Origin of the sequence: Henriciella marina (assembly GCF_027213945.1) — a bacterium.
GTDB classification, from domain to species: domain Bacteria; phylum Pseudomonadota; class Alphaproteobacteria; order Caulobacterales; family Hyphomonadaceae; genus Henriciella; species Henriciella marina_A.
Window position 1 is genome coordinate 114,137 of sequence record NZ_JAPWGW010000002.1, and the last position, 57,671, is coordinate 171,807.

Sequence of the window (57,671 nt, forward strand, 5' to 3'; positions counted from 1 at the left end):
CCGGTCCGCGCCAGGAAGGATTCGAGCCTCGATGTCAGGATACGGTCGCTCTCACGCTCCGACCCTCTCGCCCGTTCAAGACGAGGCCGGAATACACGCGCAATCTCGGCCTCCATCCCTGCCCTTGCGGCATCATCGCCTGATACCGCCCGGTAGAGCGTGGAATATGCGCGCACCGCACCATCAACCACTTGTCGTTCATCGTGGCGGGCGGCCGCATTCGCAATCGCCGTAAGTGTCGGCAGCGCCAGTTTGCCCGCCTCGAAGCTTGCAACCGCACTGTCGACGGCCGTCATGGCCTCGCCGGGTTCAAGCGAGCCGAAGTTGATGGCAAGCAGCGCCCATTGCGCATCTGGCATCGTGAACCGCCAGTACCCGGCACCACGTGCATTCGGCATGATCCAGTCTGGGCAGGTCTCGAACTGGTCAAGCGTAAGCGTGGCTGTCTGCTCACTCATCATGGTGCAGACACGCTCACGCGTGTCACCGCTGGCAGCGACAAGGCAATAAGGAATGGTCCAGCGACGGCTCTCCTCGATCGGGCTCCCCAGCGGCTGATAGCGGCTTTGTGAAAGCGAGACTTCGGGCGTCTCGCCGTCGCGGCATTGCAACTCAGCGCTGACTAGCGGCAGACCGGACTGCTCGACAAAGCTGCGGAACGCCGTCGTCAGGTCCGGCTCATTGGTCTCGTCAGCGATGACTTCAAAGAAGTCGGGGCTGTTTGCAACGGAGTCCTCAAAGCGGGAGATATAACGTCCCAGCGCAGGCCGGAATGTCTCTGCGCCAAAATAGGAATCGACCATCGCGATGACGGCAAGGCCCTTGTCATAGGTAATGGAGTCGTACGCGTTTCGAATGTCTTCGTTCAGCGTGATCGGCTCTCGCACCGCCCGCGCGCTGCGCAGACTATCGAGCGACATGGCGCTGATGCTGTCCGCGACCGCATCAAGCTCATAGCCGCCGTCAGGTTCCATGTGGGATAGCACGATACCTGTCGCCCAGCTGGAAAACGCCTCCTTCAGCCAAAGGTCATCCCACCATGGCGGCGTCACGAGATCGCCGAACCACATATGTGCAATCTCATGGCTGTGTATGTTGAGAAGTGCCCGGCGCATCGCAGGGCCGCTCGAAGGCCCGTAGAGAATGCGGCTCTCGCGGTATGTGATCGCCGCGGCAAGCTCTGTCGCCCCGCTTGGCCATTGCGGTGCGGCGATGATATCGAGCTTTTCATACGGATATGGAACGCCGAGTTCCTTTTCAAAAAAGACGACCATCGGCTCAGTCATCATCAATGCGTATGAGATTTCGTTGGCCTTACCCGCGCGTGTGTAACCTGTAAGCGGCACGGAAAAATCCCTGACTTCATTCGGCGAAAGAGATGGACCATCCAGACGATCGAACGGTCCGACGGCGAGCGACAGGAGATAGGTTGGCAGCGGACGTGTCGATTTGAAACTTATCCGCTTAAGTCCCTCCTCTTCCAGCACTTCTTCACTCGCGATAGACGTATTCGCAATTGCAGTGTCGGTTTCCGGCACGGTCAGCGTCAGATCAAAAGGGGTCTTGAAGCGCGGCTCGTCAAAACCGGGCATGAAGCGCCGCGCCTGGATGCTTTCGGATTTGGCGAGCGCGTAAGCATTGCCCTGCTCATCGACCTTGAACAGTCCAGTGAGGTTCGCATCGAACGGTGCTGTATAATCAATTGCCACACGGACAGTCCCTGCGCTGGCCCGGCGAGGAAAGTGTATCCAGGCCACGCCTGAGTTCAGGACATCGCGCCATGTCGCTCTTTCATCCTGCATATTGTCGCCGGTGACGGTGACCTCCCGGATTTCCAGCCCCTGTCCATGCAGCCAGAACCCCTGCGCAGGCTGATCGAATTCAACATCTATCGTAACAGTGCCGCCGAACCGGCTTTTGCGAGGATCGATTTCCAGGTTCATCTGGTATGCGGTCGGTCTTACCCCATCAGGCAGCGGCCCCCTGGGCGCGCGCTCATAGAGGTCGGCAAGTTCCGGTTGTTCCTGACGCGGCGTTGGACCGCACGCAGCAAGCCCGATGACGAGTGCACAGACAAGAATAAGACGTTGCATGGAAAACCCTGAATTGCGTGTAACAATTCATATGAGCCAGCCCCCATTGGCGTCACCCAGAAAATGGACCGTCAGCTGTATTTCGAGCAGCGCCAATCTCTGACTTCGCATGGCGCATGGCCTGAATCGCGCCTATAAGGGCGCCATGAAAATCGCGACCTGGAATGTGAACTCCATCAAGGCCCGCATGGCGACGGTGCTTGATGTCCTGAAAACCATTGATGCGGATGTCATCTGCCTTCAGGAGATCAAATGCGAGACCGAGAACTTCCCCTATATGGAGATTGAAGAGCTCGGCTATAATTGCGCGGTTCACGGCCAGAAGAGCTATAATGGCGTCGCGCTCCTCTCACGCTATCCGCTCGAAGATGTCGTAACCGGCCTGCCCGGCAATGAAGACGATGACCAGGCCCGCTATATTGAAGCGCTCGTCCTGGCAGACCGGCCAGTCCGCGTCGGCGGTCTTTACCTGCCAAACGGCAATCCTGCGCCGGGGCCGAAATATGATTACAAGCTTGGCTGGATGAAGCACTTGAAAGCGCATGCCGAAGCGCAGCTGAAGCTGGCAGAGGCTTTCGTTTTGGCGGGCGATTACAACGTCATTCCGCGTGATGAGGATTGCTGGGATATCGCCGTCTGGCGCGACGATGCGCTTGCGCTGCCGACAACGCGCGCCGCTTTCCGAGAGCTGAAGTGGCTGGGCCTGACCGAAGCCTATGAAGCCGCCGATGGGCGCGCGCATGAGTACAGTTTCTGGGACTATCAGGCCGGCGCCTGGCAGAAAGGCCACGGCATCCGGATCGACCACCTCTTGCTGTCACCCCAAGCCGCTGACCGGCTGACAGGCGTCGAGATCTACAAGAAGGCGCGCGGGCTGGAAAAACCGTCAGATCACGTGCCGGTTATCACAACGCTCGCTGACTAGTCGAACCTAGTCTTTCGGGACGCAGTGCATGTTATAGGCGCTCACGCGCGCATTCGCACTCGCCGCCTTTTCCTGCAGGTCAGCCTCGACGGCGCGTAGACGCGCTTTCAGGTCTTCATAGGCCGCCTTGGAGCGGTCAGCCTGTCGGGCCTGCTCGACGCTGAAATTGCGCATGGCCTGATCATTCTGCCAGGTATCGCCCGCATCCTCGACCTTCGGGACGAGCGCATCGCGCTCTGCCTTCAACTCAAGAACAGATTGTTGATCCGTTCGGATGCTCTTGGCTTGCTGGACGCAGCTTTCAGACGCGGCCGCGAAAGGGGCCGCCACAAAAGCGGTCAGGGACAGAGCAGCTACGGTCAGGGAGTGGGTCATCTTGATCATCCTCTGAGACTACAGGTTTGAGCCTGAAGCCTCGGTGAACGGCGTGACCATTCCATGGCCGTAATCTGCAGCTTTCACGACGATTCAGAGATCGGCGTAGACATGACGTTCGGCCTTGAAGCCCTCATGGGTGACAGCCCCTTGATAAGCAGGGCCTACAAGCTTTGCGAACTTCGCAAGAGCGCCTGACGCGTATTTCGTCTCGCGCGGGGCCCAGCTTTTACGGCGTTCGGCCAGTTCTGCGTCGCTGACTTCAAGATCGATTGTGCCTTTGGCCGCATCGATAGAGATCATGTCACCATCCTTGATGAGACCGATTGGCCCGCCTTCCTGCGCCTCAGGTCCGACATGGCCAATACAGAAGCCGCGCGTTGCGCCAGAGAATCGACCGTCGGTGATCAGCGCGACCTTGTCGCCCATGCCCTGTCCGTAGATTGCGGCGGTGGTGGACAACATCTCGCGCATTCCTGGGCCGCCCTTCGCGCCCTCATAGCGGATGATCAGGACATCGCCTTCCTTATAGTCACGCGACTCAACAGCTTTGAAGCAGGCCTCTTCGCCATCGAACACGCGGGCCGGCCCGCGAAACTGGAGCGACTGCAGACCCGCAACCTTCACAATGGCGCCATCAGGCGCGAGTGAGCCCCACAGGCCGACCACGCCGCCGGTCTTGGTGATCGGATTGCTGGCAGCCGAGATGACTTTCTGCTCCGGGTTCCAGGTTACTTCTTCGAGGTTCTCGGCCCATGTCTTGCCGGTCACCGTTATACAGTCGCCATGAACAAGGCCCTGTTCCAGAAGGGTTTTCATCAGCATCGGCACGCCGCCAGCCTCGCCGAAATCCTTGGCGACGTATTCACCGCCCGGCTTGAGTGACGCGATGTATGGCGTCTTCTCGAAGATTCGGGCGACATCCTTCAGCTCGAAATCTACGCCGCACTCATTGGCCATGGCTGGAAGGTGAAGCGCGGCATTGGTCGAGCCCCCGGTTGCGGCCACGACGACGGCTGCGTTCTCGAAAGCCTCGCGCGTACAGATGTCGCGCGGGCGTAGATTGGTTTCGATGAGGCGCATGACGGCCTCACCAGAGGCGACAGCATACTCATCGCGGTTCGCATAAGGCGCCGGCAGAGCAGAGGACAGTGGGAGCGCGAGACCGATCGCCTCGGACACGCAAGCCATTGTATTTGCGGTAAATTGACCGCCGCAGGCCCCGTCACCCGGGCAGGCGATTCTCTCCAGCGCGTGAAGTTTCTCTTCCGTCATGTCATTATTGCCAGCCGCATGCGCGCCCACAGCCTCGAATACATCGAGAACGGTGACGTCCTTGCCCTCAAATCGGCCCGGCAGGATGGAGCCGCCATAGAGAAAGACAGATGGGACGTTAAGGCGCAGCATGGCCATCATCATGCCCGGCAGCGACTTGTCACAACCAGCAACGCCAACGAGTGCATCATAGCCGTGACCGCGCATGGTCAGCTCGACGGAATCTGCAATGACTTCGCGCGAAACGAGCGATGAGCGCATGCCTTCATGGCCCATGGCGATGCCGTCTGTAACCGTGATGGTACAGAATTCACGCGGGGTGCCATCACCGGCCTTTACGCCTTCGGACACCGCATGGGCCTGACGCATCAGGGCGGTGTTACAGGGGGCTGCTTCATTCCAGCAGGAGGCGACGCCGACGAAGGGCTTTTTGATGTCCTTGGTCGACAGGCCCATCGCGTAATAATAGCTACGATGCGGGGCGCGGGCCGGGCCTTCGGTGACGTGGCGCGACGGCAGGCATGACTTGTCCCAGGTCTTGCTCATTTCGCGGGCTCCTAAAGCTTGATCTTGGATAATCTGATAGAAGCCCGGCCCGGTTGAGGCTAGGGGTCGGCAGCGAATTTCCGCCGGAAAGTGTGCGAAAAATTCTGCCCTTTTGCCCTTAAAACACGGTGCAGTGACGGTGTACTAGTGGTATTTTTGCCGGTGCAGCGCAAACTCCGCGCAAATTTATTCTAATTTCAGCTGCATAAGGAATTCGAGATCGAGGTGATTTCCGACCGGGAAGTCAAACTCTCCCACTTTCTCGAAGCCATGTCGCTCATAAAGCCTGCGCGCGCCATCATTCTCGGAAAAGACGCTGAGATATAGCTCCGGCGCCTGCGAGATCTTCGCCCAGTCGATCGCCTCCTCAATGAAGTGCGAGCCGAGCCCCCTGCCCTGAAGCGCCCCGTCGACATAGACCCGCATCAGCTCCACTGCGCCGTCTTCGGCGTCGTCGGCCGGCAGCTCCAGCGGCGAGCAGACGAGATAGGCACCGAGCGCGCCGTCTGGCAGCGCGGCCACCCGGACCAGGTAGTCCGGGCTGTCGATCATATGAGCGTAGAACGTCTGTGCGTGAGCCTCTTCAAGATAGGCGTCGAGATCGGCCTTGGCATAAAGATGACCGAACTTCTCAAGAAAGGTCCGCTGGCCGAGTTCTTCGAGCGCAGCCGCGTCGCCGGGAACAGCAGCGCGGATAGTAACACCTGTGAGATCAGCTGACATATCAACGGCCTCTTTATTGCGGGCTGTGTTCAAGAGATGGGGCGTCTGCCTGTCGGGCGGCTCTCCTCCCGGCAGCTTGCTTACTCTTCAGCCTCGAAGATCGCGGTTTCAAGCGTGCCGTCAGCGTCCATCATGCCGCGATACATGCCGGCGGAATTGAAGACGTAGGCATACTCACCTTCGCCGCCCATAACGATGACGCCGCCATCTCCGCCGAGGTCGGCGACCTGGCCAAGCGTATTGTCGGCGGCGGTCTCGATGTCTTCGCCAGCGAGTTCAACGCGCGCGCAGATTGTCTTGGCGACGCCGACACGGATGAAGTATTCGCCGTGACCGGTGGCAGAGACGGCGCAGACGCCGTTCCGGGCATAGGTCGCCGCGCCGATGAGGGGCGAATCGCCAATGCGGCCATGCATTTTAGCCGTCATACCGCCTGTCGTGGTGGCCGCGGCAAGATTGCCGTTCTGGTCAATGGCGACAGCCCCGACAGTGCCGTGCCGGTCCGCATCGGTGCGTTCCTGTGTGTCGAGCACACGCTCCAGCGCTTCGCGGCGGCGGTCAGTGGTGAAATAGGAATTCTCGACCATGTCGAGGCCGACCGATTCAGCAAAGCTGTCGGCGCCTTCACCTGCGAACATGACGTGTTCTGACTGGTCCATCACAGCGCGGGCGGCAAGGATCGGGTTCTTAACGCGGGTGACGCCTGCGACGGAGCCCGCATCACGCTGGCTGCCCTCCATTATCGAGGCATCAAGCTCATGCATGCGGTCGGCGGTCATGACGGCGCCGAAGCCCGCATTGAAGAGCGGGTCGTCTTCCATCGTCAAGACAGCCGCCTGGACAGCGTCGAGCGAGCTACCGCCGCTTGAGAGCACATCAGCGCCCGCACGAAGCGAGGTTTCGAGCGCGGTGATGTAGGCTGCCTCCTGCTCATCGGAGAGGTTCTCACGCAGAATGACCCCTGCCCCGCCATGGATCACGATCCGCCAGTCTGGGCGCTCAGCTGCAGCCATTTCGGTCTCCGTATCTGCTGACGGGGTGGCCTCCGTCGCCGCTTCGGAATCTGCTTCTGCCGCGGCATTCAGCTCTGACTGTTCTGGCGCTTCGGGCGCACAGGCGACAAGTGTGAGACCAAGACAAAAGCTGGCGGCGGCGCGGTACATGGCAATTCCTCGCTGAAACTGGGGGCGTTCTCCGGTCGCCAATGTGCAAGCTTCGGGCTGCCATTGGCAAGGGCAGCCCCCAAGGGCTCGACCTATTCGCGCGGCCGAGAACCGGACCGGCCGTGGAGGCCGCCCGGCCGGTTCGCCTTGCGAAGCAGGTAAAAGAGAATGCCGATGTCAAAGATTACGAAGGCAGCGATGCCAACGAAAATCAGCCAGTTCATCCTCTCACCTCATACTCAGGATAGATCTGCGAGCTGGTCGCGCGCCGAGCGGAGCTTGGCAAGCGTCGCCGTCCACTCTGTGATCCGTTCGCGGTTCTCTTCGACGATCTCTGGCGGGGCCTTCGAGACGAAGTTCTGATTAGAGAGTTTCTTTTCGGTACCCTCAATATCCTTGGAGAGTTTCGTCATTTCCTTGTCGAGGCGCGCGACCTCATCTGACAGGGTGATGAACTCCTGCACTTCAAGCGCGATGGTCTCTTCGCCGGACGCAATGGTGACCGCCCCGGCTGGCTTTTCAGCGGCGATGTCGAAGGCAGACAGGCGGGCGAGTTGCCGGATCGGCGTCTCGTTTTCCTTGGCCCAGCCCTTCACCTTGTCGGAGGCGCCGATGAGCGAGGCGGCGACTTGCGCCCCAGCCGGCACGTTGAGGACGGCCCGCGTCGAGCGGATCTCTGACACGGTATCGAGGACCCATTGAAGCTCCGCCTCGGCATCGCTGTCGGCCCAGGCGTCCGCAAAGGCAGGCCAGTCCTGAACCATGAGGAAGTCACCGCGCTTGCGGCCTTCCTGCTCTGTCTGGGCCCAGAGGGCTTCAGTGACGAACGGCGTGAAGGGGTGAAGCAGCTTCAGCGTCTGGTCGATGACCCAGCCGCAGGCCTTGCGGGTTTCCGCCTTCGCCGCCTCATCTTCGCCATTCATGACCGGCTTGATGAGTTCGATGTACCAGTCGCAGAGCACGTTCCAGATGAACTGGTAAAGCGCCTCGGCGGCTTCATTGAACTTGTAGGCTTCGAGCGCGGTCGTGACGGCCGTAGCCGCCTTGCCGAGCTCTGCTGCGATCCAGCGATTGAGCGGCAGTTTGAGATCGCCGGGCTTGAGGTCGTGGCCAAACTCGCACTGGTTCATCTCTGCGAAACGGGCCGCGTTCCAGAGCTTGGTTGTGAAGTTCCGATAGCCTTCAACCGCCTGCGGCGAGAGGCGGATATTTCGCCCCTGCGCTGCCTGACGGGCGAAGGTGAAGCGCAGCGCATCCGCGCCGTACTGATCAATCAGCTCCAGCGGGTCCATGGCATTGCCCTTGGACTTCGACATCTTCTGGCCCTTCTCGTCGAGGACGAGGGCGTGGATGTAGACATCGTGGAACGGGATTTCGCCGTCCATGAAATGGATGCCCATCATCATCATCCGGGCGACCCAGAAGAAGATGATGTCGTGCGCGGTGATGAGCACGCTGGTCGGATAATAGGTTTTCAGGTCGTCCGTATTCCCTGGCCAGCCCTGGGTGGAGAAGGGCCAAAGCGCGGAGGAGAACCATGTGTCGAGGACGTCTTCGTCCTGCCAAATTGGTACTTTTGATACGCCATGTTCTTGCTGCATTAGCAGATGAAATGCTTCCTGCTCATCTGCAACGAGGACAATTTCCTGTGCTTGCGAGTATTCGCCGCGAGCCTTTTCCAAAACTTCCTGTTCAGAGAGCCCTGAGAATATTCTGTGCTGTTCGACATCATACGTCGCCGCAAGTGCGGAATCCCCCTCGCCGAGCGAGAAACCGTACCAAACTGGGATACGGTGTCCCCACCAGAGCTGGCGCGAAATGCACCATGGCTGGATGTTTTCCATCCAGTTGTAATAGGTCTTGGTCCAGTTCTCGGGCACGAATTTGGTGCGGCCTTTACGGACGGCGGCGATGGCAGGCTTGGCCAGTTCTTCAGCGTTCACATACCACTGGTCGGTCAGCCACGGTTCGATGACAGTGCCAGACCGGTCGCCAAAGGGCTGTTCGACCTTCTTCTTTTCGACCTCAACCAAGAGACCGAGCCGCTCAAAGTCTGCCTCAATTTTCTTGCGAGCTTCATAACGGTCCAATCCAGCATAGCCATCGGGCGCATTATAGCTTCGCTTGAACTTAATTTTGTTAGTTTTCTCGAAGACTTCAAACTGAGCCTTCACGGCCGCGTTCTTGTCGAAAATATTTAAAAGTTGAAGCCCTGCCCGCTCGCCGACCTGGAAGTCGTTGAAGTCATGCGCAGGCGTGATCTTCACAGCGCCGGAGCCCTTTTCAGGGTCGGCATGCTCATCCGCGACGATCGGGATGCGCCGGTTCACGATGGGCAGGTCGACGAATTTGCCGACGAGGCCCTTATAGCGCTCATCATCGGGGTGAACGGCAACGCCTGTGTCACCCAGCATAGTTTCCGGGCGCGTGGTCGCGACGACGATATAATCGCGCGTCTCGGTGCCGGCCGGATTGCCGTCCTCGTCCTTGATGGGGTGCTCATACGTGACGCCATCGGCGAGCGGATAGCGAAGGTGCCAGAAGGCGCCCTGCACTTCTTTCTGCTCGACTTCGAGGTCTGAAATGGCGGTCTGGAAGTGCGGGTCCCAGTTCACCAGACGCTTGTCGCGATAGATGAGCCCCTGATTGTAGAGGTCGACGAAGACCTTGCGGACAGCTTCCTGCATCTGGTCGTCGGGATTGTCCCGGTCGCCCATGGTGAAGCGCTCATTCTCCCAGTCGCAGGAGGCGCCGAGGCGTTTCAGCTGCTGGATGATCTGGCCGCCGGACTTCTCTTTCCACTCCCAGACGCGGTCGACAAAGGCTTCGCGGCCAAGGCTGGTGCGGCTTTCATTGCCCGCTTCTGCCAGCTGGCGCTCAACCACCATCTGCGTCGCGATACCGGCATGGTCGGTGCCCGGCTGCCAGCGGACATTCTTGCCGCGCATGCGCTCAAACCGGATCAGGATGTCCTGAAGCGTATTGTTGAGCGCGTGGCCCATATGCAGGACGCCGGTGACGTTTGGCGGCGGGATGACAACCGAATAGGCCTGCGCACTCGTGTCGCCGGAGGGGCGGAAGCAGCCCGCCTCTTCCCAGCGCTCATAGATGCGCCCCTCGGCGCTCTTGGGATCGAAGCGTTGGTCAAGCATTTTGTCGGTCCATAGTCGGGGTCAGAAAACACAAAAGAAAAGGCGCGCCGGTTGGGGCGCGCCTCGTCTCTATATCAGGGTGTGAACGAGGGTCTAGCGCGCCATGCGGGCGATGCGCTGTACTTCTTCCTCGACCTTGCGCTCAACAATCGTTGGCAGGTTGGCGTCGAGCCATTCCTTGATCATCGGGCGCAGAAGCTCACGCATCAGGCCGTCGAGCGTGTTCGGGTTGGCTTCTTCCTCTGCAGAGCGCTTGACCATGAGCTTGCCAAGCGCGGTCGCAGCCGCACCAGCAATACGCTCATCGGTAAGCGCGTCGCCACCCGTTGAGTCTGACGAAGTTGGCTGTTCGGTCATCTGAGGCTCCGGCTCTGGTTGTGGCGGGCTGAAATCAGCAATGGCGGGTTCTGTCTCGGGCTCCACCTCGACAGGCGGTGCGGCGTCATAGCTGGCGGTGAATTCGGCAGCTTCCGGCTCTGGCGTGTAGCCCTGGTCGGCTGGTTCCGGCTGTGGCGCAACGCCTTCAAGTGGCGCGGCAGCCTCAAACGAGTTGTCGTCAAAGCTCTCTTCCGTCGACCAGCCGCCGTCATCATCGCTCGAAAGCTCATGACCGCTATCTTCACGGGCATATGTAGAGCTATCCGCTTCGGTCTGCGGCGCCGCCAGTTCCTGAGGCGACCAGGTGGCACCAGGCGACCTGGCGGCTTCCTCAAAGGCGGGCGCATCGACAGATGGCTTTTCGTCAAAGGTCTCGAGACCAAAATCTTCCAGATCGTCGTCTTCAGCTTCGAAAGGCTGCGGCGCATCCGGCGCAAAATCGGCCTCGCTCGACGTGCCGACTTCGGCCGACAGGTCTTCGAACATGTCGTCATCAGCGTCTGAAAGAAGGCTGCCCGACGCGTCCTGACTTTCCATCAGGTCGAAGTCAGCATCGCCGTGCGCTTTCTCCTGCTGGGCGAAAAAGTCGTCCTCAGGATTGTTGACCTCATCCGACTCGGTTTCGGCCACGACGTCGTCCAGCGAAAGGTCGCCAAAATCATCGTCTTCTGAAAGGTTTACATCGACCGAGCGGGATGCCTGCGGTGCGTCCTCGCTACCTGTCGACGAAGTAGGACCATCGTCGGCAATAATCTTGCGGATGGACGCAAGAATTTCCTCCATCGTCGGCTCGGATTGCGCTTTGTCAGCCATTTTCAGCTCCCGCAGAAAAGAATTTATGCCCTGATCCGGCTATACTGCGCCAGTTAACATGATGTTATGACGGATTCGAAGGCGAATACACCGGTCAAGCGAACTTTCGTATCAGTTCTTAACCATGCTGAAGGCCAAGACGGGTGGGTGTCAAATCCCCCATCGCGGCGAGAAGCGCATGCGCGGCGACATAGCGGTCGCGTTCGGCTGTTACACGCGAGAGGCGTGCCTCCAGAAGTTGTTGCTCCTGATCGAGCACATCGAGCGTGGTGCGCACGCCGACGCTGAGTTCTTCCTGCGCGCCTTCATAGGCCAGTTCTGCCGCTTCGACCTGACGTGCGGACGCATCGACCGCGCGGTCGGCCGCCTGAAAACTGTACCAGGCGCGGGCGACCTGCGTGCGAACGATGCGTTCACTCAGCGCGATCTGACTGTTCGCCTGACGCCGTGCGATCTGGGCCTCGCGGACAAGCGAGGTGTTCAGCCCGCCAGTAAACAATGGCACGCTGGCCTGCGCGCCGGCGACGATGCTCGAATCGGTGAACCCGTCCGTGTGGTATTCCTGAACGCCGGCCTGCGCGATGACAGAAACTTCGGGCTTCAGCGCGCCGCGCGCGACTTCGATGCCCTGCCTCGCTGCCTGTTCGCCGAGGCGCGCGGCTTCGATATCGGGATTGGCGTTGAGCGCGCGGGCGAGCGCGGCTTCGAATGTCTCCGGCAGCTCTGGCAGTGGTGGCACGGGCGCCAGCGTCTCCGAAGCCTCAAGTCCGGTGAGCAGCGCATATTGGGCAAGCGTGCCCTCAAGGTCCGCCTGCGCAGACGCCAGTGCCGCACGGCCGCCCTCCAGCCGGGCGCGGGCGAGCGATACATCGGTCCGGGTCGTGTCACCGACCTCAAACCGGTCAGAAGCCGCGGTGAACTGGCCTTCCAGAAGCCGGATACTGTTCTGCCGGATGGCAATGACCTCTCGCGCACGGATGATATCCACATAGGCGATCAGCGTATCGAGAAGGATGGACTGCCCGGTCGACTCAAGTTGCGCAAGGGCAGCTAGCGCTCCTGTCTCGGCCTGCGCGATCCCGGCGTTCAGACGACCGCCAGTATAGACTGGAAGACGCGCCTCAAGCTGCGCCGAGGCGACGGGGCGGTCGCCGAGATTGAACGCAAACGGGCGGTTCGAATCGATCGATTCGTAGACATAACTACCGAAGACTGTGACACGCGGCTTCCGCTGTGCGCGGGCCTGCTCGATCCGCTCACTCGCGATTTCGGTGGAGTCGCGTTCGGCCTCCAGCGCCGGATTGTTCAGCCAGGCCGCTGACAAGGCATCCTGAAGCGTTTCTGCGCCGGCCGGCAATGCAGCGATCACCAGTCCGGATACCAGTAGTGACGCCGTTTTTCTTATGCGACGCATCGGTCGTGCCCTCCCTCGGCAGGGATGACCCTATACGTCTTTTCAGAAAAAGTGAACAGTGTTCACTTCCTGAGCGACGTTCGCCCAAGGGAAGCCGAGCACTGGTCGGATCCGTGTTTTCGGGGCGCTAGAAAACGAAGCTTTTCGGCTTTTCGAAACCCGGAAGGCGCGGCGGGCAGCAGTCAAAGACCTCGCGGAAAGAGACGGTTTCACCTGCCTTCGTCCAGATGCGCGCGCGGCCAAGGTCACGGCCAGCCAGGACCGGCGCGCCGAGACGGCCACCTTCCGCGAGCTGGTTGAACCAGGCTTCCGGGGCCTGCTCGATCAAACCGCAGACGAGGATGATGTCGAATGGTGCCTGGTCGGCAAGACCATCACGAAGATTGCCCTGAACCGCGACGGCGCGGTCATAATCAAGGCTGGCGAGCCGCGATGTCAGCTCATCGACAAGTGTTTCGTCCTCTTCGAGCGCGATCACGGTCTCGCAAAGATGGGAGAGAATGGCCGTTTCATAGCCTGCGCCTGCGCCAATCACGAGCGCAATGTCATTCGGCTGCGGATCGAGCGAACGGATCATCTTGCCGATGTCACGAGGGGTCCAGAGCGAACGGCCTTCACTCGTCTCGATCTCATACTCAGCATAGGCAATTGCCTGCTCACTCTTGGGTACGAAAGCTTCGCGCGGCGTCCGCAGAAAGGCAGAGACGACCTCGGGGTCCGTCACATCATTCGGGCGGATCTGTGAATCCACCATGATCCGGCGCATCTTCGCAAAGTCCATTGGCGCAACCTTTCAGGCAATAAGTGCTGCTTGCAGTCGCCTTATCTTAGCCCACACAAAGGTGCAACGGCGGGCCGATGTGCGAAACGCCGCAATCGCACATTGCAAGCAACCCGGAGCGCTGCTATTCGACGCTCCTTCTCTCGGCACGGCCCTGTGGCGGAGTGGTGACGCAGCGGATTGCAAATCCGTGTACGCCGGTTCGATTCCGGCCGGGGCCTCCAGGGAATTTCCCGCTTCAATTGATCCAGCGCAGCGCCCGCTGCAGCAGCCGGATTGTGCTGGAGTGCAGCGTGTCGCCAATTTCCTTCGGCGCCTTTCCGGCACATGCCCGTGCATACGTGCCTTCGAGGATGATGCCGAGCTTGTAGCAGGCCAGCACACCGTACCAATGGATATGGGACAGATCTCGGTCTGATTGCGCAGCGTAATGGGCGATGAGTTCGTCTGCCGTTGGAAAGCCGTCCCAAGGCTGCACAGTTACGGTTCCACCTTCTGCGAGGTCCGCCTCATCCGGCCAGGTCGCCATAAGCCAGCCAAGATCGAGCAGTGGGTCGCCAATCGTGGTCAGTTCCCAGTCGACGATGGCGGCGAGTTCAGGACGGTCATAGCGGTACATGACATTGTTGAGGTGGTAGTCGCCGTGGATGATGCCGGGCCGGAATGTGCTGGGCCGGTTCGCCTCCAGCCAGTCGCCGACGCGGTTGACGCCTTCTATATCCTTGCGACCATCCCATTCGGGGATCTCAGCATAGCTCTCAAGTTGAGACTTCCAGCGACTGACCTGACGCTCAAGATAATTATACGGTTTACCGAGGCCAGTAAGGCCGACCGCTTCATAATCGATCGCGCCGAGCGCAGCGATTCCATCGACAAGTGAGAGCCCCATCTGGTGGCGAAGGTCCGAGGAGCTGACAAAAGGCTCTGGCAGGCCTTGTGATGGAGCGTAACCGTCGACCGGCTCCATTAGGTAGAACGCAGCGCCGAGCACATTCTCATCACCGCAGGCCGCAATGAGCCCGGGATGTGGAACACCAGAATCAGCAATTGCTGCGAGGACGCGCGCCTCACGCCGCATCGTCTCATTGGAGTTACCACGCAGTGACAGCGGCGGACGGCGAAGGACATAGGTGCGCCCTGCCCTGTCGAACTTCAGCAGGATATTCTGTGTGCCACCGGTGAGACGTGTGGCATTCTCTATGGGGCCAGTTCCAAGTGACTGCTCATCCATCCATGATCTCAGCCGTTCAAGGTCTACGCCTGTGTCCATATTGCCTCTCCTTCAGCCGTTTACCTCTTAGCGCTGACGGTCAGAAATACGAATGACAAGCCTTCCCCATGGTACGGTAGCTGTGAGACCGGCAGCCGTCCTCTCTCTGTCCCGGCCCCGTAACGTGGCGGCATGATTGACTGACCCGTCCGCATGGCTCTCATTTCTGTCCATAAGCAAATCAGCGTGCGCCAAAGCCGCGGCCAGAAAGGGACGGAAAACACCGATGAATCTCGATTTTTCAGATGAACAGAAACAGTTGCGCGACCAGGTTCGCCGCTTCCTGAAGGAGAATTGCCCACCGGCAGCGGTTCGCGCGATCCTGGAAGGCGCTGACCAGTATGACGCCAAGCTGTATCAGGGGCTGGCCGACCTTGGAGTACTCGGTGCGGCGATCCCGGAGGAATATGGCGGCGTCGGCCTAGGCCATCTGGAGCTTTGCGTCGTTGCAGAAGAGCTTGGCCGCGTCCTCGCACCGGTGCCTGTCGCATCGACAGTCTATCTTGGCGCTGAATGCCTGATGCAGGCCGGCAGCGAAGAGCAGAAGCAAGCATGGCTGCCAAAGATCTCTGCCGGCGAGGCGATTGGCTGCTGGGCCATCAATGAAGGTAGCGGCCGGATGCAACCCTCGAAAGTCGCCCTGACCTTCGATGGCAAGACAGTGTCCGGCACCAAGGCGCCGATCACTGATGGCGGGATCGCGGACTTCGCGATCCTTCTGGCCAAGGAAGGCAGCGACCTGTCGCTGTGCCTCGTCGACCTGTCCGGCAGCGGTGTCAGCCGTAAAACACTCGATTCGATTGACCCGACCCGCGGACAGGTAAAACTCACTTTCGAAGGTACGCCTGCGACCCGTATCGGCAGCGCTGGTGATGGCTGGCATATCGCGACGCAGATTATGGACCGGGCCGCGATCCTGATCGGCTTTGAACAGCTAGGCGGCGCAGACCGCGCGCTGGAGATGGGACGTGACTATGCGCTGGAACGTATGGCGTTCGGCCGCCAAATCGGCTCATTCCAGGCGGTGAAGCACATCCTGGCAGACATGTATGTGTCGGTCACGCTGGCGCGATCAAATTGCTACTATGGCGCATGGGCGCTGTCCTCCAGTGCGGCTGAGCTACCGATTGCGGCGGCAACCGCTCGCGTTTCGGCAACGAATGCGTTCCAGCACTGCGCCAAGAACAACATCCAGGTCCATGGCGGCATGGGCTTCACCTGGGCGTTCGACTGTCACCTCTATTACCGCCGCTCCAATGCACTGGCCCTGACCATCGGCTCGCTCTCCACCTGGGAGAGCCTGCTTATCGAACGGATGAGCGCCGGAAACGTCGAAGCGGCCGCCTAGAAGGGAAGGAAAAAGACAATGGATTTCAACGATACACCGCAAGAAGCTGAATTTCGCAAAGAGGTCCGCAGCTGGCTCGGCGCGAATGCTCCAAAGCACCTCGAAGCCGAACTGAAGCGCGCAAGCTTCGGCTCTAACGGCCTCGAGAGCGAAGACCCCATCAAGGCGTCCAAGGCATGGCAAAAGAAGAAGGCCGAGGCCGGATGGGCCTGCCTGCACTGGCCAAAGGAATATGGCGGCGGCGCACGCTCTGCCATGGAGCGCGTGATCTGGAGCCAGGAAGAAGGCCCTTACGCCGTGCTCTCAGGCCTGTTCACGATTGGCCACGGCATGTGCGGCCCGACCGTGATGGAGTGGGCCAATGAAGAGTGGAAAGAACGCCTGCTACCTCCGCTCGCAAGCGGCGAGGAAGTCTGGTGCCAGCTCTTTTCTGAGCCTGCCAGCGGCTCTGACCTTGCAGGCCTTCGCACCAAGGCGGTGAAAGCCGATGATGGCTCAGGTGACTGGATCATCAATGGCCAGAAGATCTGGACCAGCGGCGCGCAGAACTCCGACTGGGGTCTTCTCATCACCCGTACCGACCCGGACGTGCCAAAGCACAAGGGCCTCACCATGTTCTTCCTGCGCATGGACAGCCCGGGCGTGAAGGTCGTGCCGATCAAACAGGCGAACGGCGCCTCGGGCTTCAACGAGGTCTATTTCGACGATGTCCGAATTCCTGACGATCAGCGCCTGGGCGATGTCGGTCAGGGCTGGAAGGTCTCGCTCACCACGCTGATGAATGAGCGCCTGTCCATCGGCTCTGGCATGTCGACCGGCTTTCCGGAGCTGTTCAAGTTCTGCATGGACATGGACATCGACGGCGAAGCAGCGACAGCCGATTCAGGCGTACGCTCCAAGCTCGCCCAGTTCGCGGTTAAGCAGTCCGGCCTGAAGTATACCGGCATGCGGGCGATCTCGGCGCTCTCCAAAGGTGAGACGCCGGGACCGGAGAACTCCATCGGCAAGCTGGTGGCGGGTGCCACCATGCAGGAACTCGCCATGTATGCGCTCGACCTTCAAGGCGAAGCTGGCGTCGTCTGGAATGAGGACAGCCCGCAGAATGGCCGCTTCCAGGCCATGCTGATGCGCTCCCCGGCTACCCGGATCGAAGGCGGCTCTGACGAGATCCTTCGCAACATCATTGGCGAACGCGTGCTTGGCCTGCCGGGCGATATCCGCGTCGACAAGGACGTTCCGTTCAAGGAAATCCCGACAACCGGAAAGGCAAAAGCATGAGCTATCCCTTGCCAAACAATTCGACCGACCTTTCCGGACAGGTTGCGCTGGTCACCGGCGCCTCCTCCGGCCTCGGTCTTCGCTTTGCCAAGGTTCTCGCAAGTCAGGGCGCCAAGGTCGCGATCGCGGCCCGGCGGCTGGATCGGCTGGAAGCGCTGGCAAAGGAGATCGAGGACGCAGGCGGCACCGCCCTGCCCGTCCAGATGGACGCAACCGATGCCGACCAGATGGTTGCCGCTGTCGCCAAGGCTGAAGAGGCGCTCGGCACGGTCACCATCCTTGTCAACAATGCCGGCATCCCGGACGCCCAGCGTGCCCACAAGATGGATATCGAGCTGATCGACCGCGTGCTGGACATCAATGTCCGCGCCCCCTTCGTTCTCAGCTGTGAAGTGGCTCGCCGCCTCATGGCTGCGGACAAGCCGGGGCGGATCGTCAACATCGCTTCAGCCGCGGCCTACCATTATGCTGGTAACGGCGCGGCGCTCTATTCAGTGTCGAAATCTGCTGTCGTGCGGATTACCGAAACGCTGTCGGTGGAGTGGAGCCGCAACCATATCAACGTCAACGCTATCGCCCCGGGCGCTTTCGAGTCCGAGATGATGGACGGCATGCTGGAGCGGATGGGCGACATTGCCCAGCACTTCCCGCGAAAGCGGATCGGCAATCCGGCCCAGCTGGACGCTGCGCTGCTGTTCCTGGTCGGCCCGTCCTCAGATGCTGTCACAGGCACCTGTATCCGCGTCGATGACGGCCAGGGCTCACGCTAGCCGCAAGGGAGAAAGTCCATGTACGATTACAAGACGATCAGCGTCGAGGTTCGCGGGGGCGTGCACTATCTGACGCTCAACCGACCGGACATGCTGAACGCCATCAACACCGAGATGGTAGGTGAGCTCTCTGAATATTTTGGTGGCCTGTTTCACAATCGCGATTGCCGCATTGTCGTGATGAAGGGGGCCGGGCGCGCATTCTGCGCCGGTCTCGACATCAAGGCGCGCGGCGAGAATGAAACGCCCTTCGGCGGCGGGTTCGGCTTTCAGGGCTACCTCGCGGACGTCTACATCAAGATGCGTCGTTGTCCGCAGCCAATTATCTCGCTGGTTCAGGGCGCAGCCTGCGGCGGCGGGTTTGCGTTCGCGCTCGCCTCCGACATTCGCATTGGCGGTGAAAGCATGAAAATGAACGCCGCTTTCATCAAGCTTGGCCTGTCGGCTTGCGATATGGGTGTCAGCTATTTCCTGCCGCGCCTTGTCGGCGTGTCGATTGCGTCAGAACTGATGATGACGGGCCGGTTCATCCATGCAGACCGCGCGCTTGCTGTCGGCCTCGTGAACCAGATCGTGCCGGATGCCGAGCTCGATTCGGCTGGCGAGGTTTTCATCGAAGAGATGCTGGCCACCTCCCCCATGGGCCTCCGCCTCACCAAGGAAGGGCTCAACATGGCGGTCGATGCTGCCAGCCTTGAGGCCGCCATGGCGATCGAGAACCGCAATCAGGTCCTCTGCGCAGGCACGGAAGACGTTAAGGAAGGCATGCAGGCCTTCATCGAGAAGCGGAAGCCTGTCTACAAGGACGCCTAGCAAAAACCCACTGCAGACGGGGTTTTTCGATGGTCACTGGCCTATTGTGAATCCCAGCGGGATTTTCGTTAATCCTTTTACGACGCATTAACCATTCCGACTCATATCTACACTCGTCTTCTTTGGAGACACCCACCATCACCCAACGCCTCGGCGGGAGATTTTCAGTCTCCCGCCCTTTTTTTGTCAGACGCTGCAGCAGGGTGTTTGACACGCGCGTTTGCTCTGGTATTGGAGCCGTCTCGCAAGTGATCCGCGATAGCTCAGTTGGTAGAGCAGGCGACTGTTAATCGCCCGGTCGTAGGTTCGAGTCCTACTCGCGGAGCCACTTCCCCCCTGACAATGAAGTTGATGTTGATACAACGCCCCTCAGGGCTTGCAGGCGCTGACGCCAAGCACCGGTATGACTGTGCGCCAGCCTTCTTCGGCGGTAATGGTCAGGCGCCCATCATCGATGCGTTGGCCACCCTGCAGCTCTTCGCCAGGTTCAAATGTGACGAGCACCTGCTGGCCCGACGGCGTGAGGAAGACCTGCTCGGTCATGAACTGCCCAAAAATGCCACCGCGATTCGCTGTCTGGACAGCATCGACGGTTTCATCGGCGATGATCATGCGTGCCTGACCGCTGGCGGCGCGCTGGAAGAAGATGAGCCGATCAGGCTGCGTCTTGCTCCAGAGGAAGAGACCACACTCATCACGTGCAAGCGTCTGCGCCTGAAGACCTGACTGGGGAATGACACTGACAGCAGGGGCGAGCCCCTGGGCGGCGAGTGCTGCGTCAGCGGCGGAGCGTTCCACGCGAGGCTGTTCTTCTACAGCGGCGCTGGTCTGCGGCGCGCCGAGGCTCTCGCAAGCGGCAAGCGCGGCCAGACCTGCGATGGAGGATACGATTCGTTTCATTGTGTCCCCTGCCCCGATGCGCCCGTTTCGCGAATGAAGGTCCAGACGCCGTCGCGGCGATTGAAGCCTGCACTGGCGAGCAGCGATTCGATCTCCTCATCATTTGTGTTGGCGACGATCCTGATTTCAGATCGCCCGTAAAGCGTTGCTTCAGCAGCGACGGCCACGGTGTCGCCAGTCGGCCCAGACCCGTTCATGTCGATGCTGAATGCACCGTCGACGCAGTCCAGCGTGCCTGACAGGTCGGAGAACTCACGGCCGAACTGCTCAGCCGCGATGGAAAGTGTGTCGGAGCTCAGTCGCCCGGTTGCCGAGGTACATTGGTTGCCTTCGATACGCAGTGCGCCCTGAGAGAGACGAAACACACCGCCGACCGCGCGTACTTCCGGAGACAGGCTCTCCATCGCTGAAATGCGCTGCTCGATACGCAGATTGGAGGCGCTGATCATGTCACCACTCATGCCGACCGTACCGGCGCCGCGCCCGCCTGCCCCGCCCCACTGGAAGTCGACCTTCGGCTGAAGGATGATGAGTGACATCGGCCTGAGCGCGACATCGATATCGCCGACCGGCTGGCCGTTGAGATAGACACCCATGATCCGGCCATTCCAGATGGTTCCCTCAGACTGGGTCCAGTTCACGCCCATCGCATTCAAGGGGAGCTGGCGAAGCGCAAAGCCGAGAGGAATTTGTGACACGCCCGCGCAGATGAGCGCGACAAGTGCTGCAATGATCAGGAATATCCGCATGTCTGTTCAGCCTCCTGCCACGACGTCGATTGTCGCGCGCACCCGATCATTGGAAGACTGGTCGATACTCATTCGATCTATCCGTCCGCCAAGACGGTTTTCCACCTCGTTCATCCAGTAATATAGCTGGCGCGCATCCGCTTGTTCGAAGACAAGCGAGAAACGTCCTGCCTCGCCGCCCTGAAGGCGCGAGATCGCGAGGCCAGCGCCCTGGGCGGCGCGCGTGACTTCGGTCTTGAAAGCGTCGCCGGTATAAGGTGCGCGCCCGGCAGACGTGACGCCGGCAGAAAGAGGCATCTGGGCCCGCTGGATAGCGAGCAGACGTTCTATCTGAGCCAGGTCAAATGCCGCCCGCTCTCGTTCGAGGCGCGCGTCTGCGCGCGCTGTGACGAGCGGCGACACAATTCCGTACCAGAGAATCAGGATTGCAAGCAGAGCGCCTGCCGCGCCGATCAGCACCTGTTCGCGAAGCGTGAGGCCGGTCCACCAGTTCCTCATGAGCTTGCCCCTTCAATCGTCAGCTCCGCCAGAACCTGGTCCCCCGTCTGACGGGCCTGTCCGAGCGTGACGCCAAGCCCTGCCGCCTCAAGCTGCGCGGCAATGGCATCGGCCTCTGCATAATTACCGATCAGCACAAGCGCAGTGAGCTGGCCGGTCGCCGCATCATAGCGCAACGTGCGGATCTCAGCGCCGTCTGCAGCGGCCAGTGCCTGATAAAGCGCAGCCGATGCGATGGTCGGGCGCACGGCCGACGTGCCGATGCGCTGCGTCTGGCGAAGCTGGGTCAGCGCAGGGTCTATATTTCCGTTGGCCGAAGGCACCGCTGTAGAGATCAGGTTCACAGTCTGCGTGCGCAGGGCCTCTGCCTGATCCCGGTACGCGGCCGTTTCAAGGCCGACGCTGGCAAGCCAGAGAATTGCCGCTGCGGCGGCGAGGAGGCCAGCAAAGCGCCAGCGGCCAATGCCTTCCAGTCCCATACCCCGGCGCCGGGCATAGGCGCCCTGGCGAAGCGAAATGATGGAGGCTGGCTCGGCATTTTCATACACGCTGGCCAGCGCCTTGATGTAATCCTCGCCCGAAAGCGCACCTTCTCCCGCTGGCGGGATGCCGAGCCGCCGCCCGAGCGATGCGCCGTACACCCTGTCCGGTGCCGGATGGATCAGGCGAAGGACATCATCTGCTATCGCCGTATCGACGGCAAAACTCCGGCCGTCGCGGCGAAGAAGTATCTCCGCCACCCCTTCAAAGGCATCGGCCTCGTCCGGCATGAGGCTGTGGGCACACACGAGATCGCAGTTGCCCAGTTGATGCGCCGACAGCCATGCCATCCAGCCAGCCATGTCAGCGGCAGATGTAACTAGCACCTCGCGGTTACCTTCCGCGCTGGGACGGCCAAGCGCAATATGGAGCCGGTCAACAGGCTCTGCCACATCGTCCTCGACTGCGAAGAGCGCGGCCTGACGCACTTCGGCGGGACGTGTGGCCGCAATCTGGACTGCATGACGTGTGACCGCCGTGCCCGGGACTATGGCCACGGGGAAAAGGTCATTGGCGTCTTCAGGGTGTGCATCTGAAAAGCGCCATATACCGTTCGTATGCCACCCGAAAAGCGGCGCATCGGCCTCAGAGGCTGGAAGAAGGATGTAGAGATTGGCCACGGTCTATCCTTTACGCTCCCGCCATACCGTTTCGATGCGCTGCGCGCCATTGCGTCGATACATGATCTCAACTGTGCGGCGTGTGTTCGCAAAATCGATCGCGGCTTGCACCCGGACGTATTCAGTCTGCACAGACAGTAATTCGCTTCGGCGCAGGTCGGGTGAAATCTGGCGGATTGCAGGCTCCGTGAGAAACGTCTCGACATCTGGCCACCCACCGACCGGCCGCTGAAAGATGAGGTCACCCGCAGCCTCGACACTGAGGGCACCAGAAAAGGCAAGCGAAAGAAGCGGCGCCTGTGCAACTGTCAGCGTGTTGATGTTGAGCGTTTGCTCCTCGGATTCAGGCAGGGCGCAGACCAGCGGCTCAAGCGCGTCCATGACGTCCGGTGTGTAGTAGCGGACAGCGCGCAGCTCTGAGGCATCAATCATCGGCAGGCCGGGCGTGCGATACTGGAGGCCAGACGAGGCGTAATAAGCGTTCTCTGCCCCATTCAGCCCGGGCGACTGGTCCACGTCAATCCAGTCCGCCGCACTATAGACAAGACCCGTCAGATTCTGATCGCCAATTTCGGCGAGCTTGAGCAGGCTTTCAAAGTCCTCCGCTGCATTCGGTCCCGATACGCCAACGGCGTTTTCGTCTGACCGGGCGGGCGTTATACTGAGGCGGTTCACGTTGAAGCAATTAGCGCCATCGCTCGCGCGCATCGTGATCTCGCCACCCTCTATCGGAAAGCGGACTGGTTCTGCAAAGCCCGGCATGTCCACCGACAGGCGCCCTTCGCCTGCAGTGAACATCTCTTCGATAAGCGCACGACCCACTTCCTCTGAGGCGAGCGCCAGCCAGTCAGCCTGGCTTGCTGCATCGACTGTCCGCGCCCTTGTGGTTGCGGACATGACGGCGGCGCTGAGTGTTACGGCGACAGCCGACATGGCCGCGACGATCATCAGCACCGTTACAAGGGCGACACCCTGTTCAGATTTCTTCCGAGGCTGCTTCATTTGCTCACCCCGCCTGCGAGGCTGGAAATGAGAAGTGAGCGCTGGTCGTCGAAACGGATTTCCATGTCGACCCGGTCTGGAAGGCCAGCGCTCGTACCACCCGCCCCGCTCTCCCAATAAAGCGACATCTCATTGCCGCGCCAGAAAAGGAGGTTCACGCTTTCGATGCCAGTCAGCAGGACCCGACGGACGGTGGGCGTCGCCTCAATCGGATCTGGGCGTAGCGCAGCGATGCGGACAAGGTCGCCGTCTGGGGTCAATTCATAACGGATGTATTGAAGGCCAGAGCGCGCCTCGGCCTGTTCAGGATTGATCCAGCCATTGCGAACAAAGCTGATCAGCGCGTCCGTCTGGGAGGTGTCGCCGCCCGTGAGACCCATGGGCCCTCCCCGACCGCTTGCGCTCTCGGCTGCGCGGGGTGTCGCCGCTTCAATATCACCGCGAATGTACGCCTGCGCCATGTCGAGTGAGCGGATATAGGCTTCGCGGTCGCGGACCTGCTTGCCCGCACTTGTCGCGCCAAGAAGCATGCTGCCGCCCGCCACCGCCATGATTGACAGGATCAGCAGCGCCACCAGCGTTTCGACCAGCGTGAAGCCTGACTGAGGAGAATGTGAATCGCGCCTCATTCGCCCTCCTCTCCATCCGGAGATTCGCTTGCTGAGGTCGTTGCAGGAACCGATTTTAGCGTCATGAGCCGGGCGAGGATCTGGTCGCGCCCTTCTTCCCTGACATTGACCTCATAGCGGAACAGGGTCGGCCGATCGGTTGGATAGACGGTAAGGTCCCATTCAAAAGGCCGTCCCATCTGAGTCTCACTACCTTCAAAGAGGCCAAGCTCTATCGGCTCACGGCTGGATATCGCCCGTGTCAGGGCGTTCTCCGCGGTGGTGCGGGCGAGCAGACGCGCTTCCAGACGGCCCGTGTTCTGCACGGCGTTTGTGGCAAGCTGCATCAAAGGGATCGCCGCGAGGGACAGGATGCCAAGAGCGGCCACGGTCTCTACAAGACTGAAGCCCCGTTGTTGTTTCGGTTGAAGGCTAGAGGCCTGCATTATCGGCGACCTCTCCATCGGTATTGAGCGCAATACGCTCCGACCAGCCCCGCCAGCTGACCGACAGGGTAATCGGTTCTGCACGCCCTAGCGGGTTGAAGACGATGCGTGCCGGGGCGTCCCGGCCTTTACGGCGTTGGTCTTCGGGAGGCAGGATTTCGACTTCCACATCCGCTGGCAGGCGAAGCAGACCGCCCTGAAGAGGAAGCCACTCTTCACCGGTCCAGCTGAGCAGTTCGAAACCTGCTTCGGTCTGCTGCAGCCCGATGACCTCTCCGGTCAGCACGGCGCGGTCCTGGGCCAGTCCGAGGGCAGTTTCCACCTGCCGAAGCATACGCGCCTCAGCCGTCTCACGCGGGGGGAGCGTGATCACGGCAACCGTTGTCGCAAGGCCGATGATGAAGACAACCATCATCACCTCAACCAGCGTCATCCCGGCGTCGCGCCGGGCCAGGTGATTGTGCGGCGCCAGCAAGCGCTAGCTCCAGTTTCCAATATCTGCGTCCTCGTCCTCGCCGCCTTCCTGACCGTCTGCGCCAAGCGAATAAAGATCATAGGCGCGGCCAGACTTTTCACCTGGACGCTCATAGACAAAGGGGCGGCCCCAGGGGTCGAGCGGGACGGAATTTATGTAGCCTCCTGAGCGGTAAGTGCCCGCCGTGCTTGCGCCGTCCGGCTCGTTCACGAGAGCGTCCAAACCCTGCTGCTGCGTCGGGTAATCATACATGTCGAGGCTGTATTGCTCGAGCGCATTGGTAAGCGCAGTGACGTTTGTGCGCGCAGTTTTCACCTGCGCATCAGTGCGTGCGCCGAGGACGTTGAACAGCACTACAGATGACAGAAGGCCGATGATGAAGACGACGACCATGATTTCGGTCAGCGTGAAGCCGGCCTCTTTCGACTTTGGCTTGAGGGGTGCCTGACGGTGTTTTCTCGCGAACATGAGTTTTGTCTCCGTTGGCGCTAGCCGATGGCCAGCTGGTTGATCTGAAGGATGGGCAGCATGATGGACAGGACGATCAGCGCGACGATGCCGGCGAGGATCACGATCATGATCGGTTCCAGCAGGCCAAGTGCGACGGTCGAGGCATTGTCGAACTCGTCTTCTAGGTAATCAGCAGCCCGTTCCATCATGCCGGCAAGATCGCCGCCGCGTTCACCGCTGGCGACCATGTGCAGGAGGATGGGCGGGAAGACCCGCTCAGCGCGCATGGCGCGGGCAAGGCCTGTGCCCTCCTCTACGCGGCGTCTTACCGAAAGGGTCGCCTTCCGGAACACGGCGTTCGACATCGCACCGCGCGCCGCACTTAGACAGTCCGGCACAGGAGATCCAGATGCCGAAAGCGTCGCAAAAGTACGGGCGAAGGCGGCTGCCGACACACCGCGCGAGAGCCGCCCGACGATAGGCAAGGATAGAATGAACCTGTCGCGCGCTTCGGCCACGTTTGGCTGGCGAAAGAGACGACGCAGACCCCATATACCAGCAACCAATAGAAGCAGAACGACGATCCCCCACCGGCGCAGGAAGTTCGAAACTGCGATCACAGCCTCGGTCAGCCACGGAAGGTCCTGCCCCAGCGTGTCGAACTGCTCGACAATGGCAGGCACAACGAAGACCATGAGCAAGGTCACGACGATCAGCGCGATGACACCAAGAACAATCGGATAAATCAACGCCGACAGGATCTTGTTGCGCATCTTGCGCGACTTTTCGAGGTGAACGGCAAGGCGCTCAAGCACTTCATCGAGACGGCCTGAAGACTGTCCGGCGGAAACGACAGCCCGGTAGAAATTCGGGAAAGCCTTCGGTGCTGTGTTGAGCGCTTCGGAAACGGAGTGACCGTCGGTGATCGAGGATCTCACACCGACAAACACCTTGCGGGTGGCGGGCTTCTCGGCCTCGGCAGCGACGGAGCCGATCGCTTCCTCAACCGGCGTCCCAGCCTTCACAAGTAGCGCCAACTGGCGCGTCGCCACAACAAGGTCACTGCCAGCCAGTTTCTGGTCATGACCGGTCGCAGAGGTGCCTTCGCGGACCTTCCGGCTTTCAGCGATGGAGAGCGGCGAAAGCTGGCGAAGGCGCAGTTCCTTGCGGGCCGCGCGGGCCGAGTCGGCCGTGATGACGCCGCGCGTCTTCTTTCCGTCCGTGCCGATCGCCTGATAGTCGAAGACTGCCATGATCAGGCGTCCTCATCCTTGCGGCAGACCCGCAGGACTTCTTCGACGCTGGTCTGACCGGTCGTGACATAGCGCGCGGCGTTCCGGAACAACGTATCGTGATCGGCAAATGCACGCGCTTCCAAATCGTCCTCGGACACGTCCTCGCGGATGAGGCGGCGCATCTCCTGATCGACCAGCAGCAGTTCGTAAACACCGAGGCGTCCCTGATAGCCTGTCTGGGCGCAGGCCATGCAGCCGCTCGGGCGGTAGAAAGTGTGCGCCTCGTCCTCCGGGATGGCGAACATGGCTTTTTCTTCTGGTGTCGCCTCATGCGGTGTCTTGCAGGTATCGCACAGCTTGCGCACGAGCCGCTGGGCCAGGACGGCCCGCATTGTGGCCGCCAGGACGTAAGGCTCAATGCCCATGTCTCGCAGGCGCTGGATCGCGCCGACCGACGAGTTGGTGTGGACGGTCGAGAGGACCGGGCGGCCCGTGGACGAGAATTCGAACGCGACCTTGGCGGTCTCAAGGTCGCGAACCTCCCCCACCATGACAACGTCCGGGTCATGACGAAGGATTGCCCGCAGCGTCGCCGCGAAGGTCAGGCCCACCTTGTGGTGCATCTGTGTCTGGCTGATGCCGTCCAGACCATACTCGATCGGGTCTTCCAGCGTCATGACGTTGCGCTGGCCGTTGTTGAGTACCGACAAGGCCGAATAGAGCGTGCTTGTCTTGCCGGACCCGGTCGGCCCGGTGACAAGCGTGATGCCGTTCGGCTGAGCGAGGACAGTCCGAAAACGAGCAAGCGTGTCGGGATCCATGCCAAGCTCATCAAGGCCCAGCAGTGCGTTGCGCGTATCCAGAAGCCGCATCGTGACCCGCTCACCATAGCGCGATGGCAGCGTGGAGACGCGCACGTCGATGGACCGCCCACCAATGGACAGCGAGATACGGCCATCCTGCGGGATGCGTTTCTCTGCAATATCGAGACGGGCCATGACTTTCACACGGCTCGTCAGCGGTGCGGCCAGTTTGCGTGACGGGGTGAGTACTTCCTGCAGGACGCCATCGATGCGGTAGCGCACCGAGAGATTGTCCTCATGAGGTTCAATATGGACGTCGGATGCACGGCGTTTGACGGCCTCGTAAATGAGACCGTTGATGAGCCGCACGACGGGCGCGTCATCATCGCCGTCGAGCAGGTCCGCCGTCTGCGGAATATCATCGATAAGGGAATGGAGGTCGCCATGATTGTCCATGGCGTCGGCTTCCTCAGTTTCGATTGCGCTGCGAGCATAGGCCTCCGAGAGCTCGCGCTCGAAACGCCCCGCATCGAGAGAGGTGAAACGCAGCGGACGACCGAGCGCACGGCGCGCCTCGATGATCGCCATAGGGTCAGCGCCCGCGCGCACGCCAAGGCTGATCTCGCCATCCTCTTCGCCCATAACCACGAGGCCTTTGTCCTTTGCAAAGGCATAGGTCAGGCTTCGGGTTTCGGTCGCAGTATCGCTCATCTCTACTCAATCTGCTGGCTACAGCCTGCGGTCTATTCGCTCGTCGCCGGTGGGCCGAGCACTTCGTCAAGGAAGGTATCGAGGGTAATCTCGCCTTCTTGCGCACGCAGGAGCTCTTGCGCGCGGATATAGTTGTAATTTCGGGCGGTCACGTTCTGGGCGTCGCCCCGGCTGCGCACAATGGTCGGCTTGATGAAGATCATCAGATTGGTGCGTGTGTTGGACCGGCCTTCGGACTTGAACAGATTACCGGCAACCGGAATGTCGCCCAGAAACGGCACCTTGGAATTAACCGTCGAATCGGTTTGTTCGATCAGACCGCCGAGCACGATGATTTCGCCATCATCAGCTAGAAGACTGGTGCGGAATTCGCGCGTATTCAGGATGATGTCGGGCGAGAAGCCCCCGCCGATAAAGTCATCAACGCTGGAAACCTCCTGATAGATATCGAGGCGGATCGTGCTGTCGGAAGAGATACGCGGGGTCACTTCGAGTTTAACACCGACCTGCTCACGCTCTACCGTGCGGAACGGGTTAGAATTGTCGTTCCCGAGAACCTCACCGGAGGTCAGCGGCACATCCTGACCGACCAGAAGCGACGACGTCCCATTGTCGAGCGTCATGTTGAAGGGCTTCGAAAGAACACGGGAATTGGTATCCTGTTCGACCGCATTGATGATCGCACCGAACAGTGTGTCGCCATCCTGACCGCCAATACCGAGGACGCTGCCATTCACGCCGAGCAGCGAATTGATGGCCGCATTGGTGAACTGGTTGCCGCCATCACCGCCGCCAATATCGGGGTCGATGATCGCGCCAGCAAGCGCCAGCAAGTTTGGCGCAGAACGGGAGAAATTCGTCGATGCGAAAGGTGTGGAGCTGTCGCCTGTGCCAGAGAGGAGGAACTGCACGCCAAGTTCGCGCGCGGTGTCGTCCGACATCTCGACGATGATCGCTTCGACAAGCACCTGCGCCCGGCGCTGGTCCAGCGCATCAACAACGCGTTCCATTGCAAGCAGCGTGTCAGGCGTCGCGCTGATGACGAGCGAGTTCGACTCCACATGCGCGGCGATGGTTGCCGGCGGCGCGGCATTCTCAGCCGGCCCACGCTGATCCGCCATCGTCGCCGCAAGCGATTCAAGAACTGGGGCGATCTCTTCCGCCGTTGCATTGTTGAGAGAGATCACGCGGATATTGTCGCGGGTCGGCTCTGCTGCATCGAGTTCAGTGGCGACCTGAACCGCCCGCGCGACCGTCGGCGCGTCCCCGCGAATGATGACGGAGTTGCTGGTCTGCGAAGCAGTTACCTCGAAGTTTTCGCGCACATTGCCGTCCTGCGTCCCCAGGAGATTGACAAGGATCGTCTCCATCTCACGCGCGGGAACGCTCTTCAGCGATATTGTGCGAAGCTCTGAACGGTCAGCGCTATCGAGCGACTGAATGACTTCGCGGATACGCGGCATGTTGGAGGCGTAATCGACAACAACCACCGAATTGGACCGCGCATTTGCCACAACCTGACCCTGCGCATCTATGATCGGCTTCAGCATCTGCGCAGCTTCAACGGCCCCGAAACTGTCGAGCGCAAAAACCTGGGTCACAAATGCGTTTGGCTCGCTTGCCGGTCCGCCAGCCTCGCCGACAGCAAGCGCCTCCGGCACAACGCGGTAGACGCCCCGGCCTGCAGGAATGGCTGCAAAACCGTTCACACGAAGGGTCGAGAGGAAGACTTCGAACACTTCGTTCGTCGACATCGGCGTTTGCGAAAGCACGGTGACGCGTGTGCGGCCGACATCCGGGTGCAGGATGAATGTATAGCCGGTAATCGTCGCAACATCGTCGATCAGGGCCGTGATCTCGACATCGTCGAGGCTGAGCACGTGGCGCCCGCCCTGGGCTTCAGCGGGCAGGCACTGCGCGCCGAGGCCGAGCACGGCAATAGCCGCGAGGAGTTTCTTCATCATGTCATCCCTCCTCGAACCGAATGTCGAGATTTTGTGTCTCCCCGCCCCGCATGACTGTCACGCTGACAGTCTGCGCCGAACTCAATTCCGCGGCGAGCGCTGCGGTGTCGAGGTCGCGGACAGGTTTCTGGTTGATACGGATCAGGCGGTCGCCTGCCTGGAGACCGGCTTGCTGCATGAGCGCCGGGTTGCTGCGCGGTTGAAGCACGAACGCCTCGACCACGCCGTTCGACATATCAGCAGCTGGATTGAGGCTGGCAAGCAGCGTTCTCGCGCTAACGCCCGGTTCAAATAGCGGCGTGGCCTGGACTTCTGCTGTTGATGCTGGCTCGGCCATTTCACCAGCATTGCCGATGACGGACAGACCAGCTTCGCGGCCGCCGCGCATCAACGTCTCATCGGTGCCGTTTCGTGAGATAATCACCCGGTCGCTCAAGACCCTGACAAGCTCTGTGCCCGGAATGATCTCATCACCCGGCTGGAAACGTTGTGTTCGATTGTCAGGCGTCACGATCGTCGCTGAATCCGCGGCCGGGTCGGTCGACATGAAGATCGCTGCCAGTTTGAGATTCAGCGTCGTTTCGGGGGCGTCCGGGACAGCACTTGGCACCCTGCCTGAGGAAACAAACGGGTTAGTCGTCATAAGCAGGGAGAGATCACCGCGGACATTGGATCGCGTGACCTGCTGTATCGGCGACGGTAGCGGACGCATCATCAAAGACGAGACCGCGTCTGATGGCGCAACAAGCAACCATCCTATGCGTGCAAGGAGCACGGCGATCGCGACGACAAGAACGAATTGCAAGACTGTACGCACGCCATCAAGCAGGCGCCCGGCATTGTCTGGCAGCGATATTCGTCCCTGTAAATTCATACCATCCCTCAATGGTCCGGGGGCAGGATCAACCTGCCCCCGTTCCGGTATATCTCAACTGTTACGTGTTGAAAGCCTGCGCAGGTGCGCCGCAGCTGACACGTGCAGTCTAGAAGCGGCGTTTCAGGCCAAAACCAATCGACGTACCGCGTTAAACTGGTGAGCGTCCATGCGGTCGCCGACCTAACGTAACTCGCCGATCGGGCAGACCGGCCGACTAGAAACGCATCTTCAACGTTGCAGAGAAGCTTGTGCCCCTGTCGTACGTGTTGAACTCGGTCCTTCCGAGGCCGCCTTCGCTGAACTGATACTCCTCGTTCGCTTCCCCGAGGATGTTACGGGCACGCAAACCAAGCGTGAAGTCCTGATCACCGATAACGAAATCCCGGTTGTAGACGGCATCAAGCTGGATACCTGGATCTTCAATGATGTCCGGTAGTTCCGCTGTTGCAGAGTCGATACCCCGCTGGAGGATGCGCTCATCGACCCAGTTCAGGAGCAAGGTGAATTGATCCACATCGCTCTGCCAGCCGAACTGCATATTCAGGATGTTTTCAGGCGTGCCTTGAAGCTCTGAGCCATCAATACCGAAGCTGGACGCATCGCGCAGACTGCGGGTAATCGGATCGAAGATCTGCGTACCTGACTCTGCCTGAATTTCCGAAGACGTGTACGTATAGTTCAGGGAGAACAGCCAGTCGCGCTCTGCAAACCAGTCAACATCCGTGAACACCGGGCTGTCGAACGTGCGCCGGTACTCGAATTCGCCGCCAAACAGCTCCGCTTTTGGAGAGTTGATGAAGGTTGTTTCGAAGACGAAGGTCGAAGTCGAGAATTGAACTTCTTCGATCGGGTTCTCGATTTCCTTGAAGAAGCCCGCAACGGTTATGAACTCGTCACGGCCGAGATAGTATTCCAGCCGGGCGTCATAGTTCGTCAGCTCACTATCGAGCAGCTGGTTGTTGCCGCGATAGGTGCGTTCGGTCTCGGGATCGAAATAGCTCGATAGCGCCAGTTCGCGGAATTGAGGACGCGCCACCGTTTCCGAATAGCCGAGCCGAAGCTGCAGGTCGTCCGCGAAATTCCACGTCAGCGTAGCCGACGGGAGCCAGTACTCATTTATGATGGTGGCGTTGCCGGTCCCGACATTTCCGAAGCGATCGAAGGTTTCTACGTTTTCTTCGCCTTCTTCGTACCGAAGACCAATCGTGGTGCGCACATAGTCCAGAAGCTCAACATCTGCCTCGAGGAAGCCTGCGGCAACCTCAAGATCTGCCCGGTAAGAGTCGTTGGTCGACGTGCTTTCAACGAGCTCAAATCGAGACGGGCTGATATTGTCAGGCGAGAAGAGGAAGTCTGGCCGAGCGAGCTGGACGTCCAGCGGGATAGAGTTACCGCCTGCAAACCTGAAAGTCTGGAACGCATACTCACGTTCCGTCTTTGAATAATCATAGCCTGCCTTGAAGACGGCATCGCGATACGGGCCGATCGGCAGAGTGTAAGAAAGGTCGCCACCAAAGCTGCCATTCTCGTCTGTCAGTTCAGAGAAACGAACATTGTAGCTGTTCGCGACGGAGTAACGGACCTGACCCTGGTCATCAACGAGCCGACGAAGCGAACGCTCATACGGCGCATCTCGAGAAGATTCGGCTACCGAACCGCGCCAGTTGAAGGCGAAATCACCGAATTCGTGGAGACCACGCAGCTGGAAGAAGGCGAGTTCGCGCTCAAACCAGCCGGTAGATTCGTCGTAGACTTCACCGGTTGAACCCGGCGCGTTGAAGTCGCGGCCCGTATCGATCTGGGCTTCCTTGGTGGTTGAATGCACGTAGAATGCAGTCGCTTGGACTTCGTGAAGGTCCCAGCCAATCGTGGCAGAGCCGAGCGCATTGGTCGTGACGTCCATCGTCGTTTCGGTGGACTCAAGTTCGGTGCCGATCGTGCCGCTTTGCACGAACTGTCTTGTCGCTTCCTGGGTTTCCCAGCTCTGGTCATAACCGACCACGCCAACGGCCCCGACATCGAAGTCGCCAATATTACCGGACCAACCGCCATCGATGGAGGCGTTGAAATCCGGGCCGAGCTCGCCGTTCTGAATGACGGTCAATGGCGAATTGACCAGACTTTCACCTGCGAGTTCGATTTCCGCATCGCTGAGCGAGCTCAAAGGTGTCCCGGTGGAAATCAGCTTCGAGATAGGACCTGGCAGGTCGCGCAGACCATCATCAAAGCCGGTCCAGTCGGTGTCGCTGCCCCGGTAGAAGATGCCTTCGCTCAACGACGTCTCGGTATTGAGTCCGGCACCAATTTCAACATTGGCGTAAGACTCACGTGGCATACGGACAGTCTTGAGGTCGATGACGCCGCCACCAAATTCACCCGGATAAGAAACTGAATAGGTTTTCTGGACCGCAGCACCTTCAAGAACTTCCGAAGGGAACAGGTCCAGCGGCACTGTGCGACGCAGAGGCTCTGGGCTCGGCAGTGGAGAGCCATTCAGCAGAGCAGAGGAATAACGGCCACCAAGGCCGCGAACATAGGCGAACCGGTCATCAACAACGCTGAGACCGCTAAGTCTCGTCAGTGCGAGTGCCGCATTGGAATCGCCCTGCCTCGAGAGATCCTCCGCGGAGAGAAAGGATGCGACCTGCGACGTGCTGCGCTGGGGCGCGGGAATGAACTCGCCACGCACGACAACCGTGTCGAGCGCGCGGTCTTCATCTTCCTGAGCTTCAACCTCTACAGGGGCATCAGCGTCAGCCTCTTGAGCTGCTGCCGTCGGCACGGCTAGCGCGCAAAAAGCCGTCGACAGCATCAGGAGACGGTATAGGGATCGATCAGACATTAGTATGTGTCCTTTCTAGTCGGACATGGGAATTTACGAGCGTTGCCGAGAAGACCAGATAGATTGTGCCGGACCAGTCAGCTGACCGGTCCGGCACAGTTTCATCAGCAAGGATCAGAAGCTTCGAGGCCGCAGCTCCAGCCCTTCCACCACGTGTCTTGGGCGTTCTCGACGGCGCCGATATACGGAGCGCTCTCGAAAAACGGATCCAGCGTGGTCGCATCGAACGGGGTAGCGCCGCTTTCAGCCGAGCCGTTCACGAAAGTCGAGCTCAGCGTGGCCGCCACGCTCGTCGTATTGTTCGACCCGCCATCCACGGCTGCCTGAGCGGTTGCTGCATCGCTGCTTGCGCGGGCGAGACCGCCATCACAGTCGAACAGGACCGAGTCGAAGCTTGGGTCGACGTCCACACCGCCATAGCCGGAGTTGCCGTCACCTGCAGAAGTCTCCCAGCGGAAGCACTCCTTGCCGTAGTCCACGACGCCATTGACGTAGCGGCCAATCGTATTGGTGTTGAGACGGAAGGCGTTCGAACGGTTGCCGACGAAGGTGAAGTTCGCAATCGTCGCGTTCGAGCGCGGCGTTGCGGTACCACCTGCGCTCGATGCTTCGACGATGTTGTCGCCGCCATCTTCGCGCTGGACAACGATCGCGTACTGGATGTTGCCGCTGAAGCCATTGTCCGTGTCGATCGAGTCGTCATCGTTACCGGTCAGGACCAGGTAACGCGTGTTCACCGTACCGCCGAAATATTCGACGCCATCGTCAGAGTTGTTGTGAACCTGGATGTACTCGAACGTGGTGCCGTTACCGATACCGCCAAGCGTGATGCCGTTGAGCTCATTACCCTGCGTGTTGATCGCAAAACCGGCATACTTGACCTGCGTGTAGGTCATGGAACCGGAGTTGTCGTTTGCAACACCGCCGCCATACACCGCCTCAGGGCTGGTAACGCCCTCAATGATGTTCTCACAGGCTGCAGTACCTGAAGCAGCCGTTGGGCTCAGGCAGTTGTTGATTGGCGCGCGGCCAAGAAGGACAAGACCGCCCCACTCACCGATGGCGTTATCAGGATCAACCTGGCTGTTCGTCAGATCGTCTTCGGATGTGAAGACGACCGGATCGGCAGCCGTGCCGTTTGCGAAGATTTTCGAGCCGCGGTTCACGACAAGATAGTCTTCACCGCTGTCACCGAAGACCGTGACGCCAGCCTCAATCGTCAGCGAAGCAGTTTCGCTGCCCGAACCATCGGCGCCCGCATCGACACCGATATCTACACGGCCGTCGAGTTCATACACATTGCCGCGCGTCAGGCGAAGATTGCTCGTCTGGACGCCAGAGACCCGGCAGACATTCTGACCATCGAGATCCAGTCCTGAATCCGAGGTACCAGCCGGGCACTCTGGATCGGCGAACAGACCAAAGGTCCAGCCGGTCGCCCAGTTCTGGTCTTCAGTTTCGTTCGGTCCGAATGCGCCGATATAGTTCGTCGCCTCAAAGAAGGAGTCGAGGGAGCTGGCATCGAATGGTGTCACACCGTCTTCGGCCGGCCCAGGGAAGAATTGGGCTGCAAGTGAGCTTGTGCCGTTCGCGTCATTGTTGCTGCCTGCTGCCACAGCTGCCTGAGCAGTTGCTGCATCGCTGCTTGCGCGGGCGAGACCGCCATCACAGTCGAACAGGACCGAGTCGAAGCTTGGGTCGACGTCCACACCGCCATAGCCGGAGTTGCCGTCACCTGCAGAAGTCTCCCAGCGGAAGCACTCCTTGCCGTAGTCCACGACGCCATTGACGTAGCGGCCAATCGTATTGGTGTTGAGACGGAAGGCGTTCGAACGGTTACCGACGAAGGTGAAGTTCGAAATCGTTGCGTCGGAGCGCGGGGTTGCCGTGCCACCAGCGCTTGAAGCTTCAACGATGTTGTCGCCGCCATCTTCGCGTTGGACGACCAGGGCATACTGGATGTTGCCGCTGAAGCCATTGTCCGTGTCGATGGAGTCGTCGTCATTACCGGTCAGGACCAGGTAACGCGTGTTCACCGTGCCGCCGAAGTACTCGACGCCATCGTCAGAGTTGTTGTGAACCTGGATGTACTCGAACGTGGTGCCGTTACCGATACCGCCAAGGGTGATGCCGTTAAGCTCGTTGCCCTGCGTGTTGATCGCAAAACCAGCAAAGCGAACCTGCATGTACCGCATGATGCCGCTATCATCATTTGCGCGGCCACCGCCGTACACAGCTTCAGGGCTGGTCACGCCCTCAATGATGTTCTCACAGTCGTCCGTGCCGGTGGTTGCCGTCGGGCTGAGGCAGTTATTGATTGGTGCGCGACCCAGAAGGACAAGACCGCCCCATTCAGAAATATTGCTGCCACCATCATCATTCGACGGGTCGCTGTCTGCCTGGCGCTCAAGGTCGTTTGCAGAGGTGAAGACAATCGGTGCCGACGCTTCGCCATCAGCAACCAGCCGCGAACCGCGGTTCACAACGAGGTAGTCGTCACCCGACGCGCCGAAAAGCGTCACGCCCGGCTCGATTGTCAAGGTCGCCGCTGTTCCGGCAGCGCTTCCATCGGCGCCAATATCCTCACCCACATCGACGCGGCCTTCGATACGGTAAGCCACACCATCAACGTTTTCGAGCGTCACGTCCGAGAGAATTGCACCGGACAGCGCGCATGTCGTCAGACCACCGACCGAGGCACCCTCGGTGAAACCGCTAGGGCAAGAGACAGATCCGTCGCCGCCGTTTCCGCCGCCGTTCCCGCCGCCACCGCCGCCCGGCGGCGTGCCTGGGTTCGATGGACCTGGCGAAGAAATGTCTGACCCTTGCGTACACGCCGCGGCAGCAAGCGCTATCACGCTCGCGGTGAATGCCAGACGTAAAGTGTTCGCCGTTTTCATAGGAAGCCCCCTTCAGGGTTAACTGAGTCCAAATCACACGGATCGGGAAACCAGCCCCTGCCGACTCCCGATCCCGGGGGGCGCTATGACACAGCTCAAAGACAGTAATGCGACATCATAAAAGCTTCACATGACTGTCACGGAGCCGACACACGTATATAAACACTTAATACTCAAGCATTCGCGTATATCTTGTTAAATATCCAGGTTAATGCGCCAGATCTTGAGCAGATTACCAAGTCAGTCATCCACGAGCATCGCCTCACTTCTGGCGATCGGCACGGCCAAGCACTTATCGCAGCCCAATCCGAACCAAACAATAGGGTCGCACGGGGCGGCCTCTTCGCAACTATCCACAGTCTTACTGATAAAACGCGAGCGATCGTCGATACTGAGTCAGCATGCCTACTCTAGGCGGCAGCGTCGCCTTCAAGCGTTCCAATGCCTGCGAGCGCTGCATCTAGCGAGATCATCATCAGCTCTCCCTGACGCGAGAAAAATAGTAACGATCCGTCTCCAGAGACGCCTGCACCGAAATCGATTCCGGGCGTGTTGACTGGCTCACCGAGATTTTGAGGTTCGATCCAGTCTCCATCCGCGCCGCGCTCAGCCGTCCAGATATCAACGCTGCCAAGCTTTGGTTCGCGCGCGCTGCAAAAGAAGATCCGTTGTCCGTCCGGGGTAACGGCAAGATGGGCTTCGGCACGGAATGTGTTGAAGCCATCGGGCATGGCTGAAACGACCCAGTCACCGGCCTCATCATCAAAGATCGCCTCGAAAATGTCGTGGCTGCCTTTGCTTTCATAGCCATTATCGGTGAAATAAAGCCGTCCGTCGGCATCCATGGCCGGGTTCAGTTGATCCTTATCAGAGTTGACCGAAGCAGGAAGCGGCTCCGGCTTGCCCCAGCCACTCCCATCAGGCGCCACGCGCCAGATATTGGCGTCGCGCTGGTCACGCTTGAAGATATCGGCGTCAGACGAATAATAAAGCATGCCATCCGCATGACTGAATGACGGGGTGGTCAGTTTGATCTGCGCAGGGAATTCCAGCCTGGCAGGCTCTGACCAGGACCCGTCCTTCTGCTGTCGCATCTCATATAAGTAAGTGTCATCATGCGCCTCCTTCGCGAATACGCGAATCATCCCGTCAGGCGACTCAGTAAGGCCATAGGCTCGGCTGAACACGGTTGGCGCTTCGGCGTTAGGAAGCACAGGCGTCGGGGAATCAATCTCTGGGATCTTGGCGCCGCAACCAGCCAGAAGAATCAGACCGAGCACAATTCCAGACCGCATGAGACTCTCCCAAAACAAAGCCACAAAGGATCGCGGCCACCTGACGAACCGGAGAAAGGTTTCGCAGCAACCACTGAGTTTGATCTTAACGCATGGGGCGGAAAATGGTGCCGGCAGAGGGACTTGAACCCCCGACCCCCTGATTACAAATCAGGTGCTCTACCAGCTGAGCTATACCGGCGACCCCTGCCCTTTACGACTTGCCGTAAGGCGGGGCAAGTTCCATTTGCAAGGTCATCGCAGCGTCGGATAGTAACGTTTTTCGGCACCATTTTGCGGGAAGTGCGTTCTATTTTCAGTGTGTCAGCAAGGAGCACTGAGATGAAACGCTATATCCTGCCCTGCATGATGGGCCTCGCGCTGGCGGCCGGGCCTGCTTTCGCAGACGAGACGCGTACGCCTCCACCGACAGAGCCTTATTACGCCCCGCAACCTTCAGGCTGTGACCTTGTCCGGCTGAAAATCTATTTTGAGCCAGGCACAGCCACGCTCACCCCATTTGCGCGCGACGCCATCAGCAAGGTGAGCGAACAGCTGGCAGGCTGCTCAGTGCAGCGCCTCAACGCGACGGCCATCGCTGGTGACAGCTCCACCGAAGCGCCCGTCGTCGGGCTTGCCGAAGATCGGCGGGCAAGCGTGATGAAGGCCCTGCTTGCCCAGGGCATTCGCGCATCGGACGTGGCGATGAACACTGATCTTGGTAATTCGGTCATGTCCAGAACCGTGGACATCGAGCTGCAGACTGTACCGGCCAGGGTAAGCTAGGCGCACATAGCATTTACCATGTCCATAGGCCCCGGCATTACAGAACATGCCGGGGCTTTTTCCTGTCCTCAGTCCAGTTTTGAAAGAACTGCGCACCCAGCGACGAATGTCACGATGGTATGAGACAAGTCGACCAGTAGTCCGCCCGTCGAATGCCACGGCGTATAGAAGAAATCATACGCCATCAGCGGCACGCCGATCAGGAGCGACAGTATCAGACCGAACGAGACGGCGGCACCGATACCTGCCACGCCGCTTTTGCGCATCAGCCAGGCGAAGCCGAACGACAGGACGATCGGCACAAGAAAGCCACCCAGCATCCACATTGGATTGGCGTCTTCCGGCCCCTCAGTCGCGACACCGCCCGCGGTCAGGAAGCTCATCGCGTCCCCCGCCTCATTGATGAATATGCCCTGAGCGCTCATGTACACTTCAGAAAATAGCAGTCCGTACCAGAGAAAGCCGATGAAATAGATGAGGATGGCTGAGACCAGAACACCCACCAGATTGATGCCTGCAAGACGTGGCATTGTTTCCTCCTAAACCCGTTTCATTTTTTGTTCGCCACGCCTAAGAGTGCCCCCTCAAAGCTTGGCGCCGAAGATGATGCGCCCAAATCGAGATTGACGGAAGCTATAATGACGAAGTCCGCCCCCCGCCGAATTCTGGTCACCTCTGCCCTGCCCTATATCAACGGGGTGAAGCATCTCGGCAATCTCGCCGGATCGATGCTGCCAGCAGACGTCTATTCGCGGTTCCAGCGACTTCGCGGTCATGACGTTCTCTATATCTGCGCAACCGACGAGCACGGCACGCCCGCAGAACTCGCAGCCCAGGCCGCCAATGTGCCAGTCCGCCAGTATGTCGATGAGCAACACGAGATCCAGAAAAAGGCCGGCGAGGACTTCCTGCTCTCCTATGATCATTTTGGACGCTCCTGCAGCGATGAGAATGCCGCTCTGACCCAGCATTTCGCGCACGTCCTTGAAGCCAACGGCCTGATCGAAGAGCGCACCATGCGCCAGGTCTATTCAGTAGACGACGAACGCTTCCTGCCAGACCGCTATGTCGAGGGCACCTGCCCACATTGCGAGTTCGAGAAAGCGCGCGGCGACCAGTGCGACAATTGCGGGCGCCTGCTGGACCCGGTGGACCTGATCGATCCATATTCGGCTGTCTCAGGCTCAAAGAATGTTGAGGTGCGCGAGACGCGGCACCTCTTCCTGCTCCAGTCGCAAATGCAGGACCGCATCCGTGACTGGATCGAAGCGGCGACCGACTGGCCGCCGCTTGCGCGCTCCATTGCTCTGAAATGGCTTGATGAGGGCCTGCGCGACCGTGCGATTACACGCGATCTTTCATGGGGCGTGCCCGTCACCAATCCTGACGGGTCGATCCGCGAGGGCTTTGAGACGAAGGTCTTCTATGTCTGGTTCGATGCGCCCATCGAGTACATCGCCGCGACCGAGGAATGGGCGAAAGCCAAGGGCGAGCCAGAGGCCTGGCGCCGCTGGTGGCGCACGGATGAGGGCGCTGAAGAGGTCGACTATGTCCAGTTCATGGGCAAGGACAATGTGGCCTTCCACACGGTGGGCTTCCCTGTCACCATTTTGGGCTCCCAGGAGCCATGGAAGCTGGTTGACCGGCTGAAAGCCTTCAACTGGGTCACCTGGTATGGCGGCAAGTTCTCCACCTCGAACAAACGCGGCGTCTTCATGGATCAGGCGCTGGACCTGCTGCCCGCCGACTACTGGCGTTGGTATCTGACGGCGAATGCGCCTGAAGGTTCGGACGCGGCATTTACGTGGGAAGGTTTCCAGTCCGCGGTCAATTCAGACCTCGCCAATGTGCTCGGTAACTTCGTCAACAGGATCACCAAATACTGCGCCTCGAAGTTCGACGGCAAGGTGCCAGAAGGCGGCAAAGCTGGCGAGGCTGAAAGCTGGATGATCGCTGAGCTTGAGACCCGCCTGCCACAACTCGTCCAGCACTATGAGAATATGGATTTTCGCAAGGCGGCCGCCGAAACGCGTGCTATCTGGGCGGCGGGCAATGAATACCTCACCAAGGCTGAGCCATGGGTGAAGTACAAGAATGACGTCGATGCCGCCGCTGTCGGTGTTCGCGCGGGCCTCAACCTGGCCGCCCTGTTTGGCATCATTGCCCAACCCATCATCCCTGAAGCGGCCGCGATGATCCTTGATGCGCTCGGCGTACCGGAAGAAAGGCGCACGCTCAGCGAAGAGGCCTTCGCCGATATTCCAGCGCTGCTCGACGCCCTGCCGCGCGGCCACGAAATCTCGCCGCCAGACGTTCTCTTCCGAAAGATCGAAGATGAGCAGGTCGCCGAGTGGACAGAGCGGTTCGGCGGCGAAAGCTGACATGCCACTGCAGAACCGTGTCGATCCGTACGCCGCAATTCATGCGGTATCGGCGCGCGGGACGTTCATGGGCAACCGTGGCGGCTGCTTTCACACGGAAGCCCGCACCCTGAAACGCACTCACTGGAAGAGCAGGCACTGGATTATCTGCCTGCTCGACTTCAAGGGCCGCAAACGCGAGCTGATGGCGCCCGGCAAGTACACTGAGCTCTTCTTCCTTGACGAGGCAACGGCGCTCGCAGCAGGACACAAGCCCTGCTTTGAGTGCCGGCGTGAGGACGCACGCGCCTTCAAAGACGCGCTCGTGCGGGCAGGCGTCACTGGCAAAACCGCGAGTGTGGCTGACATCGACCGACTGATCGCGGGCGAAGTACAGGAACGACTGCGCTGCAAGTCGACGGCAAATCTCGCACAAGCCGACGCACTTCCAGATGGTGCCATGTTTGATTGGGGTGGAGGAGCATGGCTGAAGCTCGGTGATCGTTGCCTGCCATGGAGCTTCGAAGGTTATGGACGCCCGGTGACCGCGCCAACAGTTTCGGTCAAAGTGCTGACGCCGCATGCGACCCTTAACGCGCTCGCGGCAGGCTATGAGCCGGATGTCCACCTCTCGGCGGACCAGAACTGATATTCGGCCCCATCTCTGGCCGCACTGCGAAAGTCTGGTAGTGTCCCCCTAACGAAAATGAAAAGGGATACGACCATGGTTTCCAGACTGAAACTGACCGCCTGCGCCACCGCGCTCTGCATGATGCTGTCGACGCTGGCCTTTGCGCAACAATCAGTTCCGGAACCGGGCACCGATCTTGTCGAACTCTACACCTGGCTACACGCCAACCCAGAGCTGTCCTTCAAGGAATCGACCTCTGCCTCGATCATGGCCGCAGAACTTGAAGCACTGGGCTTCACGGTCACGACAGGGCTTGGCGATGAATGGACGCGCGCGAAGTCGCAGCGCGATGAAGGCACGGTACGCGACGGCGTCGGCGGCTATGGCGTCGTCGGCGTGTATGAGAATGGGGAAGGCCCAACCATTCTGATCCGGGCGGATATGGACGCGCTGCCCGTGCCCGAACAGACTGGCCTCGATTATGCTTCAGAGGTCGTCAGCACGACCTGGACTGGCGTCGAGAGCCCTGTCATGCACGCCTGCGGCCACGACATCCATATGACGAGCTGGGTCGGTACCGCACGTGAGTTGATTGACACCAAGGACGACTGGTCCGGAACGCTCGTCATGCTTGCTCAGCCTGCGGAAGAATTAGGGCTTGGCGCAAAAGCTTTGCTTGAAGAAGGTCTATATCAAGACTTTCCGTTGCCGGACTACAACTTGGCGCTTCACGTCAGTGCCGGGACGCCCGCCGGCACGGTCGCCTACTCCTCCGGTTACGCTCTCGCTAATGTCGACAGTGTCGATATCCTCGTGAAAGGTGTCGGGGGCCATGGCGCCTATCCGCACACGACCAAGGACCCGATCGTCATTGGCTCATCCATCGTCATGGCACTGCAGACGCTTGTGTCCCGTAACGTCGATCCGCAAACGCCTGCTGTCGTAACCGTCGGCTCGTTCACGGCGGGCGCCAAGCACAACATCATTTCGGACGGGGCAGAGCTTCTTCTGACGGTGCGCTCCTATGACGATGCAACGCGCCAGCTCCTGCTCGATGGCATTACGCGGATCGCAAAAGCGCAGGCCGAAGCCTTCGGCGCGCCGGAGCCAGAAATCTCTATCGACAATGACTACACCCCGTCGACCTACAATACCCCTGCCCTCACCGAAAAAGCGATGACGGCCATCCGCGCTGCCATCGGAAAAGACAACGTCAAAGAGGTGACACCCGTCATGGGCGGTGAAGATTTCTCGCAGTATGGCCGCACCGAAGAGGATGTCCCTGGCCTGATATTCTGGCTCGGCGCGATAAATCCGGACACCTACGCCGCGGCGCAGAATGGCGGCGACCCGCTACCATCGCTCCACTCACCTTTCTTTGCGCCGGACGCACCGCCGACCATCAAGACCGGCGTCAGCTCAATGACCGCTGCGGCGCTCGCTCTCTTCAACGAGACAGCTTCAGAGTGATTTCAGCCAGTCCAGCAGGATCGCGTTCACTTCATCCGGACGCTCCTGCTGGGTCCAGTGGCCGCAACCCTCCAGCAGGTGCGCATCTTTCAAATCCGGCAAATTAGGCTTCATCGCTTCTACGGGATCGCCTGGAAACATCTTCAGGACCAGATCGCGCGTACCGCCAATGAACAGGCTGGGCTGGTAGATCTTGCTATCGTCCCGTGCCGTAAGAAACGCATGATCGCGCTCATGATTTCTGTAGCGGTTGAGCGGGCCACGAAAGCCTGACTGCCTGAATTGCGAGTCGTAATAGGCGACATCTTCCTCACTCAGCCACGGGAGCGGCATGTCCGGCTCCGGCAGTCGATGGAGAAGCGTGTCGCCATGCTTCTTGTCGATCGGCCAGGTACCGTCTGGCGCATCACCTGATATCGCGTAGTAGAATTTGCGTATGGTCGCGGCGGGATCGGCCTCGAGCTCGGCCTCCGGTGGCCCCTGATCCTGAAAATAGACCTGATAGAAGAACATGCCGCGCGCGGTGAAGAACTCGCGGAAGACCTGAATGGCTGGCTTGTCGCCAAGCGGCACATAAGGAACTGACAGGCCAGCAACCGCGCGGAATTGATCTGGATACAACAGCGCCGAATTCCATGCGATGGGCGCGCCCCAGTCATGTCCGACCACCACCGCAGGCCCGCCGGGCTGAAGCGCTTTCGCGACCCCGGCAATGTCAGCCGTGATGGTTTCCATGTCATAGGCTTCGACAGGCTCTGGCTTATCGGAGCCACCATAGCCGCGCACATCGACAGCAACCGCTCGATATCCAGCTTCACCAAGCGCGGACAGCTGATGGCGCCAGGAATACCAGCTTTCCGGAAAGCCATGCACGAAGACGACAAGCGGGCCGTCCTCTGCCCCCTCTGCGGCCCCCCGCAGTTTGATGCCATTGGTCTCGACGTGGAAAAATTCGGGCATGTCGCTTCCTGCTATTGCGACGCGCCTATAAGGCGCGGACTGGCTTGAGATCACGCGCGGAGTCTCGCACCCAATCTGAAACGTCGCAATGATTGCGTTGGGGAAGCCCGCCGGTTTGCTCGTTATTGCTCGCCGGCGGCCGCGCGCTGGCTCTGATTGATCGCGATGACCGTCTCAGGATGGGTGAAAAACCGGTAGCCGACATCCTGACCATGGTCTTCGATGGCCTGAAGGAAGGTCGCGAACTCGATCGGGATGATATTGACCGGGTCGTTCGCCGTTTCGTCGCTGCCAGCCAGTTTTTCAGACAACGCCTGCGCGTCCGAATAGCTCGTCATGACGGGCGTCACCGGGCCTTCAGCGGTCTGCAGCTGCACTTCGAGGCTACCGCTTGTGACAAAGAAGACAGGTGCCATGAAATCGCCGACTTCAGGGGTCAGTTCACGCGCATTGGCAATTTCGCCCTGCGACCCCTGAAATATGATCGCACCCTTCCAGTCGAGGAGAAGCCGACCGAGATCGACAATGCGGATCTTCATCGACTGGTCTTCCAGCGGCGCGAGCTGGGCCTGCGCGGCGCCGGGGGTAAGAAACACCACGATTGCCGGGTCGCCCTCATCCGATTGCACCGACGCAATACCGCCGTCGGCATTCGAGAGGACCGCAACTTGCAGCCCTTGTAGCGCGATGATCATGGGGTTTGGCGCGGCGGCCTGAGCGCGCTGCGGCTGGGCCGCTTCCTGCGACTGAACCAGGGGAGCCCCGACAGCGAGCGCGGCGGCGGCACAGGCCAGTAGACGTTTCATGAAAACTCCCCAAAAGAACGCGTAACGGGCGCAGGCTTAACACCTGCGCCCGCATTCGCAAGGAGAGACCTGATTAGCCCTGTTTCAATTCGTCGAAGGGCACTTTCTTGTCCACACGAACATCCTGAGGCAGGCCCAGAACGCGTTCGGCGATGATGTTTTTCAGGATCTCGTCGGTTCCGCCCGCAATTCGAAGGCCCGGCGCCCACATGAAGCTCTGCTGGAACAGCGCGTTCGCAGGCATCGTGTCGGTATCATTCATGATGCCGTAGTGGTCCTGCATCTCGATGGCAGAGTTACAGATATCCTGAAGCTGGTTCGCCGTGATGATCTTGCCGATGGAGTTTTCAGGCCCCGGTGTACCACCGCGCGATAGAGCGGTCTGGGTGCGGAACTTGGTCAGGCTGTAACCCTGTGCCGCAACATACCAGTCGGCAAGCTTCTCACGGAAGGCCTGATCGCTCAGGGAGCCCGTATCGCGGGCATATTCCATGATTTCTTTCCAGTCCGGGCCCGGTGAACCACCGACGGCCAGACGCTCATTCATCAGCGTGACCAGCGCGACCTTCCAGCCGTCGCCAACCTCGCCGAGACGGTCGGAGTCAGGAATACGAACATCGGTGAAGTAGACTTCGTTGAATTCGCGCCCGCCAGATGCCTGGTGGATCGGCTTCGCCTCGACGCCCTTCTGGTGCATGTCCACGATGAACATGGTCAGGCCCTTGTGCTTCGGAGCCTTCGGGTCGGTGCGGGTCAGTACGATGCCGTAATCGGAGAAGTGCGCACCGGTGGTCCAGACTTTCTGACCATTGATGACCCACTCATCGCCATCCTTGATGGCGCGGGTCTTCACACCTGCAACGTCAGAACCTGCAGCCGGCTCAGAGAAGAGCTGGCACCAGATTTCCTCACCGCGCAGGGCCTTTTCGACATAGCGCTTCTTGTGCTCGTCAGAGCCGAACGCGATGACGGTCGGCACACACATGCCGAGGCCGATCGTGAATGGGCCTGTTGGCGCGTCGAACTTGCTTTCTTCCTGATTCCAGATGACCTGCTGCATGGACGAACCACCACGCCCCCCCCATTCCTTGGGCCAGGTAATCTGCGCAAAGCCGCCTTCGGCCTTGGTTTTCTGCCATTCCTTGGCACGCTTCAGGAAGTCCTCACCTGACGGGCGGCGCGGGGAATTAGCGTCTTTTGGTTTCAGATGTTTCTCAAGGAAGCTGCGTGCTTCGACGCGGAATTCGGCTTCTTCTTTTGTGTCGTTGAAGTCCATTTAAAGTCCTCCTAGGCGGCGTTCTTGCGCTCGAGTGCGCTAACAAGTTTCTCTTTCCAGACCTTGGGCGACCCAGCCTGAACAGCGAGCAGCTTGGCTCGGCGGTAGAAGAGGTGACAGTCGACTTCCCAGGTAAAGCCCATGCCGCCATGCGTCTGGATATTTTCCTTCGAAGCAAACCAGTAGGCTTCGCTGGCCGCAAGACGGGATGATGCCGCAGCCTCTGGAAGCTCTGAAGCATCCGTCGAAAGCGCCCACGCGCCGTAGTAGCAGTTCGAACGTGCGACCTGGTTCTTCACGTACATGTCAGCGAGCTTGTGCTTGATCGCCTGGTTACCACCAATCGGGCGGCCAAAGGCGTACCGATCTTTTGCAAACTCGGTCGCCATTTCCAGGCAACGATCTGCGCCGCCAAGCTGTTCAAAGGCCAGCAGCACCGCTGCATGATCGAGCACTCGATTGTGATAGTCTTCACCTTCGCCAGCCTTCCCGAGACGCTGCGCCGGGGCACCGTCAAAGGTGATTTCCGCGTGGCTGCGCGTCGGCTCGAGCGTGCTGACTTTCTTGCGGCTGACGCCCTCACCGGTGAGAGCGACCAGCACGAGGCTCGCACCAGAGCCTTCCTTGGCGAGCACGACAGCATGGGTCGCGATATCGCCATCAGTAACCGGGATCTTGGTGCCGGTCAGCTTCGAGCCATCGAATGTGGTTTTCAGTTTGGACGGTTCAGGATTGCCCGGGCCTTCGCTGGCTGCGTAACAGCCGACCACTTCGCCGCTGACGACTTTTTCAAGAACGTCTTTCTTCTGCTCTTCAGAGCCAGCTGCCTTCAGGGCTTCAGCGAAGAAATACGTCGTCGATGCAAATGGTACCGGCGCCAGAGCGCGACCCATTTCTTCTGCAATCACACAAAGCTCCAGCATGCCGAGACCAAGCCCACCATATTCCTCCGGAATGGCCGTGCCGATCCAGCCCATCTCGACGACCTTGTTCCAGACGCCGTCGTGGTGGCTCTTGTCGTCATCGTTCAGCACCTCACGGACATGCGCGGTGGTGCACTGTGCATTGAGAAATTTGCGCGCCTCGCCCGCGAGAAATTTCTGGTCCTCTGAAAAGTCGAAATTCATACGACCTCATCTCCCTTTGTAAGCCTCTAGAACCGAACCATAGCGCGGTCTGGGCGGCCGAAAAGCGGTATCGCAGGGTAAGGAAGCTGCGGCGAATTGGGTCAAATTTCATCGACCTGTTTCACCGCGTCTCAAAACTGCTGTGCGATAGCAACGCGCAGACGGGAGTATGCGAATGGCCAAGGCACTGTTTCACAAGTCGCAGCGGGTTTTCATCAAGCCCGTAGGCACATGGGGAATCATCGAAAAAGTCATCCCGCACTGGGTGAAGGACGTCGAAGAGCCTCTGCGCGTCACCTACGACGTGGGGCTCGGTCGTGAGTTTTCGGCTCCGGAGCTCGTCTCTGAAGAAGTGATGCATGGGCGCTCCAAGTCGCGGATGGAAGAAGATCCAACTGCCGAACACTGGCGCATCCAGCGCGCCAAGAATCGTTGGCAGGAAAGCGATGAAGTTGCTGGTCACCCTTTTCCGGGCACCTTTCCGGTCGTCATGACCGATGAGAATGACTGGGGCGGCTGGCGCGTGCCGGGATCGGAGTATGACCGTGATCCACAGAAGATCGAATACCAGGCCCGGCTGATCGTGAACTCGCCGCAGCTTCTGTCCATGGTGCGCAAGCTGGCCGAGTACACCGCCCGTCACCCGGATCAGGTCCCTGACGAAATGAAGGCGCTACTCAAACCTGCAAAGGACGCCCTGCGCCACATCTATGATGTCGCAAGCGCGCCGAGACAGGCTGCAGAGTAAACTCAGCCCAGCCTATCAGGGGTGATTGAGAGCCCCGGGGAGACATCCTATCTGTCATGCAGGACGATGACAGAGGATGAACCATGTTGCGCACAGATACGCCCGTTTCGGTAAAGCTGGAAGAGTATACGCCTTATCCATTCGAGATCGATCAGGTCTCGCTGGATTTCTCTCTAGAGCCGTCCGAGACACGGGTGAAGGCCCGCATGACCGTGCGCCGCACCCAGCCAGGCCCGCTTGTCCTCGACGGCGTCAAACTCAAGCTCAATGAGATCCGTCTCGATGGGAAGACGCTCGGCCCTGATGCATATGACCTTACCGACGAAACTCTGACGATCAGGGCGGTCCCGGACGCGTTCGTTCTCGAAACCGACGTCACGATCAATCCATCTGCGAACACCGCGCTCTCAGGTCTTTATATCTCTGGCGGGCGTTTCTGCAGCCAGTGTGAGGCGACCGGCTTCCGTCACATCACCTACTGGCCTGATCGTCCAGACGTAATGAGCCGCTTCCACGTGCGTATGGATGCGGACAAATCGAAATACCCGATCCTGCTATCAAACGGCACGCCTGGGGAGAGCGGCGATCATTCGGATGGACGTCACTATGCCGAATGGGACGATCCTCATCCGAAGCCGTCCTACCTCTTCGCGCTCTGTGCTGGTGACTATGATGTCTGGCGCGACACCTTCACCACGATGAATGGCGACCATGTCGATCTCGGTGTCTATGTCGACAAGGGTCAGGCGAAAAGCGCCGAATGGGCGATGGAAAGCCTGAAGGCCTCCATGAAATGGGACGAGGAGCGGTTCGGCCGCGCCTATGATCTCGGTGTTTTCAACATTGTGGCTGTGCGCGACTTCAATTTCGGCGCGATGGAAAACAAAGGTCTCAACATCTTCAACTCGGCCTACGTCCTCGCCAGCCAAGAAAGCGCGACCGATGCTGACTTCGAAGCGATTGAGAGCATCGTCGGCCATGAATATTTCCACAACTGGACCGGCAATCGCATTACTTGCCGTGACTGGTTCCAGCTCTGCCTGAAGGAGGGCCTGACCGTCTTCCGCGATCAGGAATTCTCATCCGACCTGCGCTCACGCCCGGTCCAGCGCATAAAGGACGTCATGCGCCTTCGCGCCCGCCAGTTTGCCGAAGATGCTGGCCCGCTGGCCCACCCTGCCCGTCCGAGCAAGTATGGCTCGATCGACAATCTGTACACAGGAACCGTGTACGAGAAAGGCTCCGAGCTTATCCGGGCACTGACCGTCTTTATCGGGATCGACGCGTTCAACAAAGGCATGCAGATCTATTTTAACGAATATGACGGCACCGCCTCCACCATCGAAGACTTCTACAGCTGCTTTGAGAAAGCCTCCGGCAAGGACCTCAGCCAGTTCCGCCTCTGGTATGCACAGGCTGGCACGCCTGAAGTGAAGGTCGAGGAAAGCTGGGACGCCGCCAGCAGCACACTGACCCTCACCCTGTCGCAGAAAATACCCGCAACGCCCGGCCAGCCGACCAAGCAACCGGTGCCGATCCCGCTTCGCACCGCCCTGCTCGATGGCAAGGGTGCGCATGTCGGCGTCGAAGGCTGGGAGAATGGCGAAGGCGTCATCGTTCTCGAAGACGAGAAAATGACCGTCGACCTCAAACTCACGGGCACCAGCGACAAGCCACTTCTCTCCATCAATCGCCAGTTCAGCGCACCGGTCCGCATCGACCGCGAGCTTTCCAATGAGGCGCTACTGGAGCTTGCGGCGGCCGAGACTGACCCATTCAACATCTGGGACAATTTCCAGACGCTGGCACGCACGGAAATCTTCCGCCTGCTCGACAACCCGCAATCGCCGCCAGACGAGGCACTCGTGGGCGCACTCGGCGATGCCGTCCGCTCAAATGAGAGTGACCCGGCCTTTGCGGCGTTGCTCACCGCGCTGCCCGATATTGGTGAGCTTTTCCAGCACCGCGAGCCGGTAGACCCGGCGGGCCTCAATGATGCACGCAAGCGCCTGCGCAAAGCTCTCGGCGAAAACCTCAAGGCCGACGCTGAACGCATTCTTGCGAAGCCGTCCCCTGCCCCGTTCAAGCCAAATGCTGAACAAGCCGGCATCCGCGCCCTGCGGTCCGCGATGATCGGCCTGACAGGCGCGCTGGATACCGCTGACGCCTCGCGCAAGCTCAAAAGCCTGTTCGATGCGGCATCCAACATGACTGAAAGCCTCGCCTGTCTGCGCACGCTTGTGCCTTTCGAAACAGCAGAACGCGATGAAGTCATCGAGACCTTCTACGAAACCTGGAAGGAGAACCCGCTGGTCATCGACAAATGGTTTGCCGTCCAGGTTGGCCAGGGCACAGCGGACGATGCGCGCCGCCTGTCACAGCACCCAGACTTCGATCTGTCGAACCCGAACCGCGTGCGGTCGGTGGCGGCCGCCTTCTCCATGACCAATCTTGCCGCGTTCCACGCCCGAGATGGCGAGGGGCACAAGGTGATCGGCGACATCATCCTCGAAGCCGACAAGCGCAACCCGGCCCTTGCCGCCCGCCTGCTCACCAGCTTTGAGCAGTGGCGCAAGCTGGAGCCGGTCGCAAAGGCCAGCGCGGAGAAAGTGCTCAAAGACCTGCAGTCGCAGTCATTGTCGAAGAATGCGTCAGACATTCTTGCCCGCGCCCTCGGCTAGGACGGCAAGCCCCTATTAACCCTAACGAAGGGCTTTTCTGATCATGCAGGAAAGTTGACGGGGTTAACAAGGGGCACGCCTTGGCGAAGCGGGAAGACAGGGAAAAGCGTCCCAAGCGGAACGCTGCGGGCCGGCCCGCCTCCCCTGCCGTTCTGGTGGTCATCTTCGCGATCCTGGCCGCTTCCATCGCCATGGTCGCCTGGAACGCCCAGTCGAGCCGCGATGCCAATGCCCTTCGCCTGGCTGAGCGCGACGCGCTCCTGACCGGCCATGCACTGAATGCTGCTGCCGACCGGACGGCCGAACAGTTCAATCGCTTGAGGGCGTCCGGCCGCAGTGTCGCTAGTATCGACGCAAGCGATATCGGTGTCGACAGCGTAATCTCGATACAGGCTGCCGGGGCGTCTAACGATCAAAGAAATCGCGAGCTTGCAGACCGCGCGCAAGATATGGTCGCTTCTGGCCTCCGCATGCGCGTCACACCCAATAATGAAATCATGCTGGTGCACGCACTGAACGACGGGTCCGGCATCATCTCGCGGGTGTCGTTTGACAGATGGCTGACGGGCGCAAACGCATCCCAGCGGATCATTCTCAGCGGTGATCGCACTGTCTCTATTGGCGGTGAGAACGTTCTGCCCCCCAACGCGGCCGTCCTCAACGGCGAGCGCAACTACCGCTGGCAGGGCCTGACCAATCGCTCGCTGACGGCCTGCTCCGACGTCGCAGGCGCAAACTTCCGACTGTGTCTCAACCGCTCGAGCCCGCTTCTCACGCGAGCCAACGCCCTTCAGTTTCTCCTGTACGCCATCCTCCTTGGAGCACCTGCCCTTGCTGTCTTTGGTCTTTACCGGACAGCTCGTGGTGTTAGGCCTGAGACGGAGGACACACAGCGCGACGCCCCTGATTCTGTGCGCGTCGCAACTGCAGCAGAGAACAGTCAGGTTGGCGTCTGGCAGATCACACCTGAGGCAGGCAAGGTCTGGATGGATGGTCAGACTGCCCGTCTGTTCGGGCTCCAGCTGGCCGGCGAGCTGCACCTGTCCGAATTTATGGATCAGGTTTTTCCCGAGCATCGCGAAAACTTCCAGCGCGCGATTGATGTATGCAGGACCGGCAAGCCCATGTCCGTCGATGTCGCCACCAAGATGTCGCGCGGCGAAACCTGGATTGAGTTTCGTGGCAGCATGGACCGTCTGGACCATAGCGCCCAACCTACGATGAGCGGCGTTGTCTTCGATGTGACCGAAGTGGTGAGGCAGCGAGAGCGTCAGCGATCTTCAGAGGCGCGCCTGCGCCTGGCCATTGAAAGCTTCCCTTGCCCGTTCGCCCTTTGGGACAATCGGCGCAGACTGACCTTCTGGAACAAGGCGTTCGCCCAGCTTTTCCAGCTGGAGGATGTCGTCCGGGTCGGCGTCGCCTATGAAACCATCATGCTGGCACGTACGGCCAACACGGTCAGCGAACGCAGTTCGGAGGAAGACCCGAACACAACAATAGTCGGCCTGTCGACAGGGCAATGGATCAAGGTTGTCGAACGGCGCTCTCCGGCAGGTGGCGTGATCACTTTTGGCCTGGACGTCACCCAGGACGTGAAGAGCGAAGACGAACTCATCCGCCAGAAAAAGAAGCTCAGCGCTGCGGTCCAGGAACTCGCGCGCTCTGAGGGTCACAATGCAGAGCTCGCGCGCAAATATAATGAAGAGAAGGCCAAGGCTGAACGCTCTGCCGATTCCAAGAGCGCCTTCCTTGCCAATATGAGCCACGAGCTGCGCACGCCGCTCAACGCCATCAATGGCTTCTCGGAAATCCTCGTGAATGAGATGTATGGCGCCCTGGGAGACGACCGGTATCGCGACTATGCGCGCGATATCCTGACGTCCGGCCAGCACCTACTCGACATGATCAACGACATCCTCGATATCGCGAAGATCGAGGCCGGAAAGATGACAATCGATCCGAAACCGATCGACCTTGTTGATCCGGTTGACGCGGCTGTGCGCATGATCCGGCGCAAGGCAGAGGAAAAGAGCGTCGATCTTTCGCTTCAAGCCCCTGATGACCTGCCAGAGGTGGATGCAGACCACCGCGCAGTTCGCCAGATGGTTCTCAACCTGCTTTCAAATGCCATCAAGTTCACTGATGAAGGCGGCAAAGTGATTGTCGCCGTCCAGGACAAGGGCGACTTTGTGCGGGTCGCCGTGCGCGATACAGGTGTAGGCATTCCAAAAGAACATCTGCCGCGGCTCGCTCAGCCTTTTGAACAGGTCCACGAAACACGCGAGCGCAATTATGAAGGCACGGGCCTTGGTCTCGCCCTCACCAAATCCTTCGCAGAAATGCATGGTGGCCGGTTCTCGATCGCCAGCGAAGTTGGCAAGGGCACCATGGTCAGCTTCTATCTGCCAGTCACCAAATCGACGGCCCGCCGCAGCGCCGCCATAGCCTGATCAACCAGCAAGGCTGTCGCCTGCTTCATCCTCAGCTGGCAGGGCGCGTTCTGCGATAAAGCTTGCCGCTTTCTCGACGCATAGCCGCCCCGCATCCGACAGTGCCCTTGCGCGGGCAAGGTCCCCCTTGGAGGTCGCCTGAGCCCGCGCAGACACAGATTGCTGCGCAACTGGCACGCGGCTGCGTCCGTCCAGCAAGGTAAGTTGAAGCTCGCACACGCCTTCGGTGCCTTGGAGGGAAAACTCTGACACGCGCCAGTAAAGCTCATACTCGCCGCTGACGCCGGTTACATCGTCGACCGCAAGACCAGGACCATCGCCTTTGAAGGCGTCAAGCATTGTCACCTGAAACATTCGGGTTGCCCGGTCGGCCCAGGCGACGCCTGAAACCACTTTCAGTCCGCCATCCGGGCTCTGCGATGTGATCGTGCGCGATGCGAACAGGCGCGGCGCATCAGGCTCGCGGATCACGACATGCGTGCGCAGTTCCGCCAGCGCCTGCGGCTCTGCCAGCTGGTAAACAGCTTCTGGCTTTGGCTGTTCTGGCAGGACGGACACACAGCCGCTCGCGGCCATCAGGAAGGCGATCGCGCTTGCGGTCCAGAAGTTCTTCTTGGAGGTCATTCTCCATCCTTCTCATATGGCAGTGGATCACTCCGCAATAGGCCTTGCGGGTTCTGCTCGATTTCTCTGGTCAGGCGGTCGAGCCGGGCGATAAGGACACGAAGATCCTGCGCAACGATGCGGAAGTCTACCACAGCATCGGTGCCAGGTCCCTCAATGACAGTCGCCGCCGAATCGACCGCCCCCTCGACGCGTTCGATTGCAGACTGGGCGGAAGTCGTCACGGCTTCGAGGTCTTCGGTAATCGCAGAGATTTCATCGCCGAGCCGTTTGACCTCGACGCTCGCATCACGCCCAAGCTGGCCAAGATCACGCGAAGCCTGATCGAAGCTCTGCGCTGCGGTATTGGCGTTCTGGAGAAGGTCGTTCACATCCGTGAAGATCTCACCATTACCGCTCAGCGCCGCTGTAATCGACTCAACATTCTGCACCGTGTTTGACACGGCATCGATATTTTCCTGGCTCAGAAGCTCATCAATGCGCTCAAGCGCCAACGTTGCCCGGCCCATGACTTCTGTGCCGCTAGAGACGAGCGCGCTCAGCGGGTTGGACTCTGTCTTGATCTCCGGAATGTTCTCGTTCGATGCGCGCTTCAGCCATTCAGCCTCCGGCGCACCCGCATTGATCTGGATGAAGGTTACGCCCGTAATGCCCGCGAATTCGATCGACGCGGTGGAGTCGGTCTTCACCGGCGTCTCATTGTCGATGCGAAGGCGGGCGCGCACTTTGGAGGCATCGTTGCGGTCGATACCAATCGAACTGACTTCGCCTACCTTGATACCGATATAACGGACCGACGCGCCCTCTTCGAGTGTCACGGGGCCTTCGAAGACGGCATCATAGACATCGTAATCACGGTTGAATTGCGACTGGCCGAGCCAAAGGACGAAACCGAGGGCCGCCAGCGCAGCGATGATGACGAATGCGCCAATCAGCGCATAATTTGCGCGTGTTTCCATCAGCTCTCTCCAGCCTGTGCTGCCCGCCCGCGCGGGCCGCAGAAATAGTCCTGTATCCAGGGGTCGTCGTTGCGCCGCAGCTCTTCGATGGGGCCTGTCGCAATGACCTTCTTACGGCCAAGTACCGCGATACGGTCACACGTCGCAACCAGCGTATCGACATCATGCGTCACAAGGAAGACTGTCAGCGACAGCGCGCTCTGCAGCTCACGCACGAGTGTATCGAAGCCTGCTGCCGTAATCGGGTCGAGCCCGGCCGTCGGCTCATCGAGGAAAAGGATAGGCGGATCGAGGGCAAGAGCGCGCGCCAGTGCCGCCCGTTTGCGCATACCGCCCGAAAGGTCAGACGGGAATTTTGGCCCCGCGCTATCATCAAGCCCCGACATACGTAGTTTCTGGTCGGCGAGCTGCTTCATCAACGGCTCTGGAAGGTCTGTGTGCTCGCGCATGGGGACCATAACGTTTTCACGAACAGTGAGGTTCGAAAACAGCGCGCCATCCTGGAACATAATGCCCCAGAGGTTCTGCACCTCGCGAAGATCGTCGCCCTCAAGGTCCGTGACATTCCTGTCGAAAACTTCGACCGTGCCGGTCTCTGGCCGTTTGAGCCCCACAATTGCGCGCAACAGAACGGACTTGCCCGTACCTGAAGGACCGATCACACCCAGGATCTCTCCGCGCTTTACGTCCAGATCGAGCTTATCGTGTACAACATGCGTTCCATACGCCGTGGTCAGTCCGCGGACCTTGATCGCGATGTCCTCGCTCATATGCCAAGCTCCAGATAGAAGACAGCGAACAGCGCATCGATAACGATGATCGAGAAAAGCGCCTGGACAACCGACTTTGTGGTCGACTGGCCGAGCGACTGCACGCTGCCCCCCACCATCAGGCCCTGTCGACAACCAATCAGCGCGACGACCAGGCCAAAGACAGGCGCCTTGGACATGCCGACCCAGAAATTCTCAATCGGCACATAGCTTTGCAGGCGATTCATGAACACGGTTGGATTGATATCGAGTGCCAGCCAGCTGACGAAAGCGCCGCCGCCAACACCGAACAGGATGGCAATCAATGTCAGGACAGGTGTCATGATGAGCATGGCAAAAGCGCGCGGCACGACCAGCACGTCCATGGGATTGAGGCCAAGCGTTGTCATCGCATCGACTTCCTGGCGCATACGCATGGCACCGATCTGGGCGGTGAACGCTGAGTTGGTACGGCCCGCCAGGATAATCGCTGTCAGGATCACGCCGAATTCACGCAGGATTGCAATCCCGACCAGCTCGACCGTGAAGATCGTCGCGCCAAACTCCGACAGCGTCGTTGCCCCGATAAACGCGACCACCATGCCGACGAAGAATGAGAGAAAGGCAACGATCGGCACGGCGTCGAGACCGGAATCCTCCATGACGGATACCAGCGCCGTCCAGCGCATCTTTGACGGACGGGTCACGATGTGCGCCATCGCCATGATGGTTTCGCCCAGAAATGACAGGGTTTCGACGGTCTCGTCGATGAAGTGCATCGTTGCGCGGCCCGTCCGCTCGAGCAGATCGACGACACCGAACTCTTTCTTGTTCTGCTCGTCATCGCGCTCGGGTCGCAACTCGGCAGCCTGTTTCAAAAGAGCCGTGGCCTGCTCGCTCGCATTGACGGGTTTGACGGTCCCACCGCCCGATCGGCAAGCAAACCGGTCGATGATGAAGGCGCCTGCTGTGTCGAGCCTTCCAAGCTGCGCGCAATCGACCTCGAGGCCTTCGAAACCCGAAGTGTCTTCCGCTGCGAGCTGTTCTGAAATCTTTCCGATCGTGTGAACCGTCCAGTCGCCGGACACGCTGAGCCTGCCGCGCGAGGCGTCCGTGCTCAGCTCATATTCGGGCCTGTCTGGCATGACGGTTCCTGTACCTTGCTCCAAGGCGTGTGCGCGCGCGGACCTTGAGCATGACAGCAAGCTGCTTACAACATCCGGCAATAGTTCTAGAGCTTATTGCATATGATTACGCTTTCAATTGAGCACGTTTCGTCCCCCCTGGCGCGGGCGTTTTCCATCTCGCGCGGTGCCAAGACATCTGCCGAATCGGTACTTGTGACCCTGCAGCAGGACGGGTTTACCGGCCGCGGCGAAAGCGTGCCTTATGGCCGCTATGGCGAAACCGTCGATAGCGTCATCGCCGCTATTGAGGAACACCGCGTTGCAATTGAGGGGGGCCTCACGCGCGAAGAGCTCCAGACTCTCATGCCCGCAGGCGCGGCGCGCTGCGCTGTCGACTGCGCGATGTGGGACCTTGAAGCAAAGCGTACAGGCAAACCCGTCTGGCAACTTGCCGGACTGCCAGAGCCTGTCTCGCTCGAAACCGCAGTAACTATTGTTTTGTCGAGCGCTGAAGAAATGGCAAAAGCCGCTCGCGAGGCGCCCGGTAAACTGCTCAAGGTCAAGCTTGGCGGCGACGGCGATATGGACCGCGTGCGGGCCGTCCACGAAGCGCGTCCCGACGCCCGCCTCATCCTTGATGCAAACGAACAGCTTGAGTCAGGCGCCCTTCCCGGCCTCGCCAGAGAGGCAGCCCGTCTCGGTGTCGTCCTGATTGAGCAACCTTTCGCCGCCGGCAAGGATGGCGCCTTGCTTAAACGTCCGCCAGAAGTCGCCATCTGCGCTGATGAAAGCGCACATACGCGCGAGCAGGTGCAGGACCTTGCTCGTCTCTATGACGCAGTGAACGTCAAACTCGACAAGACCGGGGGCCTTACCGAAGCTATCGCCATGGTCCGCGAGGCCAAG

General features: G+C 59.8%; 49 protein-coding genes and 3 tRNA genes (2 of these 52 running past the window's edge). 15 read left to right on the plus strand and 37 right to left on the minus strand.

All coding sequences use genetic code 11. The features are described from left to right. Positions 1–2,093, minus strand: partial view of a M1 family metallopeptidase gene (locus tag O4G74_RS06985; protein WP_269401920.1) — the 5' portion only. It extends 637 nt beyond the left edge of the window; 2,093 of the gene's 2,730 nt are visible here — the first part of the coding sequence; it begins with the start codon at positions 2,091–2,093; the stop codon falls past the left edge of the window. 145 nt (positions 2,094–2,238) lie between these two features. Here O4G74_RS06985 and xth point away from each other — a divergent pair, with 145 nt between their 5' ends. Continuing rightward, positions 2,239–3,018, plus strand: coding sequence for an exodeoxyribonuclease III (gene xth / locus O4G74_RS06990; protein WP_269401921.1), 780 nt, complete (start codon positions 2,239–2,241; stop codon positions 3,016–3,018). Positions 3,019–3,024: 6 nt separating this feature from the next. Here the strand turns inward: xth and O4G74_RS06995 are convergent, their stop codons facing one another. From O4G74_RS06995 to O4G74_RS07035, 9 genes are all read right to left on the minus strand, one after another. Then, a complete protein-coding gene (locus tag O4G74_RS06995) occupies positions 3,025–3,393 on the minus strand; it encodes a hypothetical protein (protein WP_269401922.1) in 369 nt (122 codons plus the stop codon). A 93-nt stretch (positions 3,394–3,486) separates the two neighbouring features. Then, positions 3,487–5,214 carry a dihydroxy-acid dehydratase gene (gene ilvD / locus O4G74_RS07000; RefSeq protein ID WP_269401923.1) on the minus strand — a complete coding sequence of 576 codons (1,728 nt, stop codon included), beginning with the start codon at positions 5,212–5,214 and terminating at the stop codon, positions 3,487–3,489. Positions 5,215–5,400: 186 nt separating this feature from the next. Further along, the gene (locus O4G74_RS07005) at positions 5,401–5,937 is read right to left on the minus strand and encodes a GNAT family N-acetyltransferase (protein ID WP_269401924.1); all 537 of its coding nucleotides are present in this window, start codon (positions 5,935–5,937) and stop codon (positions 5,401–5,403) included. 80 nt (positions 5,938–6,017) lie between these two features. After that, the gene (locus tag O4G74_RS07010) at positions 6,018–7,100 is read right to left on the minus strand and encodes an isoaspartyl peptidase/L-asparaginase family protein (RefSeq protein ID WP_269401925.1); all 1,083 of its coding nucleotides are present in this window, start codon (positions 7,098–7,100) and stop codon (positions 6,018–6,020) included. A 92-nt stretch (positions 7,101–7,192) separates the two neighbouring features. After that, positions 7,193–7,324: a hypothetical protein gene (locus O4G74_RS07015; RefSeq protein WP_269401926.1), complete on the minus strand. Its 132-nt coding sequence runs from the start codon at positions 7,322–7,324 to the stop codon at positions 7,193–7,195. Positions 7,325–7,339: 15 nt separating this feature from the next. Next, complete coding sequence (locus O4G74_RS07020) at positions 7,340–10,252, minus strand: valine--tRNA ligase (protein ID WP_269401927.1); 2,913 nt, start codon at positions 10,250–10,252, stop codon at positions 7,340–7,342. A 93-nt stretch (positions 10,253–10,345) separates the two neighbouring features. Continuing rightward, the gene (locus tag O4G74_RS07025; RefSeq protein ID WP_269401928.1) at positions 10,346–11,443 is read right to left on the minus strand and encodes a DUF2497 domain-containing protein; all 1,098 of its coding nucleotides are present in this window, start codon (positions 11,441–11,443) and stop codon (positions 10,346–10,348) included. 118 nt (positions 11,444–11,561) lie between these two features. Next, positions 11,562–12,857 (minus strand): TolC family outer membrane protein, encoded by a 1,296-nt coding sequence (locus tag O4G74_RS07030; RefSeq protein ID WP_269401929.1) that lies wholly within the window; start codon positions 12,855–12,857, stop codon positions 11,562–11,564. A 127-nt stretch (positions 12,858–12,984) separates the two neighbouring features. Then, the gene (locus tag O4G74_RS07035; RefSeq protein WP_269401930.1) at positions 12,985–13,638 is read right to left on the minus strand and encodes a protein-L-isoaspartate O-methyltransferase family protein; all 654 of its coding nucleotides are present in this window, start codon (positions 13,636–13,638) and stop codon (positions 12,985–12,987) included. Positions 13,639–13,788: 150 nt separating this feature from the next. On the opposite strand from O4G74_RS07035, the gene O4G74_RS07040 reads away from it, so the two are divergent. Beyond that, a tRNA-Cys gene (locus tag O4G74_RS07040) sits at positions 13,789–13,862 on the plus strand. Between the two features lie 14 nt (positions 13,863–13,876). Here the strand turns inward: O4G74_RS07040 and O4G74_RS07045 are convergent. Beyond that, positions 13,877–14,908 carry a phosphotransferase family protein gene (locus O4G74_RS07045; protein WP_269401931.1) on the minus strand — a complete coding sequence of 344 codons (1,032 nt, stop codon included), beginning with the start codon at positions 14,906–14,908 and terminating at the stop codon, positions 13,877–13,879. Positions 14,909–15,134: 226 nt separating this feature from the next. Between O4G74_RS07045 and O4G74_RS07050 the strand changes: the two genes are divergently transcribed. The 5 genes from O4G74_RS07050 (at position 15,135) to O4G74_RS07070 (ending at position 19,445) form a co-directional block, all read left to right on the plus strand. Then, a complete protein-coding gene (locus tag O4G74_RS07050) occupies positions 15,135–16,256 on the plus strand; it encodes an acyl-CoA dehydrogenase family protein (protein ID WP_269401932.1) in 1,122 nt (373 codons plus the stop codon). Positions 16,257–16,274: 18 nt separating this feature from the next. Beyond that, a complete protein-coding gene (locus O4G74_RS07055; protein ID WP_269401933.1) occupies positions 16,275–17,534 on the plus strand; it encodes an acyl-CoA dehydrogenase family protein in 1,260 nt (419 codons plus the stop codon). Further along, positions 17,531–18,304, plus strand: a complete 774-nt coding sequence (locus tag O4G74_RS07060) for an SDR family NAD(P)-dependent oxidoreductase (RefSeq protein ID WP_269401934.1) — start codon at positions 17,531–17,533, stop codon at positions 18,302–18,304. Before O4G74_RS07055 ends, O4G74_RS07060 begins: the two co-directional genes overlap by 4 nt. An 18-nt stretch (positions 18,305–18,322) precedes the next feature. Further along, a complete protein-coding gene (locus O4G74_RS07065; protein WP_269401935.1) occupies positions 18,323–19,117 on the plus strand; it encodes an enoyl-CoA hydratase/isomerase family protein in 795 nt (264 codons plus the stop codon). A gap of 252 nt (positions 19,118–19,369) precedes the next feature. Beyond that, positions 19,370–19,445 (plus strand) — tRNA-Asn (locus O4G74_RS07070). Positions 19,446–19,486: 41 nt separating this feature from the next. On the opposite strand, the gene O4G74_RS07075 is transcribed toward O4G74_RS07070, so the two are convergent. The 17 genes from O4G74_RS07075 to O4G74_RS07155 form a co-directional block, all read right to left on the minus strand. Further along, entirely contained in the window at positions 19,487–20,017 is a 531-nt protein-coding gene (locus O4G74_RS07075) for a hypothetical protein (RefSeq protein WP_269401936.1), read from the minus strand. Then, the gene (gene gspN, locus O4G74_RS07080; RefSeq protein ID WP_269401937.1) at positions 20,014–20,766 is read right to left on the minus strand and encodes a type II secretion system protein N; all 753 of its coding nucleotides are present in this window, start codon (positions 20,764–20,766) and stop codon (positions 20,014–20,016) included. The genes O4G74_RS07075 and gspN overlap by 4 nt, the downstream gene beginning before the upstream one ends. A 6-nt stretch (positions 20,767–20,772) precedes the next feature. Further along, positions 20,773–21,264 (minus strand): type II secretion system protein GspM, encoded by a 492-nt coding sequence (gene gspM / locus O4G74_RS07085; protein ID WP_269401938.1) that lies wholly within the window; start codon positions 21,262–21,264, stop codon positions 20,773–20,775. Beyond that, positions 21,261–22,424 (minus strand): type II secretion system protein GspL, encoded by a 1,164-nt coding sequence (gene gspL / locus O4G74_RS07090; protein ID WP_269401939.1) that lies wholly within the window; start codon positions 22,422–22,424, stop codon positions 21,261–21,263. Before gspL ends, gspM begins: the two co-directional genes overlap by 4 nt. A gap of 3 nt (positions 22,425–22,427) precedes the next feature. After that, complete coding sequence (gene gspK, locus O4G74_RS07095; protein ID WP_269401940.1) at positions 22,428–23,426, minus strand: type II secretion system minor pseudopilin GspK; 999 nt, start codon at positions 23,424–23,426, stop codon at positions 22,428–22,430. Further along, a complete protein-coding gene (gene gspJ / locus O4G74_RS07100) occupies positions 23,423–24,055 on the minus strand; it encodes a type II secretion system minor pseudopilin GspJ (protein WP_269401941.1) in 633 nt (210 codons plus the stop codon). Before gspJ ends, gspK begins: the two co-directional genes overlap by 4 nt. Further along, positions 24,052–24,498 (minus strand): type II secretion system minor pseudopilin GspI, encoded by a 447-nt coding sequence (gspI, locus tag O4G74_RS07105; RefSeq protein ID WP_331283521.1) that lies wholly within the window; start codon positions 24,496–24,498, stop codon positions 24,052–24,054. The genes gspJ and gspI overlap by 4 nt, the downstream gene beginning before the upstream one ends. Continuing rightward, a complete protein-coding gene (locus tag O4G74_RS07110; RefSeq protein ID WP_269401943.1) occupies positions 24,467–24,955 on the minus strand; it encodes a GspH/FimT family pseudopilin in 489 nt (162 codons plus the stop codon). Before O4G74_RS07110 ends, gspI begins: the two co-directional genes overlap by 32 nt. 3 nt (positions 24,956–24,958) lie before the next feature. After that, on the minus strand, positions 24,959–25,423 hold the full coding sequence (gene gspG, locus O4G74_RS07115; protein ID WP_269401944.1) for a type II secretion system major pseudopilin GspG: 465 nt from the start codon (positions 25,421–25,423) through the stop codon (positions 24,959–24,961). A gap of 20 nt (positions 25,424–25,443) precedes the next feature. Beyond that, entirely contained in the window at positions 25,444–26,658 is a 1,215-nt protein-coding gene (gene gspF / locus O4G74_RS07120) for a type II secretion system inner membrane protein GspF (protein ID WP_269401945.1), read from the minus strand. A 2-nt stretch (positions 26,659–26,660) separates the two neighbouring features. After that, the gene (gspE, locus tag O4G74_RS07125; RefSeq protein WP_269401946.1) at positions 26,661–28,154 is read right to left on the minus strand and encodes a type II secretion system ATPase GspE; all 1,494 of its coding nucleotides are present in this window, start codon (positions 28,152–28,154) and stop codon (positions 26,661–26,663) included. 32 nt (positions 28,155–28,186) lie between these two features. Continuing rightward, entirely contained in the window at positions 28,187–30,118 is a 1,932-nt protein-coding gene (gspD, locus tag O4G74_RS07130; protein ID WP_269401947.1) for a type II secretion system secretin GspD, read from the minus strand. Between the two features lies 1 nt (position 30,119). Continuing rightward, the gene (locus O4G74_RS07135; protein WP_269401948.1) at positions 30,120–30,992 is read right to left on the minus strand and encodes a type II secretion system protein N; all 873 of its coding nucleotides are present in this window, start codon (positions 30,990–30,992) and stop codon (positions 30,120–30,122) included. 217 nt (positions 30,993–31,209) lie between these two features. Then, positions 31,210–33,837, minus strand: a complete 2,628-nt coding sequence (locus O4G74_RS07140; protein ID WP_269401949.1) for a TonB-dependent receptor domain-containing protein — start codon at positions 33,835–33,837, stop codon at positions 31,210–31,212. A gap of 104 nt (positions 33,838–33,941) precedes the next feature. Next, positions 33,942–36,737 carry a hypothetical protein gene (locus O4G74_RS07145; protein WP_269401950.1) on the minus strand — a complete coding sequence of 932 codons (2,796 nt, stop codon included), beginning with the start codon at positions 36,735–36,737 and terminating at the stop codon, positions 33,942–33,944. A 410-nt stretch (positions 36,738–37,147) separates the two neighbouring features. Then, positions 37,148–38,032: a hypothetical protein gene (locus O4G74_RS07150; protein WP_269401951.1), complete on the minus strand. Its 885-nt coding sequence runs from the start codon at positions 38,030–38,032 to the stop codon at positions 37,148–37,150. Positions 38,033–38,137: 105 nt separating this feature from the next. After that, a tRNA-Thr gene (locus tag O4G74_RS07155) sits at positions 38,138–38,213 on the minus strand. Positions 38,214–38,353: 140 nt separating this feature from the next. Here O4G74_RS07155 and O4G74_RS07160 point away from each other — a divergent pair. Then, complete coding sequence (locus tag O4G74_RS07160; protein WP_269401952.1) at positions 38,354–38,797, plus strand: OmpA family protein; 444 nt, start codon at positions 38,354–38,356, stop codon at positions 38,795–38,797. A 68-nt stretch (positions 38,798–38,865) separates the two neighbouring features. Here O4G74_RS07160 and O4G74_RS07165 read toward each other — a convergent pair whose 3' ends face one another. Then, on the minus strand, positions 38,866–39,327 hold the full coding sequence (locus O4G74_RS07165; RefSeq protein WP_269401953.1) for a DUF1761 domain-containing protein: 462 nt from the start codon (positions 39,325–39,327) through the stop codon (positions 38,866–38,868). Positions 39,328–39,435: 108 nt separating this feature from the next. Between O4G74_RS07165 and metG the strand changes: the two genes are divergently transcribed. The 3 genes from metG (at position 39,436) to O4G74_RS07180 (ending at position 43,258) form a co-directional block, all read left to right on the plus strand. Then, positions 39,436–41,178 carry a methionine--tRNA ligase gene (metG, locus tag O4G74_RS07170; protein ID WP_269401954.1) on the plus strand — a complete coding sequence of 581 codons (1,743 nt, stop codon included), beginning with the start codon at positions 39,436–39,438 and terminating at the stop codon, positions 41,176–41,178. Between the two features lies 1 nt (position 41,179). After that, positions 41,180–41,806 (plus strand): hypothetical protein, encoded by a 627-nt coding sequence (locus O4G74_RS07175; RefSeq protein ID WP_269401955.1) that lies wholly within the window; start codon positions 41,180–41,182, stop codon positions 41,804–41,806. Between the two features lie 75 nt (positions 41,807–41,881). Then, positions 41,882–43,258, plus strand: a complete 1,377-nt coding sequence (locus O4G74_RS07180; RefSeq protein ID WP_269401956.1) for an amidohydrolase — start codon at positions 41,882–41,884, stop codon at positions 43,256–43,258. Here O4G74_RS07180 and O4G74_RS07185 read toward each other — a convergent pair. The 4 genes from O4G74_RS07185 to O4G74_RS07200 all read right to left on the minus strand — a co-directional run bounded on the left by O4G74_RS07185 (position 43,250) and on the right by O4G74_RS07200 (position 47,427). Further along, a complete protein-coding gene (locus tag O4G74_RS07185; protein ID WP_269401957.1) occupies positions 43,250–44,218 on the minus strand; it encodes an alpha/beta fold hydrolase in 969 nt (322 codons plus the stop codon). The two genes, O4G74_RS07180 and O4G74_RS07185, sit on opposite strands and share 9 nt — an antisense overlap. A 122-nt stretch (positions 44,219–44,340) precedes the next feature. Further along, positions 44,341–45,024 (minus strand): hypothetical protein, encoded by a 684-nt coding sequence (locus tag O4G74_RS07190; RefSeq protein WP_269401958.1) that lies wholly within the window; start codon positions 45,022–45,024, stop codon positions 44,341–44,343. A 73-nt stretch (positions 45,025–45,097) separates the two neighbouring features. Beyond that, positions 45,098–46,300, minus strand: a complete 1,203-nt coding sequence (locus O4G74_RS07195; protein WP_269401959.1) for an acyl-CoA dehydrogenase family protein — start codon at positions 46,298–46,300, stop codon at positions 45,098–45,100. A gap of 11 nt (positions 46,301–46,311) precedes the next feature. Further along, positions 46,312–47,427, minus strand: a complete 1,116-nt coding sequence (locus O4G74_RS07200; RefSeq protein WP_269401960.1) for an acyl-CoA dehydrogenase family protein — start codon at positions 47,425–47,427, stop codon at positions 46,312–46,314. Between the two features lie 175 nt (positions 47,428–47,602). Between O4G74_RS07200 and O4G74_RS07205 the strand changes: the two genes are divergently transcribed. From O4G74_RS07205 to O4G74_RS07215, 3 genes are all read left to right on the plus strand, one after another. Next, positions 47,603–48,175: a hypothetical protein gene (locus O4G74_RS07205; RefSeq protein ID WP_269401961.1), complete on the plus strand. Its 573-nt coding sequence runs from the start codon at positions 47,603–47,605 to the stop codon at positions 48,173–48,175. 86 nt (positions 48,176–48,261) lie between these two features. Then, positions 48,262–50,856, plus strand: coding sequence for an aminopeptidase N (gene pepN / locus O4G74_RS07210; protein ID WP_419715373.1), 2,595 nt, complete (start codon positions 48,262–48,264; stop codon positions 50,854–50,856). A gap of 80 nt (positions 50,857–50,936) precedes the next feature. Further along, on the plus strand, positions 50,937–53,306 hold the full coding sequence (locus O4G74_RS07215; protein ID WP_269401963.1) for a PAS domain-containing sensor histidine kinase: 2,370 nt from the start codon (positions 50,937–50,939) through the stop codon (positions 53,304–53,306). On the opposite strand, the gene O4G74_RS07220 is transcribed toward O4G74_RS07215, so the two are convergent. Genes O4G74_RS07220 through O4G74_RS07235 form a run of 4 tightly spaced genes read right to left on the minus strand, consistent with a single transcriptional unit; the run spans position 53,307 to position 56,783 of the window. Then, a complete protein-coding gene (locus O4G74_RS07220; protein WP_269401964.1) occupies positions 53,307–53,930 on the minus strand; it encodes an ABC-type transport auxiliary lipoprotein family protein in 624 nt (207 codons plus the stop codon). Continuing rightward, positions 53,927–54,889: an MlaD family protein gene (locus tag O4G74_RS07225; RefSeq protein ID WP_269401965.1), complete on the minus strand. Its 963-nt coding sequence runs from the start codon at positions 54,887–54,889 to the stop codon at positions 53,927–53,929. The genes O4G74_RS07220 and O4G74_RS07225 overlap by 4 nt, the downstream gene beginning before the upstream one ends. Continuing rightward, positions 54,889–55,659: an ABC transporter ATP-binding protein gene (locus tag O4G74_RS07230; protein WP_269401966.1), complete on the minus strand. Its 771-nt coding sequence runs from the start codon at positions 55,657–55,659 to the stop codon at positions 54,889–54,891. The genes O4G74_RS07225 and O4G74_RS07230 overlap by 1 nt, the downstream gene beginning before the upstream one ends. Then, positions 55,656–56,783 carry an ABC transporter permease gene (locus tag O4G74_RS07235; RefSeq protein WP_269401967.1) on the minus strand — a complete coding sequence of 376 codons (1,128 nt, stop codon included), beginning with the start codon at positions 56,781–56,783 and terminating at the stop codon, positions 55,656–55,658. The genes O4G74_RS07230 and O4G74_RS07235 overlap by 4 nt, the downstream gene beginning before the upstream one ends. A 102-nt stretch (positions 56,784–56,885) precedes the next feature. Between O4G74_RS07235 and dgcA the strand changes: the two genes are divergently transcribed. Further along, a protein-coding gene (dgcA, locus tag O4G74_RS07240) for an N-acetyl-D-Glu racemase DgcA (RefSeq protein ID WP_269401968.1) crosses the window boundary here: on the plus strand, positions 56,886–57,671 show its 5' portion. The gene runs 192 nt beyond the window's last position; the window shows 786 of its 978 coding nt (coding positions 1–786); it begins with the start codon at positions 56,886–56,888; its stop codon lies off the right edge, out of view.

Bases quoted from the DNA above. Each gene is read 5' to 3' on its own strand.
- O4G74_RS07200 (WP_269401960.1), bottom strand. From the start codon at position 47,427: ATGAATTTCGACTTTTCAGAGGACCAGAAATTTCTCGCGGGCGAGGCG.
- gspJ (WP_269401941.1), bottom strand. From the start codon at position 24,055: ATGAGGCGCGATTCACATTCTCCTCAGTCAGGCTTCACGCTGGTCGAA.
- O4G74_RS07045 (WP_269401931.1), bottom strand. From the start codon at position 14,908: ATGGACACAGGCGTAGACCTTGAACGGCTGAGATCATGGATGGATGAG.
- gspF (WP_269401945.1), bottom strand. From the start codon at position 26,658: ATGGCAGTCTTCGACTATCAGGCGATCGGCACGGACGGAAAGAAGACG.
- O4G74_RS07225 (WP_269401965.1), bottom strand. From the start codon at position 54,889: ATGGAAACACGCGCAAATTATGCGCTGATTGGCGCATTCGTCATCATC.
- O4G74_RS07220 (WP_269401964.1), bottom strand. From the start codon at position 53,930: ATGACCTCCAAGAAGAACTTCTGGACCGCAAGCGCGATCGCCTTCCTG.
- O4G74_RS07140 (WP_269401949.1), bottom strand. From the start codon at position 33,837: ATGTCTGATCGATCCCTATACCGTCTCCTGATGCTGTCGACGGCTTTT.
- gspK (WP_269401940.1), bottom strand. From the start codon at position 23,426: ATGAAGCAGCCTCGGAAGAAATCTGAACAGGGTGTCGCCCTTGTAACG.
- gspG (WP_269401944.1), bottom strand. From the start codon at position 25,423: ATGTTCGCGAGAAAACACCGTCAGGCACCCCTCAAGCCAAAGTCGAAA.
- O4G74_RS07055 (WP_269401933.1), top strand. From the start codon at position 16,275: ATGGATTTCAACGATACACCGCAAGAAGCTGAATTTCGCAAAGAGGTC.
- gspM (WP_269401938.1), bottom strand. From the start codon at position 21,264: ATGAGGAACTGGTGGACCGGCCTCACGCTTCGCGAACAGGTGCTGATC.
- gspE (WP_269401946.1), bottom strand. From the start codon at position 28,154: ATGAGCGATACTGCGACCGAAACCCGAAGCCTGACCTATGCCTTTGCA.
- O4G74_RS07150 (WP_269401951.1), bottom strand. From the start codon at position 38,032: ATGCGGTCTGGAATTGTGCTCGGTCTGATTCTTCTGGCTGGTTGCGGC.
- metG (WP_269401954.1), top strand. From the start codon at position 39,436: ATGACGAAGTCCGCCCCCCGCCGAATTCTGGTCACCTCTGCCCTGCCC.
- O4G74_RS07205 (WP_269401961.1), top strand. From the start codon at position 47,603: ATGGCCAAGGCACTGTTTCACAAGTCGCAGCGGGTTTTCATCAAGCCC.
- O4G74_RS07030 (WP_269401929.1), bottom strand. From the start codon at position 12,857: ATGCGTCGCATAAGAAAAACGGCGTCACTACTGGTATCCGGACTGGTG.
- O4G74_RS07050 (WP_269401932.1), top strand. From the start codon at position 15,135: ATGAATCTCGATTTTTCAGATGAACAGAAACAGTTGCGCGACCAGGTT.
- O4G74_RS06995 (WP_269401922.1), bottom strand. From the start codon at position 3,393: ATGACCCACTCCCTGACCGTAGCTGCTCTGTCCCTGACCGCTTTTGTG.
- gspD (WP_269401947.1), bottom strand. From the start codon at position 30,118: ATGATGAAGAAACTCCTCGCGGCTATTGCCGTGCTCGGCCTCGGCGCG.
- O4G74_RS07020 (WP_269401927.1), bottom strand. From the start codon at position 10,252: ATGCTTGACCAACGCTTCGATCCCAAGAGCGCCGAGGGGCGCATCTAT.
- O4G74_RS07230 (WP_269401966.1), bottom strand. From the start codon at position 55,659: ATGAGCGAGGACATCGCGATCAAGGTCCGCGGACTGACCACGGCGTAT.
- O4G74_RS07235 (WP_269401967.1), bottom strand. From the start codon at position 56,783: ATGCCAGACAGGCCCGAATATGAGCTGAGCACGGACGCCTCGCGCGGC.
- O4G74_RS07145 (WP_269401950.1), bottom strand. From the start codon at position 36,737: ATGAAAACGGCGAACACTTTACGTCTGGCATTCACCGCGAGCGTGATA.
- O4G74_RS07065 (WP_269401935.1), top strand. From the start codon at position 18,323: ATGTACGATTACAAGACGATCAGCGTCGAGGTTCGCGGGGGCGTGCAC.
- O4G74_RS07060 (WP_269401934.1), top strand. From the start codon at position 17,531: ATGAGCTATCCCTTGCCAAACAATTCGACCGACCTTTCCGGACAGGTT.
- O4G74_RS07160 (WP_269401952.1), top strand. From the start codon at position 38,354: ATGAAACGCTATATCCTGCCCTGCATGATGGGCCTCGCGCTGGCGGCC.
- O4G74_RS07075 (WP_269401936.1), bottom strand. From the start codon at position 20,017: ATGAAACGAATCGTATCCTCCATCGCAGGTCTGGCCGCGCTTGCCGCT.
- O4G74_RS07015 (WP_269401926.1), bottom strand. From the start codon at position 7,324: ATGAACTGGCTGATTTTCGTTGGCATCGCTGCCTTCGTAATCTTTGAC.
- O4G74_RS07175 (WP_269401955.1), top strand. From the start codon at position 41,180: ATGCCACTGCAGAACCGTGTCGATCCGTACGCCGCAATTCATGCGGTA.
- O4G74_RS07005 (WP_269401924.1), bottom strand. From the start codon at position 5,937: ATGTCAGCTGATCTCACAGGTGTTACTATCCGCGCTGCTGTTCCCGGC.
- xth (WP_269401921.1), top strand. From the start codon at position 2,239: ATGAAAATCGCGACCTGGAATGTGAACTCCATCAAGGCCCGCATGGCG.
- O4G74_RS07180 (WP_269401956.1), top strand. From the start codon at position 41,882: ATGGTTTCCAGACTGAAACTGACCGCCTGCGCCACCGCGCTCTGCATG.
- O4G74_RS07025 (WP_269401928.1), bottom strand. From the start codon at position 11,443: ATGGCTGACAAAGCGCAATCCGAGCCGACGATGGAGGAAATTCTTGCG.
- O4G74_RS07035 (WP_269401930.1), bottom strand. From the start codon at position 13,638: ATGGACTTTGCGAAGATGCGCCGGATCATGGTGGATTCACAGATCCGC.
- O4G74_RS07185 (WP_269401957.1), bottom strand. From the start codon at position 44,218: ATGCCCGAATTTTTCCACGTCGAGACCAATGGCATCAAACTGCGGGGG.
- gspI (WP_331283521.1), bottom strand. From the start codon at position 24,498: ATGGAGAGGTCGCCGATAATGCAGGCCTCTAGCCTTCAACCGAAACAA.
- O4G74_RS07165 (WP_269401953.1), bottom strand. From the start codon at position 39,327: ATGCCACGTCTTGCAGGCATCAATCTGGTGGGTGTTCTGGTCTCAGCC.
- O4G74_RS07135 (WP_269401948.1), bottom strand. From the start codon at position 30,992: ATGAATTTACAGGGACGAATATCGCTGCCAGACAATGCCGGGCGCCTG.
- gspN (WP_269401937.1), bottom strand. From the start codon at position 20,766: ATGCGGATATTCCTGATCATTGCAGCACTTGTCGCGCTCATCTGCGCG.
- O4G74_RS07190 (WP_269401958.1), bottom strand. From the start codon at position 45,024: ATGAAACGTCTACTGGCCTGTGCCGCCGCCGCGCTCGCTGTCGGGGCT.
- O4G74_RS07010 (WP_269401925.1), bottom strand. From the start codon at position 7,100: ATGTACCGCGCCGCCGCCAGCTTTTGTCTTGGTCTCACACTTGTCGCC.
- O4G74_RS07195 (WP_269401959.1), bottom strand. From the start codon at position 46,300: ATGGACTTCAACGACACAAAAGAAGAAGCCGAATTCCGCGTCGAAGCA.
- ilvD (WP_269401923.1), bottom strand. From the start codon at position 5,214: ATGAGCAAGACCTGGGACAAGTCATGCCTGCCGTCGCGCCACGTCACC.